This window comes from Klebsiella sp. 10-1, assembly GCF_009758445.1.
GTDB classification, from domain to species: Bacteria; Pseudomonadota; Gammaproteobacteria; order Enterobacterales; family Enterobacteriaceae; genus Klebsiella; species Klebsiella scottii.
The window spans coordinates 58,226-114,524 of sequence record NZ_WQRE01000005.1 but is presented as its reverse complement, the minus strand read 5'-3'; the positions used below and the strand labels follow the sequence as shown (position 1 = coordinate 114,524).

The window sequence follows — 56,299 nt, the reverse complement described above, 5'->3', positions numbered from 1 at the left end:
TCAGTCATGATCTTCTCCTGTGCGGGTTAACTGCTGCAGGCGCTGATTCTCCTGCTCAAGGTCGTGAATACGCTGCTGCAGCGTCTGGCTATATTCCGCCACCTGCTGAGCGCTATAGCGCGGCGTAATATGCTGCGGGCAGTTCCAGTCGAACGCCTGCAGATGAAAGCGAAAAATACGCTCAACGCTGCCGCGGTAATTTTCCGGCTTAACCCGGGCCAGCAGCGCGGGGTCGTCATCCGCCGCCAGCACCTCAACGGTGGCGTAGATTTTCAGCCTGGCACGGCGCGGGTAATCCATCAAACAGGCACGCCCTGGCGCTTCCCCGCAGGTTGCCGGTGCTGATGTACTGCCGGTTGCCGCTAAAATCAGCCATTGCCAGGGTCGTCTCATCCAGCAGATGCAGAAAGCCTGGCGGCCCGCCGCGATGCTGGATATAGGGCCAGCCGGTTTGCGAAACCGTCGCCAGATAAAAGCTGTCCCGGGTGGTAATCATCGCTTCCTCGCTGGCGGTAAAGCGGTTCGCCTGACGGTGGCCGTGGGGCGATTGCCACAGCCCGTCGCTGCCCATTTCATGCTGGACATCCATCACATCCGGGGTGATGGCAATACCAAGAAAGTCACCGGCCATAGATCCTCCGCATCTCGTATCACTGCCCACAGCATGGACTCTACTGTGACAAATGATAATACTGGAGATCTGGCAATCATCTTTCCGTAGAGCGGGATAATAATGGACCGATTAAGCGCGATGGCGCTGCTGGTGAAGGTTACCGAACTGGGCAGTATGTCGGCGGCGGCACGCGCGCTGAACACGCCGCTGACCACCGTCAGCCGCAACATTGCCGAGCTGGAAAGCGCGCTCGGCGCGCGCCTGCTGACCCGCACCACCCGCCGGCTTACGCTAACCGATGCCGGCGTGGAGTATGTCGCTGCCGCGCGGCGGATCCTGGAAGAGGTGGAGAACGCCGAGCGGCAGGCGGCGGGCGAGTATCTGCAGCCCAAGGGCGAGCTGGTGATCGCCGCGCCGACGATGTTCGGTCGGGTGCACGTTTTGCCGGTGGTGAGCGATTTTCTCGCCCGCTACCCGCAAATTAACGTTCGTTTGCTGCTCAGCGACCGTAACGTTGACCTGATAGACGACCACGTCGATCTGGCGGTGCGCATCGGCACTCTGCCGGATAGCGGTATGGTGGCTACCCGCCTCGGGGAGATGCGCATTGTTACCTGCGCCCAGCCGCTGCTGCTGGCAAAGCACGGCGTGCCGCAGCGCCCCCGCGAGCTGGCCGGGCTGCCGATTATTAGTATTGAATCGCCGATGCCCTATAGCGGCTGGCGGTTTCGCGCCGCCGAAGCGGCTGATCGGCTGGTAACCCTGCGCGCCGTGCTGTCGGTCACCACCCCGGAAAGCGCCGCTGACGCCGCCCGGCTCGGGGTCGGCGTGGCGCGGCTGCTGCACTATCAGGCCATCGACGGCCTGACCCGCGGCGAGCTGCAGCTCATTCTGGAATCGGTCGAACCCGAGCCGACGCCGGTGCACCTGCTGTATACCAGCCGGGATCTGGCCCCGCTCAAGCTGCGCAAGTTCCTCAGCTTCGCCGCGCCGGCGCTGCGCCGGGCGCTGCTGCGCATCGCCGGAACCGCCTAGCTTGCCGCCTTTTTCAGCGGCACCTCTTTCAGCAGCCATGAAAGCACGAAGGCTACGGCCATAATGCCGGCGGCCATCAGGAAGGCGGCGTGAATGGCCGCGCCGAAGGCGTCGAGATAATCAAGGCGGATCGCCGTCGGCAGATTCTGTACCGCCTCCGGGTTGAGCGCCCTGGGCAGCTCGGCGCCTTCCGGCAGCAGGCGCTGCAGGTTATTTTGCAGCACGTGGGTAAAGACGGCGCCGAACAGCGCCACGCCGATCGATCCGCCAATCGAGCGAAACAGCGTCACGCCCGAGGTAGCCACGCCGTACATCTGGGCCGGCATCGCGTTCTGCACCGCCAGCACCAGCACCTGCATCACCAGCCCCAGGCCCGCCCCCAGCACGCCGGTAAACAGATACAGCTGCCACATCGGCGAATGGATCGTAATGCGGGTCAGCAGCACCATCCCCGCCACGCCCAGCAGGGTGCCGAGGATCGGGAACAGGCGGTATTTACCGGTGCGGCTGATAATGCGCCCGCTGACGATCGACGTCAGCAGCAGGCCGCCCATCAGCGGGATCAGCTGCAGCCCGGCTTCGGTCGGGGTCGCCGCCTTCACCACCTGCAGATAGAGCGGCAGGAAAGTCACCGAGCCAAATAGCGCCATCCCGATAACAAAACCAATCATGCTGCACAGCAGAAAGCTGCGGTTACGGAACAGCGAGAGCGGAATAATCGGCTCAACGGCCACCCGTTCCTCATAAATAAAGCCAATCATCCCCACCACGCCAAAGGCCAAAATGCACCACAGCTGCGGGTCATTCCACGCCCGTACGCTGCCGCCTTCGGTGGTAAAGAGGATAATGCACACCAGCGCCATGCTCAGGTAAAACGCCCCCAGCCAGTCGATCTGGTGCGCGCTGCGCTTATTGCTGCTGTGGAACACCGCGCCAATAACCAGCAGGGCAAACAGCCCCAGAGGCAGGTTGATATAAAAAATCCAGCGCCAGGAGGCGTGCTGTACCAGAAAACCGCCGATAAGCGGCCCGATGACCGTCGCCAGGCCAAACACTCCGCCGAATAGCCCCTGGTAGCGACCGCGGTTTGCCGGAGGGATCACATCGGCGACCGCCGCCATGCTGATCACCATCAGTCCGCCGCCGCCCAGCCCCTGCAGCGCGCGCATCAGCACCAGCTGCGTCATATTCTGCGCCAGGCCACACAGCGCGGAGCCGACGAGGAACAGAACAATCGCCACCTGGAGCACGATTTTTCGCCCGAACAGATCGCCGAATTTACCGTACAGCGGCACCACGATGGTTGAGCTCAGGATATAGGCCGTGACCACCCACGAGAGCTTATCCAGCCCGCCGAGTTCGCCGACGATGGTCGGCAGCGCGGTCGATACGATGGTCTGGTCCAGCGCCGACAGCAGCATAACCAGCAGGAGCGCGCTGAACAGCAGGCGGATCGACGGCGCCGGCTGAGCGGCGATTTCAGATGTCATAGCAACACTCTCTTGAAATTAATTAAATGCATAATTAATATTTAGGGAAATGATGAATCTGGTCAAGAGACAGTGAAGAAATGACGGCACAAAAAGACAATGATACGCCTCGCCGTCCGGGCCGTCCGCGCGGCAAAAAACCGGGCACCGCTAACCGTGAACAGCTGATGGATATCGCGCTGGCGCTGTTTGCCCGCCAGGGCATCGCCCGGACGTCGCTGAACGCCATCGCTAAAGAGGCCGGGGTCACGCCGGCGATGCTGCATTACTATTTCGACTCGCGGGAGATATTAGTCGACCAGCTGCTGGAAGAGCGCTTTATGCCGCTGCGCAGCGATATCAGCAAGATTTTTATCGACCATCCGCAAGATCCGCTGACCGCGTTTACCCTGCTGATTGAAACTCTCGCCGTGCTGGCGGAACAAAACGACTGGTTTGCGCCGCTGTGGATGCAGGAGATGATTGGCGAAATGCCGGTGCTGCGCCAGCATATGCACGCCCGCTTTGGCGACGATAAGTATCACCGGATGCTGGAGACCATAAGCCGCTGGCAGCAGGAGGGAAAACTCAACCCGGCCCTGTCGCCGGAGCTGCTGTTCACCAGCCTGATTAGCCTGGTGCTGGTGCCCTATTCGCGCATTCGCACCGACGCGCGGCTAAAAGCGATATCCCGGGAAACCATCGTCAGCCACGCGCTGGCGATGATCCAGCAGGGGATTGGCGGCTAATATCCGCGTCGGTGGCGGCCTTATAGCGCCTTCGAGAGATAATGACGTTCCATGCCAGGGTGCGGGAAATCAGGCAGCGACATCTGCAGCCGGTAGCCCTGTTTTTGATAAAACGGCAGGGCCTGGAAGCTGAAGGTGTCCACCAGCACGTGGTTACACCCCTCTTCGCGCGCCTGCTTTTCCGCCGCACGCATCAGCTCGCCGCCCAGCCCGCTACCGCGCGAGGCTTCGCTGACCCACAGGTACTCAATACACAGCCAGTTCGCCTTTCTTTTGGCGATCAGACCGCCCTGCATCTCCCCCGCCCGATCGCGGAGATAGATCCCCAGTTCACCAAACTGCGTCGGGTCCAGGTAGCGCAGATTGTATTCCCGTAGACCCGCCAGCAGCTCATCACGATCCGCGGGATTAATGCTGGTTGTCATTATTAAAGTCATTAATGCCTCCAGATTAAATTATGTAAGAGTATTATTGGTTCTTACTTTCACAAAAAATTCTTATTTCCTCCATTATTTTTTGCCTTAATTTTCACGATTCAAATTTAGACAAAAAAACCTTTTCATTACCCGGTTGAGACGTATAATGAGCAAAAATGAGAATGATCATTCTCACCAGAAAGGCCAGGAGGGAAGCCATCTCTGCCGCAGAGAAGCCAAAGAATGACCGCTCCGCCGGCCATCGTCGAATAACAACATACAGGAACGCCTGAGTTCCTTTTTTGTCATTTTCGTTTACCCGAAGATGCCTCAGCGCCCAACCCATCACCTCACTATTTAATTAGCGGGGCGGACGTCGTTTATCCTGAGAAAATATAATGAAATACACCATCATACCCATCGCAATAGCATTATTTCTGGTGGCCGGATGCGATAATTCGCAAACATCTGCCCCGCCGCAAATGACGCCGGAAGTCGGCGTTGTCACCCTGAAAGGTCAGTCCGTTTCCGTTATCAGCGAACTGACCGGCCGCACCACCGCGTCGCTCAGCGCCGAAGTGCGCCCGCAGGTGGGCGGGATCGTTCAAAAGCGCCTGTTTACCGAAGGCGACATGGTGAAAGCGGGACAGGCGCTGTATCAAATTGACCCGGCCAGCTATCGCGCCGCCTATAACGAAGCCGCAGCCGCCCTGAAACAGGCGCAATCGCTGACGGTTGCCGACTGCCAGAAAGCCCGGCGCTATACGCAGCTGGTAAAAGACAACGGCGTTTCGCTGCAGGATGCCGATGACGCGCAGTCTACCTGTAACCAGGACAAGGCCAGCGTCGAGTCGAAAAAAGCCGCGCTGGAGAGCGCCCGCATCAACCTGAACTGGACCACCGTCAGCGCACCGATTGCCGGACGGATTGGCATCTCCTCCGTAACCCCAGGAGCGCTGGTCTCTGCCGATCAGGATACGGCCCTGGCGACGATCCGCGGGCTGGAGACGATTTACGTCGATCTCACGCGATCGAGCGTTGATCTGCTGCGCTTACGCCAGCAAACGCTGGCAACCAACGCCGATACCCTTAGCGTCACCCTGAGCCTCGAAGACGGCAGCACCTATAGCGAGAAGGGCCGCCTGGCGCTGACCGAAGTGGCGGTGGACGAATCAACCGGCTCGGTCACGCTGCGGGCGGTGTTCCCCAACCCGCAGCACGTCCTGCTGCCGGGAATGTTCGTACGCGCCCGCGTCGATGAAGGCGTGATGGACGATGCGATCCTCGCCCCGCAGCAGGGCATCACCCGCGACGCCAAAGGTAACGCCACCGCGCTGGTGGTCGACGCCAACGGCAAAGTCGCCCAGCGTGACGTCGAAACCGGCGAAGCCTACGGCGATAAATGGCTGGTAGAGAGCGGCCTGAAGAGCGGAGACAGGCTGATCGTTGAAGGAACCAGCAAGGTTGCCGCCGGTCAGCAGGTCAAAGCCGTTGAAATGAAAAACAGCGGAGGCAACGCCTGATGTTCTCCCGCTTCTTCGTCCGGCGCCCGGTGTTCGCTTGGGTCATCGCCATCCTGATTATGCTCGCCGGGATCCTCGCCATCCGCACGCTGCCGGTCGCCCAGTACCCGGACGTCGCCCCGCCGTCGGTGAAAATTTCCGCCACCTACACCGGCGCCTCTGCCGAAACCCTGGAAAACAGCGTGACCCAGGTTATCGAACAACAGCTTACCGGGCTGGATAACCTGCTCTACTTCAGCTCCACCAGCAGCTCCGACGGCTCGGTCAGCATTAACGTGACCTTTGAGCAAGGGACCGATCCGGACACCGCGCAGGTGCAGGTGCAAAACAAGGTCCAGCAGGCCGAATCGCGGCTGCCCAGCGAAGTGCAGCAGTCCGGCGTGACGGTGGTGAAATCGCAGAGCAGCTTCCTGCTGATCCTCGCGGTGTACGATAAAACCGACAAGGCCACCAGCTCCGATATCGCCGACTGGCTGGTGAGTAACATGCAGGACCCGCTGGCGCGCGTCGAAGGCGTCGGCAGCCTGCAGGTATTTGGCGCTGAATATGCGATGCGCATCTGGATGGACCCGACAAAGCTGGCCTCCTATGCGCTGATGCCTTCCGATGTCGAAACGGCAATCGAAGCGCAGAACGTGCAGATCTCGGCGGGTAAAATCGGCGCGCTGCCGTCCTCTAACGCCCAGCAGCTTACCGCCACCGTGCGCGCTCAGTCGCGCCTGCAAACCGTCGATCAGTTCAAAAACATCATTGTGAAGAGCAAGAGCGACGGCTCGGTCGTCCGCCTGAGCGACGTCGCCCGGGTTGAAATGGGCAGCGAAGATTACACCGCTTCGGCGAACCTCAACGGCCACCCTGCCGCCGGCATCGCCGTCATGATGGCGCCGGGCGCCAACGCGCTGGATACCGCGACGCGCGTGAAGGATAAGATTGCCGAGTATCAGCGCCAGATGCCGCAGGGCTACGATATCGCCTATCCGAAGGACAGCACCGAGTTTATTAAAATATCGGTTGAGGATGTGATTCAAACGCTGTTTGAAGCCATCGCGCTGGTGGTCTGCGTGATGTATCTGTTCCTGCAGAACTTCCGCGCTACGCTGATCCCGGCGGTGGCGGTTCCGGTAGTGCTGCTTGGCACCTTCGGCGTGCTGGCGCTGTTTGGCTACTCCATCAATACCCTGACGCTGTTTGCGATGGTGCTGGCGATCGGCCTGCTGGTGGATGACGCCATCGTGGTGGTGGAAAACGTCGAGCGAATTATGCGCGATGAGGGGCTGTCCGCCCGTGAAGCCACCGAGAAGTCGATGGGCGAAATTTCCGGGGCGCTGATCGCCATTGCCCTGGTGCTGTCGGCGGTGTTCCTGCCGATGGCCTTCTTCGGCGGCTCAACCGGCGTTATCTATCGCCAGTTCTCGGTCACCATCATCTCGGCGATGATGCTCTCCGTGGTGGTGGCGCTGACCTTAACCCCGGCGCTGTGCGGCGCGCTGCTTAGCCACTCGAAGCCCCATACCACCGGCTTCTTCGGGGCGTTCAACCGCCTGTGGGGGCGCACGGAACAGGGCTATCAACACCGCGTGCTGGGCGGCCTGCGCCGTTCGGCGACGATGATGGGCGCCTTCGCCTTGATTTGCGCCGTCATGGCGCTGGCGATGTGGAAGCTGCCGGGCAGCTTCCTGCCGGCGGAGGACCAGGGCGAAATCATGGTTCAGTACACCCTGCCGGCAGGCGCGACCGCCGTGCGCACCGCCGAGGTTCGCCGCCAGGTAACCGACTGGTTCCTGACCAAAGAGAAGGCCAATACCAGCGCTATCTTTACCGTCGACGGTTTCAGCTTCAGCGGCAGCGGACAGAACGCCGGGATGGCTTTTGTGTCGTTGAAAAACTGGTCCCAGCGCAAGGGCGAAGCCAATACCGCGCAGGCCATTGCCCTGCGCGCCACCAAAGAGCTCGGCAGCATCCGCGACGCCTCGCTGTTTGCGATGACGCCCCCTTCGGTGGACGGCCTCGGGCAGAGCAACGGCTTTACCTTTGAGCTGCTGGCCAGCGGCGGCACCGATCGCGACAGCCTGATGAAAATGCGCAGCCAGCTGCTGGCGGCGGCCAATCAGAGCCCGCAGCTGCAGTCGGTGCGCGCCAACGACCTGCCGCAGATGCCGCAGCTGCAGGTGGATATCGACAACAACAAAGCGGTGGCGCTGGGGCTATCGTTGAGCGACGTCACCGACACCCTCTCCAGCGCCTGGGGCGGCACCTACGTCAACGACTTTATCGATCGCGGGCGGGTGAAAAAGGTCTATATCCAGGGCGATAGCGATTCTCGCGCCGTCCCCGCCGATCTCGGGAAATGGTTCGTGCGCGGCAGCGATGACGGCATGACGCCGTTCTCCGCCTTCGCCACCACGCGCTGGCAGTACGGTCCGGAAAGCCTGGTGCGCTACAACGGTTCCGCCGCATTTGAAATCCAGGGCGAAAACGCCGCCGGCTTCAGCTCCGGCGCGGCGATGGACAAGATGGAAGCCCTGGCCAACAGCCTGCCGGCGGGCACCACCTGGGCATGGAGCGGCATGTCGCTGCAGGAAAAACTGGCCAGCGGCCAGGCCATGAGCCTGTACGCCATCTCAATTCTGGTGGTGTTCCTGTGCCTCGCGGCGCTGTATGAGAGCTGGTCGGTGCCGTTCTCGGTGATCATGGTTATCCCGCTCGGCCTGCTCGGCGCGGCGCTGGCGGCCTGGCTACGCGATCTGAATAACGACGTCTACTTCCAGGTTGCGCTGTTGACCACCATCGGCCTGTCGTCGAAGAACGCCATTCTGATCGTTGAGTTTGCCGAATCGGCGGTGGATGAAGGCTATTCGCTTTCGCGGGCGGCCATACGCGCCGCGCAAACCCGTTTGCGCCCTATCGTGATGACTTCACTGGCGTTTATCGCCGGGGTGCTGCCGCTGGCGGTGGCGACCGGCGCGGGGGCCAACAGCCGCGTGGCGATCGGCAGCGGGATCATCGGCGGCACGCTGACCGCCACGCTGCTGGCTGTCTTCTTCGTTCCCCTGTTCTTTGTGCTGGTGAAACGGTTCTTCACCCGCCAGCGTCCTTCTCAGGAGTAGGTTATGTTTCGTTTTACTTTCGTTTTTATCGCGCTCCTGAGCGCAGGCTGCGTCTCGCTTGACCCACACTATGAGCGCCCGGCGGCGCCGGTCCCCTCCACGCTGCCCGGCGCCCACGGCGAAGCGACGACGGTCGTCAGCCAGTGGCAGCAGGTGGTGAACGACGCGCGGCTCAAAAAAGTGGTGACCATCGCGCTGAACAGCAACCGCGATGTGCAAAAAGCGCTGGCCGATATCGAGGCCGCGCGCGCCCAGTTTGGCGAAACCCGCGCGGCGTTGTTCCCCACCGTTGACGCCGAGCTGAGCCATACCCGCAGCAAAACGGTGGCCAGCGGCCTCACCTCATCATCGGAGGCCGACGGTACGGTCTCCAGCTTCGAGCTGGACCTGTTCGGCAAGAACCAGAGCCTGACGCGCGCGGCGCGGGAAACCTGGCTCGCCAGCGAATTCACCGCCCAGAATACGCGTCTGACGATGATCGCCGACCTGACCACCGCCTGGATCACCCTCGCGGCGGATAACAGCAGCCTGGCGCTGGCCGAAGAAACGATGGCCAGCGCCGAAAACTCGCGCAAAATCGTCGCCCGCCAGATGGCGGTCGGTACCGCTTCGGCCAGCGATCTGAGCGATGCAGAAGGCGTCTACCAGCAGGCGCGCGCCAGCGTCGCCAGCTATCGTACCCAGGTCGCGCAGGATAAAAACGCGCTCAACCTGCTGGCCGGTGAAACCGTCCCTGAGAGCCTGCTGCCCGGCACGCTGCAAAGCCTCAGCGACAACAGCATCGCCCTGATCCCCGCCGGCGTCTCTTCGTCGGTCCTGCTGCGCCGCCCGGATATTCAGGAGGCGGAGCATAACCTCAAGAGCGCCAACGCCGATATCGGCGCCGCGCGCGCCAACTTCTTCCCGAGCATTTCGCTAACCGCCAGCGCCGGGGTCGGCAGCGATTCGCTCTCTTCGCTGTTCAGTCACGGGATGCAGGTGTGGTCGTTCGCGCCATCAATCAGCCTGCCGCTGTTTACCGGCGGCAGCAACCTGGCGCAGCTTCGCTATGCCGAAGCGGAGAAAAAGGGGCTGATCGCCACCTACGAGAAAAGTATTCAGAGCGCTTTCAAAGATGTCGCCGACGCGCTGGCGCGCCGGGAAACGCTGGGCGAGCAGCTGGATGCCCAGCAGCAGTACGTCGCCGCCGAGCAGAAATCGCTGGATATCGCCACCCGCAGCTATCAGGCAGGGATCGGCAACTATCTGTCGGTGCTTACCGCTCAGCGTACGCTGTGGTCGGTGCAGGCCACGCTGATTTCCCTGCAGCAAACCGATCTGCAAAACCGCATTACGCTCTGGCAATCGCTGGGAGGCGGTGCCAGCTGATCTGCTCAAGCCGGGCCGCCGCGCCCGGCATCCTCATAAGGACCTGATATGCCGCGTATTTCTCTTTCATGGGTCATTATTCTCGGGCTGCTCTCGGGCATCGGCCCGCTCTGTACCGACTTCTATCTGCCGGCGCTGCCGGATATCACCCGTCAGCTGAATGCGACCAGCACGCAAACCCAGCTCTCGCTGACCGCCGCGCTGCTCGGGTTGGGTCTCGGCCAGCTGTTTTTTGGCCCGCTAAGCGACCGCATCGGCCGCCGCAAGCCGCTGATTCTCTCGCTGCTGCTGTTTATCATCTCCTCGGTCATGTGCGCCCTGACGCAGGATATCCATCTGCTGATTGTATGGCGCTTTTTGCAGGGCTTCGCCGGCGCGGGCGGCTCGGTGCTGTCGCGCTCGATTGCCCGCGATCGCTATCAGGGCGCGCTGCTGACCCAGTTCTTTGCCCTGCTGATGACCGTCAACGGCATTGCTCCGGTTCTGTCGCCGGTGCTTGGCGGCTACATTATCACCGCCTTCGACTGGCGCGTGCTGTTCTGGGCGATGGCGGCGATCGGCGGCGTACTGCTGCTGTTAAGCCTGGCGATCCTGCACGAAACCCTGCCGCCGAAAAGCGCCGCTACCTCGCGTAAAGCGGGCGGCACGTCGGTGCTGAAAAATCGCCGCTTTATGCGCTACTGCCTGATTCAGGCCTTTATGATGGCCGGCCTGTTCTCCTATATCGGCTCGTCGTCCTTCGTGATGCAGAGCGAATTTGCCATGAGCGCCATGCAGTTCAGCCTGCTGTTCGGCCTGAACGGGATCGGGCTGATTATTGCCGCGCTTATCTTCTCCCGCCTGACGCGCCGCTTTTCGGCAGAGTCCCTGCTGCGCACCGGGCTGATGCTGGCGGTGCTGTGCGCCGCCGGCATGCTGCTGTTCGCCTGGCTGCGGCTGCCGCTGCCGGCGCTGATCGGCCTGTTTTTCACCGTGTCGTTTATGAGCGGCATCAGCACCGTGGCCGGGGCCGAAGCGATGAATGCCGTTGATGCCGGACAGTCGGGCACCGCGTCCGCGCTGTTAGGTACGCTGATGTTCGTCTTTGGCGGCATCGCCGCTCCGCTCGCCGGACTCGGCGGTGAAACCATGCTGAAAATGAGCCTGGCAATGGCGATAAGCTATTCTCTGGCCCTGCTGTTGAGCCTGAAAAAACCCGCAGCGGTACGCTAGCCCACCCTGCGGTAATAAAATATTCCAGTTTTATTACCGCACAATCCCCCGCCATACCTACAAATATCTTATTATCTGCCGTACGCTAATCGTGATAACCTTCACATGAATGGAATAATTAATTCCTTAGAATACCTGCCATTGTGAATAATGAGGTTTTGTTATGAGTATCGACCTGAGCAAACTGCTGACCGAGCGGCGCAACGCGAATAGCGCCAATATTGACACCCTGTCTACCGTTGAGATGCTGACGGTGATTAACCAGGAAGATCGGCTGGTGGCCGAGGCAATTACCCCCTATTTGCCGCAGATCGCTCAGGTTGTCGACAAGGTCGCCGCGGCGCTGCAGGCGGGCGGGCGCCTGATTTACATCGGTGCAGGCACCTCCGGTCGTCTGGGGATCCTCGACGCCAGCGAATGTCCGCCAACCTTCGGCACGCGTCCGGAGCAGGTCGTAGGGATTATCGCCGGCGGGCATAAGGCCATTCTTAGCGCGGTGGAAAACGTCGAAGACAATAAAGCGCAGGGCGCAATGGACCTGCAGAACCTCAATTTCAGCAACCGCGACGTGCTGGTTGGCCTCGCCGCCAGCGGGCGGACGCCGTACGTCATCAGCGCGATGGAGTATGCCCATAGCCAGAACGCGTTTGTCGCCATCGTCAGCTGCAATCCGCACGGCGAGATGGCCCGGCTGGCGGACGTCGCCATCACTCCGGTCGTCGGCCCGGAAGTAGTGACCGGTTCGACCCGCCTGAAAGCCGGCACCGCGCAAAAGCTGGTGCTGAATATGATTTCGACCGGGGCAATGATCCGCGTCGGGAAGGTTTACAGCAACCTGATGGTTGACGTTGAGGCCACCAACGCGAAGCTTATCGAGCGTCAGGTCTCCATCGTTATGGAAGCGACCGATTGCGATCGCCCCGCCGCCCAGCGCGCGCTGGACGCCTGCGGTCGTCACTGCAAAACGGCCATTGTGATGGTGCTTGCCGATCTTAGCGCCGAAGAAGCGCAGTCGCTGCTGGCCAAAAATAGCGGCTATATCCGCAAAGCGCTGGGCAACGCCTGGGCGCCAACAGACAGGTAACCTGCAATGGCAAAAATAAATAAAGAGATGATAGCGCGGATCCTTGCCCACGTCGGCGGAGCCGGAAACGTGGCGCAGGCGGGTAACTGTATGACCCGCCTGCGCCTGACGCTGCGTGACGAAGCGCTGGCCGATAGCGCCGCGATTCGTCAGGTTGAAGGCGTCATGGGGGTTATCGTCAGCGATGAGCAGTTCCAGGTCGTACTTGGCCCGGGAAAAGCGCAAACCGCGGCGGAAATGATGAACGCCATGCTGGAGGATGCGCCGCAGGGCGCCCCGTCGCTGGCCGATGCCGCCGCCGAGAAGAAACAGGCGCTGAAGAGCAAGCAAACCAGCGGGGTGCAGAAGTTTCTCGCCAAATTCGCCACTATTTTTACGCCGCTGATCCCCGGCTTTATCGCCGTCGGCCTGCTGCTCGGCTTCGCTACCCTGGCAGAGCAAATCTTCGTCCTGGAGAGTGCCCACCCTAACGCCAGCCTGGTGGCGCTGATCGGCTATATGAAGATCTTCAGCAAAGGGATGTTTACCTTCCTGAGTATCTTAATCGGCTATAACGCCCAGAAGGCGTTTGGCGGCTCCGGGGTCAACGGGGCGATTATCGCCTCGCTGTTCGTCCTCGGCTACAACCCGGAAGCGACCAGCGGATTTTACGCCGGGATCACCACCTTCTTCGGCCACGGCATCGACCCGCGCGGCAATATTATCGGCGTCCTGATCGCCTCGATTATCGGCGCATGGGTGGAAAAACAGGTGCGGCGTATCATGCCGGCCAACCTTGATATGATCCTTACCTCGGCGGTCACGCTGCTGATTATGGGCGCGGTCACCTTTACGGTGATCATGCCGATTGGCGGCTGGCTGTTTACCGGAATGTCGTGGCTGTTCCTGCACCTCAACGGTAACCCATTCGGTTCGGCGGTGCTGGCGGGGCTATTCCTGCTGGCGGTGATGTTTGGCGTCCATCAGGGCTTTGTCCCGGTCTATTTCGCGCTGGTGGATGCGCAGGGCTTTAACTCGCTGTTCCCGATTCTGGCGATGGCCGGCGCCGGACAGGTGGGCGCGGCGCTGGCCCTGTACTGGCGGGCGAAGCACGGCTCGCTGCTGCGCACCCAGATCAAAGGGGCGATTATCCCCGGCTTTCTCGGCATCGGCGAACCGCTGATTTATGGCGTCACCCTGCCGCGAATGAAGCCGTTTATCACCGCCTGCATGGGCGGCGCCTGCGGCGGCTTCTTCCTCGGCCTGATCGCGTGGCTGGGCCTGCCGATAGGGCTGAATACGGTCTTCGGTCCGTCCGGCGTGGTGGCGCTGCCGCTGATGACCTCCGGCAGCGGAATTTACGCCGGGATGGCGGTCTACGCGGCGGGACTGGTCGTGTCCTGGCTGTGCGGCTTTGCGCTAACCTGGCTGTTCGGCAGTAAAAACGTCGATTTGAGTTAAGGCGCAGCGCTGGTCAGGGGGCGCCTGGCCGGCCGTTCCCCGATCTGCGCCGCGCTTATGCGGACGGCGACTACCATTTCCTTCCCCGCCGTCCGAACGCGCCCATGCTATGATTCCCTTTTCGCGATATACCACCTGAGGGAAAGATGGGCTCCAGTAAAAAAGGGATGCTAAATGTACTCATAGCCGCCGTGCTATGGGGTAGTTCCGGCGTCTGCGCGCAGTACATTATGCAACAAAGCCAGATGTCATCGCCGTTTCTGACCATGACGCGCCTGCTGTTCGCCGGCCTGATTCTGCTGATGCTCTCTTTCGTCCACGGCGATAAAATTTTCCGCGTCCTGCAGAACCGCAAGGATGCCATCAGCCTGCTGATTTTCTCGCTGTTTGGGGCGCTGACCGTACAGTACACCTTCCTGATGACCATCGAAAAATCAAACGCCGCTACCGCGACGGTGCTGCAGTTCCTGTCGCCGACGATTATCGTCGCCTGGTTCGCGCTGGCCCGCAAAACGCGCCCTCGCCCGCTGGTGCTGGCGGCAATCGGCACTTCGCTGGTCGGCACATTTCTGCTGGTGACCCACGGCAATCCGACAACGCTGTCCATTTCACCCGCGGCGCTATTCTGGGGGGTGGCTTCGGCCTTTGCCGCCGCCTTCTACACCACCTATCCGTCAACGCTTATCGCCCGCTACGGCACCCTGCCGATCGTCGGCTGGAGCATGCTGCTCGGCGGGGCGATGCTGCTGCCGTTCTACGGCGGTCAGGGCAGCAACTTTGTGGTCAACGGCCGCCTGCTGCTGGCCTTCTTCTATCTGGTGGTGATCGGCACTTCGCTGACCTTCAGCCTTTATCTGAACGGCGCGCAGATGATTGGCGGCGCGAAAGCGGGCATTCTCAGCTGCGCCGAGCCGCTGAGCAGCGCCCTGCTCTCGCTGCTGCTGCTGGGCATCACCTTTACGCTGCCGGACTGGCTCGGCACGCTGCTGATCCTGTCATCGGTCGTGCTGATAGCCGTGGATTCACGGCGGCGGGTTCGGGCGGCATAGAAAAGCAATCTACTGATTTTAAACAATTTAAAGTCTGGATGATTTGCGTGTTTTCCACGCTATGCATATAGTTTGGTATCACCCTTTAAGGAGAAGCGCCATGAAAGCGTGTTGGATGTTGTGCCTGGTCAGCGCCCTCAGCGCCACGGCCGCGCGGGCCGAATCGCCGCTACAAAGCCTGCAGTTCGAGCAGCAAAAGCAGCGGGTATTAAAAGCGGTGAAGGAAAAATGCAGCCCGGCGGCAACCCTTAGCGATAACGACTTTGCCAATCAGGTGCTCGCCTCAAAAGAGAATCAAACCTACGTCCGCGAGGCGACCCTGGCAAAAGAGCGTAATAACCAGAAAAACTACCGGGCGGCTATCGACAAGATTACCTGTCCGGCACAGTGATCGCGCTCGCGACGCGGCCAGCAGGCCGCCCGCCGCGCAAATAAAAATACCTGTCAGTTACGCCACTGGCAGGTATTTTTGGTGTTAATCGCCGCTTTATGCGCCCGCGCGCAGGCCACCTCAGATTTTCGGAATAATAAGATCCCCACGCAGCATGCTGCCACCGAGCATTTGCGTCTTTTCCGTCAGCCAGTTGACGATCCGCATCGCCATCACATCCATCGAATACTCAATCGCCGGTATGGTCGGAATACCGGGCAGCTGTAACGATCCCGCCAGGCTAAAAACCATCACCTTTTCCGGCACCGCGCGACTGAACGCCTGCAGCTGCGGGACAACCCGCTGCGCCTGCTGCTCATCCGCAACCAGCAGCGCATTGAAATTCAACGTCGTCGCGTTGCTCACCAGCTCCTGCACCGCCACCGAAGGCGAAGTGCTGTCGAGGAACACCAGGTTACGATTAAACGGCAGGAAGTTTTTCTCCAGCGCATGCTTGTAGCCCAGCAGCACCTGATCGGCAAAGCCGCTCCCCTCGGGATGGATAAGCGCAATCTGGCGTCGACCTTGGCTAATCAAATAGTTACAGGCGGTTTCCGCGGCAAAGGCGTGGTCAAACTGAATGCTGTTTGCCCCTTCGCTCTCGAGGCAGTCAATCAGCGCCACGTCCGGCCTGTCGATATTCAATGGAAAGCGGGCGCCGATAATCAGGATATCGTCGCACAGGCCGCAGCTGAGCTCTTCGAGCGAGTTCATCACCCCGTCGCGGGTGTTCGCAAAGCGCAGCAGGAGATGCTTTTGATGCTGGCTGAGCTGTTTTTCCAGGGCATACAGATAGCTGGTGGTTTGGTTGATATTATCCTGCGCGCAAATCACCCCGATGCAGCCCGTGCTCTGGCTGAACAATGATTGGGCAATCATATTTGGCCGGTAATTGAGTTCTTCAGCCGCCTGCAGTACCGCCTGACGACTGGCCTCTTTGACTCCGCGAGAACCGCTCAATACGCGTGAAACCGTGGCCTTAGAGACGCCAGCCAGCCGTGATACATCGTTGATTGTAGACATCATTCTCCCCTGACAGGGTCGGGCCGATCCCTGTAAATCTTAAAACCTGAATCGCTTCAATAGTAACCAACGGCAGTATATCCGTTTCCTTTTTTATTTGGAAACCGATTTTCCGTTTCATGGAAAATCATCGCAGAAACCACGGAATTATGTGAGCAAAATCTAATTAATCAGCCCTTACCCCGTTAGTTCTTGACGGTTATCACAGTTCTGTTTTTTATAAATGGAAACCGGTTTCCGTCTGATATCAAATCATCCACGCAATAACTTTTTACATTTTGAGGATGAGTGCCGATGTACAAGATTATGCTGTGCTGCTCTGCGGGGATGTCCACCAGTCTGCTGGTCAGGAAGATGGTCGATGAGGCGAAGGAACGTAACCTGCCGGTGCAGATAGACGCCTACGGCGTTTCCGAATTTGACATGCAGTTTCCGCAATACCAGGTGGTGCTGCTCGGGCCCCAGGTAAAATACATGCTGAAAACATTATCTGAGAAAGCCGCTTCCCTGAATATTCCGGTCCAGCCGATAAACGCTATGGACTACGGAATGCAGCGGGGAGATAACGTCCTGGATTATGCTCTGTCGCTGATAGCAGCGGCGCATTAAGAGGTGTGCAAATGAGTTCTCTGTATCAGTCCATGATTGCCGTGATCGAGCAATCTATTACTCCGCTGGCAGGACGCCTTGGGCAGCAGAAATACGTTATCGCCATCCGCGATGGCTTCACTGCCGCATTGCCGTTTATGATCATCGGCTCTTTCATGCTGGTATTTATCTTTCCTCCTTTTTCACCCGACACCACCAACGGTTTTGCCCGCGGCTGGCTGGATTTCTCACAGCAGTATCGTGAACAGCTGATGCTGCCGTTTAACCTGAGCATGGGGGTCATGACCTTCTTTATTTCCGTCGGGATTGGCGCCAGCCTCGGCCGCCAGTTTCAGCTCGACCCGGTGATGTCCGGCCTGCTGGCCTTTATGGCCTTCCTGCTGGTCGCGGCGCCCTACGCTGACGGCAAAATTTCCACCCAGTATCTGTCCGGCCAGGGGATCTTCACCGCTTTAATTACCGCCATCTACTCCACCCGTATTTACGCATGGCTGAAGCGGAATAATATTACTATTCGCCTGCCCAAAGAGGTGCCCACCGGCGTCGCGCGCTCGTTCGAAATCCTGATCCCGGTGCTGGTGGTGATCGGTACGCTGCACCCGCTGAACCTGTTTATCGAAGCGCAGACCGGTATGATCCTGCCGCAGGCGATTATGCATCTGCTGGAACCGCTGGTGTCGGCCTCCGATTCCCTGCCGGCGATTCTGCTCTCCGTGCTGATGTGCCAGATTTTCTGGTTCGCCGGGATCCACGGCTCGCTGATTGTGACCGGGATTATGAACCCGTTCTGGATGGCGAACCTGTCGGCAAACCAGGCGGCGCTGGCCGCTGGCGCCGCGCTGCCGCACGTTTATCTGCAGGGCTTCTGGGACCACTATCTGCTGATTGGCGGCGTGGGCTCGACGCTACCGCTGGCTTTCCTGCTGTTGCGCAGCCGCGTGGCGCACCTGCGGACTATCGGCAAAATGGGCATCGTGCCAAGCTTCTTCAACATTAATGAGCCGATCCTGTTCGGGGCGCCGATTATCATGAACCCGATGATGTTTATCCCGTTCGTGTTCGTGCCGATGATCAACGCGGTGCTGGCCTACGGCGCAACGCGTCTCGGCTGGCTGACTCAGGTGGTCTCGCTGACGCCGTGGACCACGCCGGCCCCCATCGGGGCCTCCTGGGCCGCCAACTGGACCCTGAGCCCGGTAGTGATGTGCGTCATTTGCATGGTGATGTCTGCCGTCATTTACCTGCCATTCCTCCGTGCCTATGAACGCTCATTAATGAAAACCGAAGTCGAAAAAGCCAAAGGCGCCGTTCCGGTCGCTGAAACCGTAAGCCAGTAATAGTCGGGAAATACGCTCTCAGCGCTATTTCCCGGAGCGTCCGATAAAAATAACACCGTCATCAGGAATTATGCGGAAAAGGGACTTTCGCCGTACGCTTTAAATAATAAAGTTAATACCCTCAGGAAATATTATGATCGAATTAGAAGACGCGGTAATGGAAATTATCGTGAATGCTGGACAGTCACGCTCATTATGTTTCGAAGCGCTTCACGCCGCCCGCCACGGTAATATTGATGAAGCCAAACTGCTCCTTAATGAAGCCGATGGCTACGCCCGCCGGGCGCACCAGATGCAGACCCGGCTGATCGAGCAGGATGCAGGCGAGGCGCGCCAGCCGATGACGCTGATTATGGTTCACGCTCAGGACCATCTGATGAGCTCGCTGCTGGCTCGCGAATTTTCACAGGAAATTATTCACTTATACCAACGTTAATATATATCCGTCATCCTGCCGCTTTCCCTGTCTATTAACCGGGGCGGGATGGTTATTATCTTAATATATAAATTATTACACGCGAGATAATTATGAATAATGTAAAAATGCTGCCATTAGCAATGGCGGTCGTTGCCGCGCTGTGCCCAGTTTCTGTATTAGCGCAAGATTTTACTCAGCAACAAATAGACGCCATTGTGGCGAAAGCCGTTGATAAAGCGCTGGCCGACCGTCAGGCCAAAATCGATGCCGCCGCTGATAAAAAGGTGGACGTCATTACCAACCCTCAGACCACCGCGGCCTCGCCGGATATGGCTATCCCGTTCGGCCTCAAGTTTAGCGGCTACGCCCGCTACGGCGCCCAGTTCCAGACCGGCGATCAGAAGTTCGTCGGCGTCGACGGCTCCTATAACGGCGCGTCGGCTATCGGCCGTCTGGGCAACGAAGGCAACGGCGGCGAATTCCAGATAACCAAGGCCTTTAAGAGCAGCCAGGGCGCTATCTGGGATATTAACGTCATGTTCGACCACTGGAGCGATGAAGTTAACCTGAAAAAAGCCTACGTCGGCGTCACTAACGTCCTCGAATCAAACCCTAACGCCTATATTTGGGCCGGTCGCGACTTCCACCAGCGGCCGCAGCAGGGGATCAACGATTACTTCTGGATGAACCACGACGGCCAGGGCGCCGGGGTGAAAAACTTTGATATCGGCGGCGTGCAGTTCGACGTGGCGGGGGTCTCACAGGTTGAGTCCTGCAGCCCGGAGGTGATGGCCGATGAATCCAACCCGTCGCGCATCACCTGTACCGGCGGCTCCGGCACCGGCGATAACGGCCACTATGCGCTGACGTCAAAAATCCACAATATGAAGGCTGGGCCAATCGACGTTGAGGTGTACGCCAACTACGGCTTTGATTCAAAAGCGGTGGATAACGACGCGCAGCTCGATGCCTGGCAGGGCGGCCTGGTGCTGAGCCATACCAACGACGGCGGGGTCAACAAAGTAATCCTGCGCTATTCAGATAACTCGGATAACAGCGTCTATAACAAAACCGACGATCTGACGGCGATTTACGCCAGCTTTGAGGGCAGCCACAAGTTTACCCAACAGGCGCAGGTGGAGTATCTGCTGGCCTTCCATGATTACGATAACGGCAAGGACAATACCGATAACCGTAAAAACTACGGCGCGATTATCCGTCCGATGTATTTCTGGAACGATGTGCATTCAACCTGGCTGGAGGCCGGCTATCAGCGCGTTGACTACGATCGGGGCGGCGACAACAAGGGCTGGAAGCTGACGCTGTCGCAGAACATCTCTATCGGGATGGGGCCGGAATTCCGGCCGATGCTGCGCTTCTACGTCACCGGCGGCCAGGTGGATAATCAGCATACCGCCAGGGTCAAGGGCACCAGCAGTGAGCAGCTTGACTCGTTGAACGTCGGCGGCATGTTCGAGGCCTGGTTCTAAGCGCAGAAACGGTCCCGGGTCGCGGCGTGAATGCCCGGCCCGGGTTCGCTCGGCGTAGCGCCTCGGGGCGACAGCGATTATATCCGCACCTTCGTGGTGACCAGCAGTCCGGTCAGCAGCATCAGGGCGCCCGAGATCACCAGCGGCGATAGCAGGCCCAGGTGGTCCAACGCCACGCCGCCAACGGCGGCCCCGCAGGTGTTCGCCAGCTGAATCACCGCGACCTGGATCGAACCGGCTTTTTCCGCCTGGTCTGACAGCGAACGGGTGATCCACGTTGACCAGCCCACCGGGATCAGGGCGAAGGCGAAGCCCCAGATAATCGCCACCGCGGAGGCCACGGCCTGGCTTTCCCCCCACAGCACCAGCACCGCCGCGCAGACCGCCAGTGCCAGAGGCGCAACCGCTAAGGCGGTTTTCACCGAGCGTTTCAGGAGCATCGACGACAGCGAGGTCCCGACAAAGCTGGCAATACCAAAGCTCAGCAGCACCAGCGTCAGGCCATCAACGTCAAAGCCCGCGAGGGTCATATAGACCGGGCGAATGTAGGTAAAGAAGGCAAACTGTCCGGCAAAGGCCATGAAAATCGCGCACATACCGGCCATCACGCCGGGACGCCTCAGCAGGCCCAGCATGTTTTGCTGTTGCTGCGACGCTTCGCCAGGCAGCGAAGGCAGCGCCTTCAGCACCCAAATCGTACACAGCACGCCCATCACCGCCGCCGCGTTAAAAACGTTGCGCCAGCCGATAATGCCCCCAAGGAAACTCCCCAGCGGCGCGGCAATCACCAGCGCAATCGACACCGCCCCGAAGATCACCGACAGCGCCTTTGGCACCACCCGCGTCGGAACCAGGCGCATCGTCAGCGACGCGGACATCGCCCAAAATCCCCCTAGCGCCATCCCCAGGCAGGCACGCCCCACCAGCAGCAGCCAAAAGCTGTTGGCAAAGGAGACCAGCAGGCAGGAGAGCGTCAGCAGCACGGAAAACAGTATCACCACGTAGCGGCGATCGGTGGTGCGGATAATGGACGTAATAAACAGGCTGGCAAACATTGCCACAAATGCGGTCGTGGTGACCGACTGTCCGGCCATCCCTTCGGAGATACCTAAATCCTGCGCCATCGGCGTCAGCAGGCTCACCGGCAGGAACTCAACGGTTATCAGGCAGGCCACGCAAAAGGCCACCGCAAAGACCGCCGACCAGTTTGGCCGCGCTGGCTGGCTGGCATGTGACGTGGATGCATTCGAAGGAGTCATTAGTTACCTGCATGGTTGAACACGGGGAAGCCGCGCAGTGTACCATTTTAAATGTGACGAATTTAACGTTTTGACGACTTTTCAGGCTTTACAAGACCTGCGCAGCGGATCGTATCACCGGAAAATCGTGCTAACGGGAAAGCGGGGCAACACGCCCGGTGGGCTGGCGCGGAAGTGACTCAACCTCGTGCAAAACACGGGTAAGAGGGGCTGGTGTCAAGGAGCATCGCCCGCTGCGCCGGCGGCGGGCGGCTATCGGTCATCGCGCCTTACGTGCCGCCGTTACCAGGCCGCAAATCCACTCCTGATGCCCGTTAATCATCGGATTCGGCACGCTCGCCGCCAGCGTCTGCGCCGGAACGCCCTTCTGCGACTCCTGGGTCAGGATACGCACGCGGCCGCCGGGTAAATCCTCGAACAGCCAGGCATGAATGACGTCAAGACGCGTGGTTTCGTCGCCCTCCGCCCAGCCGTGCCAGGCAACGCGCGCGGCCTGTCCGACGGCCGGCGGAACGTATTCAACGATCTGCGCCTCAATCGGAAAGCCGAAGGTTGAGAAACGAAAGCGCGCATTCGCGCTCAGCAGCGGGCCGCTGTCGGCATCAACGTGGATATCCGCAACGTTGCTGTAGTAGGTCGGCCAGCGCGTCGTATCGTCGAGCTGGGCCCAGATTTCCGCCGCCGTCAAACCGCTGACGATGATTTCGTTGGAGGCAAAATTGTCGGTAGTTCCCGGCAGATACGCTTCCGGCCAGACGATGGCGCTTTGTTGGGTGGGCTGGTGCATCATTAACCTCGTGAGTGAACAGACTTTACGAGGTCAATGATGCGTCGGGGGATGATATAAATCGAATCACCATTTCGGATAAACATCATCACCGATAGTGATATCAGTGCAGCCAGTGAACGCCATCTTCCGGTAAAAACAGGGCGTTATAGCGCTGCTGCAGGGCGATAATTTCGCTCAACTCCGGCTCCAGCTCGCGGAGAAACCCCTGCGCCAGGCGGATCTGCGCATCGGTAATCGGCGCCGCCAGGCGAGACTTTTGCATCAAACGATACCAGTAGTGCAGGTTCTGCTCGCTGCTATCGACGACGCCGACCTGCCAGATAAGCAGAACCTGAGCCGCGTTTTGCAGATGCGCTTCGTTGGGCCGCTCAAGGTAGCGCAGGTACTCGCTTCCGGCGGTTTTTCCCAGCTGATCGATCATCGATTCCAGCGGGACGGGAGTAATACCCAGCCGTTCGCTCAGACGACGAATCGCACGACGAGAATCAGAGGTAAGTACCCGAAATCCTACAACAAATACTACCACCAGCGTGGCCAGTCCTAACCAGATCATGCTTCCTCTCACTCTATCGCAGCCCCACTATCATAATGGGAATTTGCGCGCTGTCGACTCCCGGGCGTACCATAATGTGACTTATCGCGGCTGCGGAAAGCTATCATGAAATCTGATATCAGAAACCTCGATCTTAATCTGCTGAAAACGCTGGATGCGCTGCTCAATGAACGCAGCGTCACCCGCGCAGCCCAGCGGCTGGCGCTGACGCAGCCGGCGGTGAGCGGCATGCTTACGCGGCTGCGCGATGCGTTTAACGATCCGCTGTTTATCCGCGCTCCGCATGGCATGATCCCGACCCTGCGCGCGCAGGCGCTGGCTTCGCCGGTAAAGCAGCTGCTGACCGATGCCGAAGCCCTGCTGCAGCCCGCCGTTTTCGAACCGCTTAACGCCGATTTCACCTGGACTATCGCCGCTACCGACTATGCGCTGAAAGCGGTGATCGTGCCGTTTATTGCCGCCCTGAAGCCGCTGGCGCCGGGGATCCGCGTGCGCATTATTCCGGAGTCTCCGTCCACGCTGCTGGCTCAGGCCGAACGCGGAGAGGTTGATATTGCGCTCCTCACGCCCCCTTCAACGCCGCCCGAACTCCACGGTCGGGCGCTGTACCACGAAGAGTACGTCTGTCTGCTGCGCGCCGACCATCCCCAGGCCGGCGCGCCGCTAACGCTCGACCAATTCTGCGCGCTGGAACATATGCTGGTGTCCTGGGAGGGTGACAGCTTTCGCGGGGTGACCGACGAGGCGCTGGCGGCAATCGGCCGTAGCCGGCGGGTCGGATTATCGGTGAGCAGCTTTTTGGTGCTCCCGGAAATACTGGCGGTAAGCGACATGATAGCGGTGGTGCCGCGCCGGCTGGCGACGGTCGCGTCAGGAATGCTCATTGTGCCGCCGCCGCTGACGATCCCGGGGTTTACCAAAAGCATGGCCTGGCACGAGCGCAACCATCGCGATCCGGCTCAGCAGTGGCTGCGGGAGCTGCTCTGGCAGGTGAGCCAGCCTGAAACAATCCCTGGCCCTGCGGCATAAAAAAGCCCGGCGGGAAGGCCGGGCAACGTTACCAATACCTGATGCCTCAGGCGGTCTGCAAACGTTGTTTCTTCTTCTCGCGGCGAATTTTACGTTCTTCAAATACCGCCACGATGGCCATCAGGCAGATACAGCCGATTGCCGCCGCGTCCAGCGCGGCAAAGGTGCCCGCCCAGCCGGTGAGGCCGAAGATCGGCGTGCCGTCGGCAATCATCCCCAGGCCCAGCTTGGCGAAGCTGTCGCCAATCAGATAGGCGAAGGTGCCTTTGATGCCGTCAGCCGCGCCGATGGCTTTTTTCGGCACAAAACCAACGGCCGCGACGCCAATCAGCAGCTGCGGGCCAAAGACTAAAAAGCCGAGGGCAAACAGCGACATCAGATAGACATACTGATTACTGGCATGCTGATAAACGCCGAGAGTCGCAATGATCAGCGCCAGCGCGACGCAGGCTACCAGCGCCCGGCGACCGTTGGCCAGATCCGACAGCCAGCCCCACATCAGGGTGCCGACCAGCGCGCCGACTTCAAACAGGGTAAAGCCCTGAATCGCCACCTCTTTTGACAGCTTAAGCTCCTGGAAAGCGTAGACGGTCGACCACTGGTCGATACCGATGCGCACCACGTAGAGGAAAATATTGGAGAAGCACAGCAGCCAGATGACTTTGTTTTTCAGCACGTACTCCACGAAGATCTGCCATTTGGTCATCGCGCTATCTTCGGTTTCTTTATCTTCTTCGCTGATCTCTTCCCCGAACAGCTCTTCCGCATTGCCGAGGCCGTAGGATTCAGGGGAGTCGCTGCCAAAACGCAGGCCGATAAAACCTACGATCAGCGCGATAATCGACGGGAAGATAAACATCCCGATGACGTGGCCGTCGAACAGATAGTTGGCGCCAAACAGCGCTACCCCTGCCGCGCCCGCGCCGCCGAGATTGTGGGAGATATTCCACATCCCGAGGTACGATCCGCGCTTGCGTCGCGGCGTCCATTTGGTAATCGTCGAGTAGCTGCACGAGCCGCCGGTGCTCTGGAAGAAGCCGCTCAGCGCATAGAAGGCGATCATCAGGAACAGGCTGGTCGACCCGGCGCCCATGCTGGCGCTGAAGCCGAGCATGCAGATGGCGGAGAGGATCAGCATAAACGGCAGGAACTGCTTGGTGTTCTTACCATCCGCGTAGTAGGAAACCAGCGTTTTACCCACGCCGTAGGTGATCGAGAAGCCCAGGCCAATCATCCCCAGCTGGGTCATGCTCAACCCGTAGGTTGAAATCATGTCGTTCTGGGCAATGTTAAAGTTCTTGCGGATCAGGTACATAGTCAGGTAGCCGATAAAGACCACCAGATAGGACTGCATGAACGGTTTAAACCACATCTTGCGCCGCACGTCGAGCGGCAGATCCAGGGTCGGCTTGCGCACCTGGTTTAGAAAGGCCAGCATAGGACACACTCCCGGTTTTCCTTTCATACTTCAAGCCCCAGGCGCGTTGGCGGCTCTCGTTTGCCGCCTTCCTGCAACTTAAACTATTTTGGGAAAATGATATTGAATGGCCGCTATTGTAAAAACTGGTCATGCGGCTGGCCTGAGACAGCGTCCAGGTGATACCGGGAAAATTTCTTAGTTTTTCCCGTATTGATGAAAAAAGGTGAGGTGCATCACGCTTCGCTGGCCGCTCTCGGCGCCTGGGCGTTTAAAAATGGCAGCAGCAGCAGCACCGAAATGCCGGCGGCGATGGTAATCACCACAAAAAAGCCGCTCCAGTGCCAGACGTCCATCACCTGCGCCAGCGGCCAGCCGGAGAGCGACGCCCCCAGATAGGCAAACAGCCCGACAAACCCGGTTGCCGCGCCCGCAGCGTCCCGATGCGAGCACTCCGCCGCCGCCATGCCGATGAGCATCTGCGGGCCGAAGACAAAGAAGCCGGTGGTAAAGAAGCAGGCCGCCTGCATCACGTAGCTGGCAAACGGCATCAGCCACAGGCCGCCCACCGACAGCACGATCCCGGCGGCAAAAATCAGGTTCATCGGCCCCCGGTTGCCGTTAAACAGCTTATCCGAGCCCCAGCCGGCCACCAGCGCGCCGATAAACCCGCCCAGCTCAAACATGGTCACCGCCGAGTTGGCGGTCACCAGATTGACCCCCAGGGTCTCCGACATGTAGAGATTGCCCCAGTCGTTAATCGCCGCCCGCACCACGTAAACCAGCACGTAGCAGAGCGACAGCAGCCAGATATAGGGGTTCGTTAATACGTACTTGTAGAGGATCTCCCTGCGCGTCAGGCCCTGCCCCTCCTGCTGCTGGGCGATCTCCAGCTCATCGTGACGCCAGTCGCCTACCGCGGGCAGCCCCACCGCCTGCGGCCGGTCGCGCAGCCGCCAGCAGAGAAACAGCCCGGCGAGGATTGCCAGCATCCCGGCAATCATCATCCCGGCGCGCCAGCCGTAGTGCAGCGCCGCGGCGCCGATGACCATCGGGATCAGCGCGCCGCCCACGTTATGGGCGGTGTTCCACAGCGCCCACCAGCCACCGCGCTCGGTACGGGAATACCAGGCCGTCAGCAGACGGGCGCATACCGGCGAGCCCCAGCCCTGGAAAAAGGCGTTCAGCGCCCACAGCAGCGCAAAGGCCCAGAGTGAAGTAGAAAAACCGAACAGGATATTGACCACGCCGGTCGCAATCAGGCCGAGGCCCATAAAGTAGCGGGCGTTGGAGCGGTCGCTGACGATGCCGGATAAAAATTTAGACAGCCCGTAGGTGATGTAAAACAGCGTCGCCAGCAGGCCGATATCGCTGCGGGTCAGCACGTTGCTGGCGAGAATCTCCGGCACCGCGGCGTTGAAGCTTTTGCGCGTGAAGTAGAACAGCGCGTAGCCCAGCCAGATGGTCAGCAGAATATGGCGCCGCCAGTAGCGATAGCGTTCGTCGAGGGCCTGCTTATCGGCTATCGGCGCGGCGTCAGGGGGGGATTTCATAAAGGTAAACATCTTCGTTCCTCAGGCGTAGCGCAGCGGCAGGCTGACGCAGACGCGCGTGCCGTGGGTGCAGGAAATGGTTAAGGTCCCGCCCAGCGCCGTCACGCGCTCGCGCATGCCGATCAGGCCAAAGCCCTGCCGTCCGGTGCCCGGCGGCAGCCCGCTGCCGTCATCCTCAAGCACCAGCATCAGCCGCTCATCCTGCTGCCAGCCCTGCAGCGTGACCGCGCTGGCGCTGGCGTGCTTGACGATATTATTCAGCCCTTCCTGGCAGACGCGAAACAGGGTGACGCGCTGGTTTTCACTCAGCATAGATTCATCGATGCGCCAGTCGAGGTGGCTGACCATCCCGCGATCTTCGAGCTCCATTTCACGCATCAGAGAACGTACCGCCTGTTCAAGGGTCAGATCGTCCAGCTGCCGCGGGCGCAGGCGCCCCAGCAGGCGGCGCACCGAGTCATAAACGCCCAGAGAGAGCTGCTCAATCAGCTGGCTGCTCTGCCTGACGCCGCCGTTCTCCGGCGCCAGGCGCTGGACAATCCCGGCCTGGGTGCGGATGGCGGTGATGGTCTGACCGATATCGTCATGCAGTTCGCGCGCCACGTCGCGGCGCACGCTCTCTTCGGTTTCCAGCAGGCGTTCCGCCAGCCGCCGGTTGCGCGCCAGCTCGCTTTGCAGCGACTGGTTCAGCTCACGCAGGCGCTGAATTCCGGCCCCCAGCAGCAGCCCGGTCAGGCTTTGCGCCAGCAGGGAGAGCAGCAAATCAACCGGATGGTCGTGCCAGGTCTGGCTGGCGATGAGGGCAATCGCGTTCATCAGGGCGGCAATCAGCGCCCCCTGCCAGCCGTAGTGCCAGGCCAGGGCGATAATCGGCAGCGCCAGGCAAAACGGCGTAAAGCGGGAGAGCTCGGCGGGCAGCCCCAGCTGCAGCCACAGGCTGACCATAAACAGCAGCAGATACCAGATCAGGTGCCGCCCGCGCCAGTTCACCGGCTGCGAAACCAGCGCCGGCCCCAGCGGTCGCCAGACGGTGCTGGTGAGGTAGTGCCAGATGACCAGGCAGGTCGGCGCGAGGGTCAGGCCACCGGTCAGGGTCAGCAGCAGGGCGTTGAGACCTTCGCTTCCCTCGCCGAGCCACGGCAGCGATTGCAGCAGCGCGGCGGCAATCAGCGCGCCGCCCTGGCGCAGCAGGGTCAGCCAGTCGCGCTGCTGGCGATAGCGCGAAATCAGCGCCACCGGCAGCAGGGTCAGCAGACTGCCGATCATCAATATTATCGGATGGGCCAGCGCCACTTCCTGCGCCAGCCAGAAGATCAGCAGCCATTCCGCTCCCAGCAGCACCGGCCAGTAGCCGCGCGGGCATTGCAGCATCAGGCCAAGGCGTAGACCGAAGGGAAACAGCAGTACCGCGAGATCCGGGCGCGCAACCACATGCAGGCTGATGCTCCACAGGCAGAACCACGCGGCGGAGAAGATAAAGAAGCAGCCGACGACCGAGAGCAGCCGCGAGAACAGCGCTTTCACTGCCAGCTATCGAACATGCGCCGCGCCAGCTCAACGTCGTTGCTGACGCCCAGCTTTTCCAGCAGGTTAGCGCGATGAACGTGGACGGTCTTTGGCGATAGTCCAAGCTCGGCGGCGATCTCTTTCACCGCCATTCCCTGGGCCAGCTTTTCCGCCACCTGCCGTTCGCGTTTGGTGAGCGGGTCCTGGCGACCGGCCGCCAGCTTCATGGCGATATCCGGCGTCAGGTAACAGCCGCCGGTCGCCACCGTACGGACGGCGGCAATCAGCTCATCCGGACTGCAGCGTTTGGAAAGAAAGCCGCGGGCGCCGGCGTTCAGCGCCTGCTCCACCAGCGCCGGGCTGTCGTGGACCGAGAGCATAATGGTCGCGATGCCTTTGGGCAGCTGGCTCAGCAGCTCGAGGCCCGAGATATCCGGCATCGAAATATCGCAAATGCAGACCTGCACGCCGCGGCCCGGCAGACCCGCCAGCGCCTCGCGGCCGGAACCGAACTCCGCCACCACCCGGAAATCGCTTTCCAGCGCCAGCAGCTGCGCAAAACCGGAGCGGACGATAAGATGATCGTCAATAAGGGCAATGGAGGTCATGGCGTTTCCCGGCGGATAAAAAAACGCGCTTACCTTAACGATAAGCGCGCTGCTGTTCAAGCCTTGAGCACTATTATACCCATCAGCCGCCGATGCCGGTGGTTACGCTGAAGGTGCGGATCTCCTGCGGAGCCAGCGAGATCAGGCTGCCGTTACGCTGCGCCGCCAGAAATCCTTCGGGACGACAGGTGGCCGGTAGCGCAAAAGCCGCCACCTGCTGATCGCCGTTATAGAGGATCCAGCGGGTCACATAGTTCAGCTCCGCGCTGGAGAAGCGGGTGATGAACGTGGTGCCATCCGGAGCCGTCATGCGAAATTCAGGCCTGTCGGTGTAGCGATCCAGCCTGTCGGCAAAAAAGACGATTTCCGGATCGTAATAGTGCGGCTCGTTCAGTACGTCCAGCGAAGCCTCCCCTTGCAGAATGCGCCGGTTGAACGCCAGCCACTGCTCGGTCGGATGCACGTGGCCCGGTATCGACTCACGCAGCGCGAGCGCATCGTCGGGGATATTCTGGCTGAAGCTGGCCCCGGCCACATAGGCATAGTTCATATGGCACATATACTGGAGCGGCATCGCGACGGAGGCGAGGTTGGTGACCGCCATGTGAATATCAAAGAGCGCGCTCTCTTTATGCAGTACCACCGCGGGCTGCGCCTGATAGCGATGGCCGAAGCCCATCACGTATTCATAGCGTCCCGTCACCCGCAGGCTCTCCCCCTCCAACTCCAGCCAGGCTTCATCCATCGCGGCGCAGGCCATTTCGCCGTGCAGCGGATGCACGTCCTCCGGCGAAGGGCAGCCGTTCGCCAGCAGCCCGGAGTGGAAGGCGAAGCAGCCGTAGGTGGCCACCACTTCCGTCGCCAGCTTCGGCTCGCGGAACATATTGCGCATCGTCAGATCGTGACCATCGAACTCCGCGTCCCAGATCATTTGCCCCAGCCAGGGCAGAATGACCAGCTGGCCGCGCGAGTTCTCTACCCGCAGGCCCTCTACGCCGCTGGCGTAGCGGAACGCGGTGACCGTAAAGGCATCGTTTGCCAGCAGTACCCGAGGATGCTCGGTAAACAGCTGACGCCATAGGGTTAAACGTGTCGTCATGATGATTCTCCTCAGGAGGCCGTCGCTTCGGTCAGCGCACGGCGCGCTTTGCACTCACGCCAGAAGTAGACGCCCACGTAGATGAAGCACAGCATCGGCACCAGGAACGACACCTGCAGGGAGTGGAACATATCCGCAACGTAGCCCTGAATCGCCGGCACCACCGCCGCACCGATAATCGCCATCACAATCACCGCCCCGGCCATTTCGGTATGCTCGTTATCAACCGTATCGAGGGTCCCGGCATAGATGGTCGCCCAGCAGGGTCCAAACAGGACGCTCACCAGCACCGCCACGTATACCGCGCTGAAGCTCGGCGCCAGCGCCACGTAGGCAAGGAACAACGCGCCGATCGCCGAGTAGATAATCAGCACTTTTTCCGGCGTGAAGCGCGTCATCAGGATGTTGGCAATAAATTTACCGATGAAGAAGCAGGCGAAGCTGTAGACCATAAAGGTTGAGGCATCGCGCTCGTTGATATCCCCCAGCTCCAGCGCCAGGCGGATCGTGAATGACCAGACGGTGACCTGCATCCCGACGTAGAGGAACTGGGCGATAATCCCGCGACGGAAGCGGGCGTTGCTCGCCAGGTAGCGCAGAGTGTCGAGCGCCGACGGACGCTTATGGTTCGCCGTCTGCGCAACTTTGCAGGTCGGGAAGCGGGTCAGCAGGAACAGCACCATTACCACCACCAGTACCATAATCATGTACTTGTAGGGCTCAAGGGTGTTTTCCAGCATCAGGATTTTAAAGTTATGGATCTGCTCGGCGTTCATGCCCGCCATCTGTTTTTCCAGACTTTCACCATCGGAAAAGACCAGATATTTGCCCAGCAGGATGCCGGCCGCGGCGCCAATCGGATAGAACGTCTGGCTGATATTGAGGCGTAGCGTCGCCTGCGCTTTTGGACCAATCATTGAGCTGTAGGTGTTCGCCGCCGTCTCAAGGAAGCTCAGGCCGATAGCGATGGCGAAAATCGCGGCCAGGAACATGGTGTAGGTTGCCATGTGCGAGGCCGGGAAAAAGAGCGTACAGCCGACGATATAAAGCGTCAGGCCGGTTAAAATCGCCACTTTATAGCTGGTTTTTTTAATCACTAACGAGGCTGGAATGGCAATTAAAAAATAACCGCCATAAAAAGCGCTTTGTACCAGCGCCGAGGCAAAGTTACTCAGCGCAAATACGCTTTTAAACTGAGTAATTAAAATATCATTTAATGCCGCAGCGCATCCCCATAACGGGAATAAACAGGATAACAAAATAAACTGGAACAGAGGGGTTTTATTCAGATAGCCATCGGCCATCTGAACGATATTTTTATCGTTCATAGTGCTACCTTTTACAGTGCAGAGGGTTATTCGTTTAACGCCAGATACTCATTGAATTGCTCAATGCTGGGATAAGACGATTGGGTACCTTTGCCGGTGACGCTGAAGGCGGCAAAGAGCGAGGCTTTTTTCATCGCGGCTTCAACATCTCCGCTCTGGACGTAGTAATGCGCAAAACAGCCGATAAAGGCGTCGCCGGCGCCGCTGGTATCAACCGCGCTGACTTTAAACGCCGGGACGTGAACGTCCCGATCGCGCGTCATCCATAGCGCACCTTTCTCACCCATAGTGACAATAATATTGTTGAGCCCTTTTTCTACGAGGCTACGGGCGGCAGCACGAATATTATCGTAAGTATCAACGGGCAATCCGGTTAATATTTCCAGCTCAGTTTCATTAGGGACGAAAAAGTCACATTTGCAGGCGTAGGACATATCTAATTCACGCAGCGCCGGCGCCGGATTTAATAACACTTCAATTCCGTGTTTTTTACCAAATTCAATGGCGTGATAAACCGTTTCCAGCTGAACTTCAAGCTGTAAAACAATCAGCTGACACTTTTTTAAATCTTCGGCAGCGCGATCGATATCCTCCGGGGAGAGAAACTTATTGGCGCCTTTAATAATCAGAATACTGTTGCTGGAGTTGGCGTTAACAAAAATCGGCGCCACGCCGCTGCTGGTGCAGGGGACTTTTTCAACATAGGTCGTATTAATGCCCCAGGATTCCAGATTGCGAATCGTGTTATCCGCAAAGATGTCGTCCCCGACCTTGGTCAGCATCAGAACTTTGGAGTTAAGCTTGGCTGCCGCGACGGCCTGGTTGGCGCCTTTACCGCCGCAGCCAATTTTAAAAGAGGGCGCCTCGAGAGTTTCCCCCTCTTTTGGCATCTGATTGGTATAGGTGATCAGATCCACCATATTTGAGCCGATAACCGCGATATCCATTTTACTACCTCTTAGAAACAATCACATAACAATGATATTATAGTAACATTATCATGTTACTTCCGTACCATTTGTGACCATGATCGCGATTGCAGAATCACAGGCTGTTTATTTAACAGCCACCTCTGTTCAGCCTCTCGGCATGCCCGTAAAACAACAAGTACGAGCAACAAACATAAGACACTGAAAATAAAATACTTATAATTTAAGAGGCGCGATCTTACCCGCTTTTAATTCTTGATAGCCCACAGTATAGTAGTGTGAATGCAGAATGTTTCGACGAACGAAAAATGTTACCAAAGGAACATTTTCGCCCAAACTTGCGGAGAAGGTGAATGGAAACAAAGCAAAAAGAACGTATCCGGCGTCTGATGGAGCTGCTCAAGAAAACCGACCGCATCCATCTCAAAGAAGCCGCACGGATGCTGGAAGTTTCGGTGATGACCATTCGTCGGGATCTCAGCCTCGAGAATGACGAACCGCTGCCGCTGACTCTTCTGGGCGGGTACGTGGTGATGGTGAACAAACCCTCATCGCCCTCGGTCAGCGCTCCGCCGGCGGGCAAAAGCCCCCACCACCGGGACGATTTGTCCGTCGCCATCCTCGCCGCCGGGCTGGTAAGCGAAAACGACCTCGTCTTTTTCGATAACGGCAGCGAGATGCCGCTGGTGATCGGCATGATCCCGGATGACATTACCTTTACCGGAATTTGCTACTCACACCGGGTGTTTGTGGCGCTGAATGAAAAGCCTAACGCCACCGCCATCCTCTGCGGCGGCACCTACCGGGCCAAGAGCGATGCGTTTTATGATGCCAGCAACCCCTCGGCTCTTGATTCGCTGAATCCGCGGAAGGTGTTTATCTCCGCCAGCGGCGTGCACGAACATTTTGGCGTTAGCTGGTTTAACCCCGACGATCTCACCACTAAACGCAAGGCGCTGGATCGCGGGTTACGCAAAATCCTGCTCGCCCGCTCCGGGCTGTTCGATGACGTCGCGCCCGCCAGCATCGCCCCGCTATCGGCCTTTGATGTCCTGATCAGCGATCGTCCCCTGCCGGCAGACTACGCCCTGCACTGCCGGAACGGGTCGGTAAAAGTCATCACGCCGGATTCGACGAGCGACTAGCTCACTCGAAAAAGACGGCGATTTTATTGAACATTGAAGGATCGGACTGATTGCGCGTCACCTTCTCGACGTCTTCCAGCTTATCGATTTGGCTGATCATCTGCTCGAGACGCTGATCGTTATTGACCAGCAGCCAGATGCGGCTCTGATTGCTGTTTTGAATCGGCAGGCAGAGGATGCCTTCCACGTTGAAGGCGCGACGGGCGAACAGGCCGCAAACGTGGGTCATGACCCCAGGGTGGTTGCGTACGGTGAGTTCCAGAATAACGTTGTCATGAGTCTGCTGTTGCATGGTTTATTCCCCCACCATTTCTGTATTTGCCGCACCCGGCGGTACCATCGGATAGACTTTTTCTTCGGCATCGATTCGCACATGAATCAGCGCCGGGCCAGGACGGTCAATAATCGCCTGCAGCGCCGCCTGCGGATCGGCTTCATGATTTAAGTCGCAGGTTTGCAGGCCAAAGCCGGCGGCAATCTGCATAAAATTAATCATCCCCGGGTAGGTGGCGGCAAACACCCCTTGCGGATAGAACAGGCTCTGCTGTTGATACACCAGACCCAGCGCTTCGTTGTTCATCAGAATAATTTTTACATCCAGCTGATTTTCAGCGGCGGTGGCCATTTCCTGAATGTTCATCATCAGGCTGCCGTCGCCGGAGAAGCAGATAACCTTCCGCTGCGGGTTCGCCAGGGCTGCGCCAACGGCCGCCGGCAGGCCAAAGCCCATAGTGCCCAGGCCGCCGGAGGTCAGCCACTGGCGAGGGCGATTCAGCGGATAGGCCTGCGCGGTCCACATCTGATGCTGGCCCACGTCGGTGGTAATAATCGCTTCATCATCCACGCAGGCGGCTACGGCATTGATCAAACCATAATGAGAAAGCGGGTCCTGCTGCTGAGGGATGGTGCACGGGAATTCGCGCTGCAGGTCGGCGACCAGCTGGCGCCACTCATCCCGCGGCTGCGCTGCAACCTGCGGGATCAGCTGCGTCAGAACCTCGGCGACATCGCCCTGGATAGCCACGTGCGGCTGCTTGATTTTACCCAGCTCGGAGCGGTCGATATCGACGTGAATGATCTGCGCATTCGGGCAGAACTGTTCGGTTTTACCAATCGCCCGGTCATCAAAACGCGCGCCTAAAACAATCAGTAAATCAGCTTCTTGCAGCGTAAAGTTGGTGCTACGCGCGCCGTGCATGCCCAGCATTCCCAGCGACAGCGGGTGCGCCTTCGGCAGCATGCCCAGCGCCATCAGGGTCATGGTGGTCGGCAGGTTGGCTTTTTCCGCCAGCTGGCGAACCTGCTCCGGAGCATTAATCACGCCGCCGCCCAGATAGAGCACCGGGCGCTTAGCGGCATTAATCATGGCCGCCGCTTCGCGTACGCTGGCGCCGTCAAACTCAGGCGCCGCCGCGCGAACGCCGGGCTCTGGTAACGCCTCCAGTTCGATGGTCGCGCTCTGCACGTCCTTAGGAATATCTATCCACACCGGCCCCGGACGCCCGGACTGCGCAATGCGAAAAGCGTCGCTCATCACCTGCGGCAGCTCGGCAATGTCGCGAACCAGATAGTTGTGTTTAGTGATGGGGATAGAGATGCCGTAGGTATCGACTTCCTGGAACGCATCGGTGCCAATCATTGAGGCCGGCACCTGGCCGGTAATACAGACCAGCGGGATCGAGTCCAGACGCGCGTCGGCGATGGCGGTGATCAGGTTTGTCGCCCCCGGGCCGCTGCAGGCCATACAAACCGCCGGCTTGCCCTCGGTTCGCGCCATGCCCTGGGCGATAAACCCGGCCCCCTGCTCGTGACGCGCCAGAATATGGCGAATCTGCTTACTTTGGCTTAATGCGTCGTAGACCGGCAGAATTGAGCCGCCCGGGATACCCGTTACCGTGGTGATCCCCTGACGTTCCAGTAAATGAACAACTAACTGCGCGCCGGTGAAGCGCATTTTTTGTGATGATGTGCCCGAACTTGCCATGCTCCAGTCCTTTTATTCTGAGCCGACCTACCGGGCGAGGGTCGAAAAAAAACCCCGCTCGGTTTGCGCCGGCGGGGTTTGGAATCGTGTTGTTCCGGACCCTACGGCGCATTGCCGACGACGACGACCACACGCACGACGACCACCGCGGCAGGCGCGGTTTTTAGTAGGGTCGAAGTCAGCATGGAAGCGTTCATTAGGGGCCTTTATGTCGAAAAATTAACTGAATTTATACAAACACAGCTGCGGCCATTAAACAATGGATTTATTTTCAACCACGGAAATTTGCGCAGAGGATCACAATTTTTTAACCCGGCGACAAAAAGCAAAAAACCCCGCCGCAGCGAGGTTTTTTCAGCATTTTTACGGCTGGTAACCGCAAGCACACTGTATTACGTCAACGCCAAAAGTATACGCGTTCGCGGAAGTTCACGCAATTTTAGCCACGGATTTTCATAAAATAGAGTATGGATCGGCGGCAAATTTTTGTCGATAAAAATACTGTTTATTTATACAGTGAATGCTTATACTGAAAGCGTTCACTCTGTGCCATTCGGGGGCCGCATGTTTACCGGCGCAATCAAGTCCTGGCTGAAACGGGTGGTGCCGTCAGCGCCTTAACCCTGAAAGAGCACACTGTGTTACGTCAACAAATACGCTATCTTCCGGGCACGGCAACGTGCTCAGGCAGGCGGCGTATACCCTGGCTGGCAACAGGCGGCGGAAAGGTACGCCAGCCGGCTGTGCTCCTTTACCGAGGAGACGCGTATGGGCACGATGGATATTATCGTTCTTATCCTGAAACTCATGGTTGCCGCGTTGCAACTGCTTGATGCTGTCCTGAAACAGTTCCGCTGATTCAGGTTCAGGTCGCACCTGGGAGGGGCGGGAAACCGCCCCTCTACAGGCGGTCTCCCTTCACCTGCGCCGACTGATGGAGAAATTTATGCCACCGCTGCTGATTGCTGCGACCACGCCGGATGACGCCGGGTTTCTCGCCCTGCGTAGCGAAAGCCTCGCGCAGCACTTTAATATGCTGCGCCGCCTGGCAGAGAACTGGCAAAGCGGGGAAAACCGCTTTAACGCGCCGGGAGAAAAGCTGCTTGGGGCCTTCTGCGGAGGAGCGCTGGTGGGCGTTTGCGGGCTGAACGTTGACGCCTACAGCCAGCAGCCGCGGGCCGGGCGCATTCGCCATCTGTACATCGGCGACCGCTACCGTCGCCAGGGCATCGGGCAGCAGCTGCTGGTGGCGGTGATCGCCCATTCCGGCACCTGGTTCGATTTCCTCAATACCCATGCGCCGTCGTCGGCCTGGCCGTTTTATGAAAGTCTGGGATTTCGTCCGGTTTATGATGAGCCGCGGGTGACGCATCGCCTGTTCTGCTCGCTGTAACCGCCTCTGGCTGGGTGAAAAAGCGCATGTTACAGTTTCACTACCTTGTCCCCACTGTGCCCCACCCTGATGACGATAAACGTTTTCTGCATTCTGCTGTTCGCCGCCCTGCTGCACGCTAGCTGGAATGCGATCGTCAAAGCGAGCGGCGATAAGATGTACGCGGCAATTAGCGTGAGCGGTTCGGCGGCGGTCATCGCCCTGCTGCTGCTGCCTTTCGCGCCGCAGCCGTCCCTCGCCAGCGCGCCGTATCTGCTGCTTTCCAGCGCCCTGCAGGTGGTTTACACGGTACTGGTAGCAAAAACCTACCAGGTGTCGGACATGAGCCAGACCTATCCGCTGATGCGCGGTACGGCGCCGCTGCTGGTGGCGATAATTAGCGTCGTGTTTCTCGGCGATCGCCTCTCCCCTCTGGCATGGTCTGGCATTGGGGTGATCTGTCTGGCGATCCTGGCGATGGCCTACAACGGGCGGGCCAGCTCGCGGCGCGGCGTCGTACTGGCGCTGATTAACGCCTGCTTTATTGCCGGCTATACGCTGGTTGATGGTACCGGCGTAAGGCTGTCCGGCTCCGCGCTGGGCTACACGCTGTGGTCCTTTTTGATGAACGGTTGCTGCCTGCTGGTCTGGTCGATGGTCACCCGTCGCCGGGAGGTCAGCCGCTATCTGCGCCAGCACTGGCACAAGGGGCTGCTCGGGGGCATCAGTACGATGGGCTCCTACGGCCTCGCGCTGTGGGCCATGACCCAGGCGCCGCTGGCGGTCGTTGCCGCGCTGCGTGAAACCTCAATTCTGTTCGGCGCGCTCATCGCCTTCGTCCTGCTTAAAGAGCGGGTCATGGCCCTGCGAATTGTTGCCGCCTGCGGCATCGCGGCCGGCGCGATCCTGCTGCGCCTCTCTTAGCGCATCATGGCAACATTAGTTGCCGATTATTGTTTACAAAACCTGCCTTTAATTCCCTGACAATCGCCGCCGGGTGGTTGTTCTGTCATTTTTATGTGGTAGATTCCTCCATCGTTTACGGGATGTGCCAGTCACATGTTCTTCATTTACCTCTACTCACAAAGTATTCATCGACATGAAACGGCATAAGAACTTCAATTTGTTGTTGATGCTGGTCGTGCTGGTGGCCGTTGGCCAGATGGCGCAGACCATATATATTCCGGCCATTGCCGACATGGCTATCTCGCTCAACGCCCGCGAGGGCGCCGTGCAGAGCGTGATGGCGGCCTATTTACTGACCTACGGCGTATCGCAGCTCTTTTACGGGCCGCTGTCCGATCGCGTGGGGAGACGCCCGGTGATTCTGGTCGGGATGTCTATCTTTATGCTGGCGACGCTGGTTGCCATCACCACCCATAGCCTGACGGTGCTGATTATCGCCAGCGCGATTCAGGGAATGGGCACCGGCGTCGGCGGCGTCATGGCGCGTACTCTGCCGCGCGATCTGTATGAAGGCGCGCAGCTAAGACATGCCAACAGCCTGTTGAATATGGGTATTCTGGTCAGCCCGCTGCTGGCGCCGCTGCTTGGCGGGGTCCTCAATACGCTGTGGAGCTGGCGCGCCTGCTACGCTTTCCTGCTGGTGCTTTGCGCCGTGGTGACCTTTAGCATGGCGCGCTGGATGCCGGAAACCCGCCCGGCCGCCGCGCCGCGAACCCGCCTCACCACCAGCTACAGAACGCTTTTCGGCAACGGCGCGTTCAACTGCTATCTGCTGATGCTGGTTGGCGGCCTCGCCGGAATTGCCGTTTTTGAGGCCTGCTCCGGCGTGCTGATGGGCGCCGTGCTGGGCTTGAGCAGCATGGCGGTCAGTATCCTGTTTATTTTACCGATCCCGGCGGCCTTCTTCGGCGCCTGGTTCGCCGGGCGTCCGAACAAGCGTTTCCCGACGCTGATGTGGCAATCGGTGATTTGCTGCCTGCTGGCGGGAATTATGATGTGGCTTCCAGGGCTGATGGGCGTCATGACCGTCTGGACCCTGCTGGTGCCCGCCGCGCTGTTCTTCTTCGGCGCCGGAATGCTGTTTCCGCTGGCAACCAGCGGCGCAATGGAGCCGTTCCCGTTCCTCGCCGGTACCGCCGGCGCGCTGGTTGGCGGCCTGCAGAATATCGGTTCCGGCGTCCTGGCCTGGCTATCGGCCATAATGCCGCAGACCGGTCAAGGCAGCCTCGGGCTGCTGATGATGCTAATGGGGCTGCTGATTATGCTGTGCTGGCTGCCGCTGGCCTCGCGCTTTAGCCGCCATCAGCAGCCGGTTTAGGGCTTCCGCAGTTCTCCCCGGGCCGCGACGCGAAGCGTCCTGCCCGGGCGCACGATTCAGCTCGTGGCCATTATGATTGCACCCGGCTCTGCAGCCAGTTGATAAAGGCGTCGATTTTTGGCCACTGGCGCCCCGGCAGCGTGGTCACATAGTAGTGCTGATGGCATTTCAACGTCATCTCGCCAAACGGAGCGATCAGCTCCCCGCTCTCCAGCCGCTTTTGCACCAGCCTTTTTCGCCCCATCGCCACGCCGACGTGATTCATCGCCGCTATCACCGCTAAATCGGAACGATCGAAGCCAATCCCCGACGATTGCGGCATATTAATCCCAAACTGCTGCGCCCAGCTAAACCACTCGTCGGTGCCGGAGTCGTTGCTCCAGGCCTGGCGATCGTGCAGCAGCGTGCAGTGCTGGAGGTTATCGGGATTCTGCCGCAGCTGGTGCCGGCGGGCATAATCCGGGCTGCATACCGGCACAATCTCCTCGTCCATCAGGAAGTGGTGGCTGAGCTGCGAGGAGGGCAAATCGTCAAAGTAGATAGCCAGGTCGATGCCGGCGCGCTGCATATTGACGTTATCGTTGCCGGTCAGCACGGTCAGCGAGATCGACGGGTAGCGGCGGGTAAAGTCGCCCAGCGCCGGAACCAGCCAGCACTGGGCGATCGACGGCCGCGAGTAGACCGTCAGGGTCCCGGACAGCTCCTGGTTTTTGATATCCAGAATCTCCTGATTCAGGCTATCGAGGGATGACTTCAGCGCCCAGTACACCCGCCTGCCTTCATGGGTGAGTTCCACCTTGCGGTGCGAGCGGACAAACAGCTGAATACCCAGCTCCTCTTCGAGCTGGTTCATGCGGTGGCTCACCGCGCTGGGCGTCAACGACAGCTCTTCCGCCGCCAGGGCAAAAGACTCGTGCCGCGCGGCCACCTCAAAGGTATAGAGCTTTGACAACTGCCAGCCGTTGAGGAGCCGGTTACCGACCTCTTTTAGCGCATCCATCTTTTGCCTCCCCCGTTTCATGTCCGCTGATTGTAAAGAAAAGAGCCGCTGCCCGACGCCTTAAAGATGAATAAAAGTGACCCATGACGCAAAATACCGCCAGCTTTAGACGTTAATCACTACTTTGATTCAATCTGATTCACCTGAAGAGCCAATTATATCGTTTGTCAGCCGGTGGCGTTTTTCTGTTCAATAGGCGCAGATTATTCACAGGCGAGGTGGGGTATGGAATCGCAGATTTGGGTTGTGAGCACGCTGCTGATAAGCATCGTGCTGATCGTGTTAACTATCGTCAAACTGAAGTTTCACCCCTTCCTGGCGCTGCTGTTAGCCAGCTTTTTTGTCGGCGCAATGATGGGGATGAGCCCGCTGGATATGGTTAACGCCATTGAAAGCGGGATTGGCGGAACGCTGGGCTTCCTCGCGGCTGTTATCGGCCTCGGTACCATTCTGGGTAAAATGATGGAGGTCTCCGGCGCCGCAGAGCGTATCGGCCTGACGCTCCAGCGCTGCCGCTGGCTATCGGTTGACGTCATTATGGTGCTGGTCGGCCTGATTTGCGGGATTACGCTGTTTGTGGAAGTTGGCGTCGTGCTGCTGATCCCGCTGGCATTCTCCATCGCCAAAAAGACCCACACCTCGCTTCTGAAGCTGGCGATTCCGCTGTGCACCGCATTGATGGCCGTCCACTGCGTGGTTCCGCCTCATCCGGCCGCGCTGTTCGTTGCCAATAAGCTCGGCGCCGATATCGGGACGGTCATCGTCTACGGCCTGCTGGTCGGGCTGATAGCCTCGCTGGTTGGCGGCCCGTTGTTCCTCAAACTTCTCGGCGACCGCCTGCCGTTTAAACCGGTTCCCGCCGAGTTTTCCAACCTGGAAGTCCGTAAGGAAGAGACGCTGCCGTCGCTCGGCGCTACGCTCTTTACTATCCTGCTGCCTATCGCGCTGATGCTGGTAAAAACCGTTGCCGAGCTGAATATGGCCAAGGGCGGCACGCTGTACATGCTGCTGGAGTTCATCGGTAACCCGATCACCGCCATGTTTATTGCCGTCTTCGTGGCTTACTACATTCTCGGCATCCGCCAGAACCTTGGGATGAGCGTGCTGCTGACTCATACTGAGAATGGCTTTGGCTCGATTGCCAATATCCTGCTGATTATCGGCGCCGGCGGGGCATTCAACGCCATTCTGAAAAGCAGCGGGCTGGCCGATTCTCTGGCAGTGATTCTGTCGAACATGCATATGCACCCCATCCTGCTGGCCTGGCTGGTGGCGCTGATTCTGCACGCTGCGGTCGGCTCCGCTACCGTCGCGATGATGGGCGCAACCGCCATCGTTGCCCCGATGCTGCCGCTTTATCCCGACGTGAGTCCGGAGATCATCGCCATTGCTATCGGTTCAGGCGCAATTGGCTGCACGATCGTTACCGACTCCCTGTTCTGGCTGGTAAAACAATACTGCGGAGCGAGTCTGAGCGAGACGTTTAAATACTATACAACGGCCACATTTATCGCATCCTTACTTGCGCTGGCCTGCACGTTCCTGCTTTCTTTCATCATCTGAGCGCCAAGAGACGTAATATGAAAAACGCTGACATGACCACTTTAATCGCACAGTTCCCGCTGCTGAAGGAGCTGATTGCCCTGAAAGAAACCGCCTGGTTTAACCCGGCGACCACCTCTCTGGCCGAGGGTTTGCCCTACGTCGGCTTGACCAGCGAAGACGTCCAGGACGCCCGCGCCCGCCTCGATCGCTTTGCCCCGTATCTGGCGCAGGCCTTCCCGGAAACCGCGGCCACCGGCGGGATTATCGAATCCGAGCTGGTGGCGATTCCGGCCATGAAAGCGCGGCTGGAACAGGAATTTGCGCAGCCGGTTGCGGGTGAGCTGCTGTTGAAAAAGGACAGCCATCTGCCGATCTCCGGCTCAATTAAAGCGCGAGGCGGCATTTATGAGGTGCTGACCCACGCGGAAAAACTGGCGCTGGAAGCCGGACTGCTCACCACCGCGGATGACTACAGCAGGCTGCTGACGCCTGAATTTAAACAGTTCTTCAGCCAGTACAGCATCGCCGTGGGCTCCACCGGAAACCTCGGAATGTCGATTGGCATCATGAGCGCGCGCATCGGCTTTAAGGTCACCGTGCATATGTCCGCCGACGCCCGGGCGTGGAAAAAAGCGAAGCTGCGCAGCCACGGCGTGACGGTGGTGGAGTACGAACAGGATTACGGCGTAGCGGTTGAGCAGGGGCGTAAAGCCGCCGAATCAGACCCTAACTGCTTCTTTATCGACGACGAAAACTCACGCACGCTGTTCCTCGGCTACGCCGTTGCCGGCGAGCGTCTGAAGGCCCAGTTTGCTCAGCAGGGCCGCGCGGTCGATGCCGACCATCCGCTGTTCGTCTATCTGCCGTGCGGCGTTGGCGGGGGCCCTGGCGGAGTGGCATTTGGCCTCAAGCTGGCCTTCGGCGACCACGTGCGCTGCTTCTTCGCGGAACCAACCCACTCGCCCTGTATGCTGCTGGGGATTTATACCGGACTGCACGACGCGATTGCGGTCCAGGATTTAGGTATTGATAACCTGACCGCCGCCGACGGGCTCGCCGTTGGCCGGGCGTCGGGATTTGTCGGCCGGGCGATGGAGCGTCTACTGGATGGCCTGTATACCCTCGACGACCAGACGATGTACGACATGCTGGGCTGGCTGGCGCAGGCTGAAAATATCCGCCTTGAGCCTTCGGCACTGGCGGGCATGGCCGGGCCGCAGCATATTTGCGCAAGCGAGACCTACCGGCAAATGCACGGCTTTAGCCCGGAGCAGATGCAGAATGCCACGCACCTGGTGTGGGCCACCGGCGGCGGCATGGTGCCGGAAGAAGAAATGGCGCAGTATCTGGCGAAGGGCCGCTAGCCCGCCGTTAGCGCAGCAGCGGCATCAGCTCGGCGGGCGACCGCTGCTGGTTTTGTAGATCACGCATGACGCGCATATAGGGCGCGCTCATGCTGTAAAACTGGCGATAACCCGCGCACAGCGGGTTTTGCCCCTTTTGCGCATCCGCCGGCGGGCAATCACCGCCGCATAACCTCAGCCACGGGCAGTCGCGACAATCTGGCGTAACCGGCGCGTCGGCGGGACGTACCGCTTCACCACACCAGCCGCGCAGAGCGCTCTCAAAGGGCAACACCAGGATCCGGCCGATATCCTCGCGTACCCAGATAGCAAAAACCGCGCACAGGAACTCCCCCCAGGCCTCGGCATCTTCCGGCTGAAGCTGCGGAACAAAGCGGATCGCTGAAACGCCCTGCTGGCGTAGCTGGTGATAATATTGCCGCGGGCTCTGGCAGTGATGGCGATAAATATTGACGTCCAGTACCTTCAGCTCTCTCTCTGCGGCACTCCTGCTGTGGCAACGTCCTGTCATGTCACATCCTTAATGAATAAAACAATCTGCCGTAGATGAGTTACAGCAAACATTAACGCCAGCGAAAGCACTGCGAGGGAGATCAAAAATTTGTCACGTATCGCCCGGGATTGTGCGAAATCGCTCTCGTTGATATCCATCAGGTTGCGGCTGCGGGTATAGCGCCAGAGAATAATGGCAACGGCAGCCAGCACGCCAATCGACAGCCAGAACAGCGCGCCCGCGCTGTGCCAGTTGTGTTTGACTGCCAGCGCCATCAGCGCCCCGTAGCCCAACAGCGTTCGGAACCAGGCCAGCGACGTGCGCTCCGGCTGCAGGCCCGGATCGCTCTCCCGCCGCATCCGACGCCTATCCACCGTAGAGCACCAGTCCCGTCACCACCACGACCACAATCATCAGCAGAATACTGATCGCCAGCAGCGTCCGGGTATAGGGCAAGTCTTGTTTTAGGCGCATCGCCTTTTCATTACTCAGCCAGCGCAGATAGCCGTAAATGGCCAGGCCGCCGGCAAACAGGCACAGCAGCAGCGCCAGCGCTTCGCGAATCAGCGGCGTGGCAAAGTCGGGCGCCAGCTGATCGAGGCCGACGCCGGCGGCGAGAAAGCCCAGCGCCGTGCGGATCCAGGCGAGAAAAGTACGTTCATTGGCGAGTGAAAAGCGGTAATCCGGCGCTTCGCCGACGCGGGAGATTTTCATCAGGGTTCCTTGTTCGTGCCACGGGCAGGCTCCAGCATAGCGTAATTCATCACGAACGGGGGAAGAGGGAAGAACCGGCACCCGTTGGGTGCCGGTGAGAGGGAGAGATTAGTGCAGTTCTGGCCAGTACTCTTTATTGGCCGCGATCAGGTCATCAAGGATCGCCCTGGCGACAGAGGCGCTCGGCACGGTTTTCGACAGCGTAATCGCCTGCCACAGCTTGTGGTAGGAGCGATGTTCCCAGGCATCGACCACCAGTTTTTCGACCGCCACCTGCTGGCCCATCATCCCTTTCTGGAAGTTCGGGATATCGCCAACCGTTAGCGGCTCCGGCCCGTTATGGCCAACCAGGCACGGAATTTCGACCATCGCATCGGCGTCAAAGTTATGGATAGCGCCATTATTCGGCACAATCAGCAGCATGCGTTCCTGGGTGTTGAAGGCAATCGCCGCCGCGAGGTCAACGATGTACGAGGCGTGCTCGTCGATCTCCAAATCACCTGCAGATGATTTGCCGGCGGCAATAATGGCCCGGCAGGCGCTGAAGACGTTTTTCTCGCGATGATCCATGACCTCGTTTGCGCGGGTGCGCTCAGGGTTGGAGTGCGCAACCACATAATCCGGGAACAGATAGTACTTCAGGTAGGTGTTCGGCATGGTATCCGGATCCAGCGCCTGCACATCTTTTGCCTTCGCAAAGGTATCGTTCCAGCTCGCTTCGGTATGCGGGTCGTTAGATGGCGGAACATAGCCATATTTAGCGACATACTCACGCAATTTTGGCATCAGGTCGTTACCCTGCAGATCCTCAATCGACGTCCACCAGCCGAAGTGGTTAAGGCCGTAGTAGCGCACGCGCATCTGCTTGCGGTCTTTCAGGCCGACGATTTGCGCCATCCGCCCTTCGATACCGATCGGCATATCGCAAATGTTGAGGATTTTCGCGTTCGGACGCAGGCGGCGGGTCGCTTCTGCCACAATGGCCGCCGGGTTGGAGTAGTTAAGCATCCACGCGTTCGGCGAATATTTTTGCATATAGTCCACCAGCTCCAGCACGCCGCCGATCGAGCGCATACCGTAGGCAATACCGCCAGGTCCGCAGGTTTCCTGGCCCAGCACGCCGTGGCGCAGGGGGATTTTTTCATCTTTTTCACGCATCGGATATTTACCGACGCGAATATGTGCCATCACGAAATCAACGTCGGTAAACGCCGCCTGCGGGTCGGTGGTGTAGCTGAACTCAATATCCGGCGCCTGCTCTTTGAGAATGACTTTACACGCTTCGGCGATAGTCTCCTGCCGCGCACCGTCGTTGTCATAAAATTTCAGTGCCCGCAGCGGGAAACGGTCCTGGTTAGCTAACAGCATTAATACGATGCCCGGGGTAAAGGTACTGCCGCCGCCTGCGATAACAACTGAGAATTTTTTCATGATACTGCCTCCGTCATGGTGTTTTGTTCGGTCTGTAGAGAATCTTTGATTAAGGTTTCAAGCTGGTCGCGAACCTGAGGAACGTGCAGGCCGACGATGACCTGAATCCCGTTGCCGCGTCGCACAACCCCGTGGGCGCCCAGCGCTTTAAAGACGTCGTCACTTTGCGTTTTCGCCATATCCACCAGCGTGATACGCAGGCGGGTGGCGCAGTTATTGATGTTCTCGATATTGCTTGCCCCGCCGAGCGCCTGCAGGAAACCTGCGGCCTGGCCGAGCCTGGTGTCCGTCGCCCCTGCGGCGCTGGTTTTGCCGCGCGCAGCCTGGTAGTCGGCCTTGCTGTAGAGCTTGATTTCACTCTCTTCGCGTCCCGGCGTTTTCAGGTTGAGACGCAGGATCAGGGTGCGGAAGATAACGAAGTAGATGCCGGTGAAGCACGCCCCGATGCCGATCTGGATAAACATCATCGACGCGTGGTTATGGAACATCGGGATCCAGTTTTGCGGCAGGAACTGATCCAGCAAACCGCCGCCAAAATTGCCCACCACGCCGCACATATACATCACCGTCGCCATCGTCGCCGCCAGCACGGCGTGCACGGCGAACAGCAGCGGAGAGATAAACAAGAAGGTGAACTCCAGCGGTTCGGTGATGCCGACCAGCATGGCGGTCAGGGTGGCCGGTATCAGCAGCCCGGCGACCTTGACGCGGTTTTCCGGGGCGGCGGTGAAGTAGAGCGCCAGCGCAATACCCACGGAGCCAAAGACTTTCGAGTTTCCGTGCAGGGCGAAGCCGCCTTCCGGGAACAGGGCCTTCAGCGGCTCGGTGCTCTGACTAAACTCCTGCAGATGCTGCGCCCAGTACACCTGAATGCCGCCTTCCACCACTGCCGGGCCAAAGATAAACGGGCCGTAGACAAAATGGTGTAAACCGGTTGGGATCAGGATCCGCTCAAGGAAAATATAAACCCAGACCCCGAGCGCCCCGGCTGAGCGTAAAAACGCCTGCAGAGATTCAATACCCATCTGTACTTTCGGCCAGCCGAGTAGCGTGAGCCAGGCGCAGGGGATCATTGCCAGGAATGCAACGATAACGACAAATGAGGACCCCTGGAAAATACCGAGGAAAACCGGCAGCGGTTTGTCAAAATAGCGGTTATGCAGCGCGGTCACGAGACCGGAAATAACAATCGCGCCGATGATGCTGGTATCCAGCGTTTTAATCCCGGCGATCATCGCCAGGCCGCTGCCGGCCGTAGGTTCAGCGGAAAAGTCGACGCCGAAGAAGTGGCCCCAGGTCATCCCCATCGCGTTGATGAAGTAGTTCCAGGTCAGAAAGCTTACCAGCACCGCCAGGCAGGCCCGGCCCTGCGCCTGTTTAGCGAGGCCAATCGGCAGGCCGACGGCGAAAATCAGCGGCATATTACGAAATACCGTCCAGCCGCCTTCTTCAATAATGTGAACGATTTGTGCAAATAAATTATCGGGGGCCGTAAGCGCTTCGCCGACAAACATCGGGTTGCGTAACATAATGGCAATTCCGACCACGATCCCGGCAAAGGGAAACAGCAAAACCGGGGTAAACATGGCACCGCCGAAACGTTGTATTTGACTGAGCATTTTAAAATCCTCATTTAACAACCAGTAGGGTTAGTGGCCTTATTTGTCTTGAGTATCGGCCTAAAGCGAGAATAGGAATTTACCCGTCATCCAACATGCAATGTCGTTGCGATTCGTGATCGCTTTCATGGTTTTAATTACAGCAATGTTGTCTAATTTTTGAATAAAACATAGACAACAACAAAATCCCCAGACCTTAGCCTGCAAAAACATCGGCGTATACGTATGTAATTTAATGATTTTTAATACGAAACAGGGGTTTGATAATCACCTCTGTCACTGGAATAGAGGTCTACTGGTGATCTACAAATCTATTGCTGAAAGATTGCGCCTGCGGCTCAATTCATCGGATTTCAACATCGGCAGCCCGCTGCCGGGAGAGAAAAAGCTGGCGCAGGAGTTTGGCGTCGCGCGGATGACCATTCGCAAAGCCATCGACCTGCTGGTGAACTGGGGGCTGGTGGTTCGTCGGCACGGTAGCGGCACCTACGTCGCACGCAAAGACGTGCACCACGAAACCACCAATCTTACCGGCCTGGCCGAAGTGCTGCGCCAGCAGGGGAAAGAGGTGGTCAGCCAGGTGCTGATTTTCGAGGTGATGCCCGCGCCGCCCGCGATTGCCAGCCAGCTGCGGATTCAGATTAACGAGCGGATCTATTTCTCACGACGCGTGCGCTACGTGGACGGAAAGTCCCTGATGCTGGAAGACAGCTATATGCCGGTAAAACTGTTTCGTAATCTGTCGCTGGTGCATCTGGAGGGGTCAAAATTTGACTACATCGAGAAAGAGTGTGGGCTAACGATTAGCGGTAACTACGAGAGCCTCTCCCCGGTGCTGGCGGACAAGCAGCTGGCAAAGTCGATGAACGTGCCGGAGCAGACGCCGCTGCTGCGTATCACCTCGCTCTCCTACAGCGACAGCGGCGAATTTCTCAATTATTCCGTTATGTTTCGCAACGCCAGCGAGTATCAGGTGGACTACCATTTACGCCGCGTCCACCTCGATAGCCCGTTAGCTCATCCCCCAGAACAACACGGCGAGGAGCTGGGGCGTGATGATGCGTAAAAACATCACCAGCGGGTAGACCGTAGCATACGACAGCGCCGCCGCCCCGCTGGTGGCGTGCAGGTTGTTGGCGAAGGCCAGCGCCGGGGGATCGGTCATTGAACCGGCCAGCATGCCGCACAGGGTCAGATAGTTCATCTTCAGCAGCATTCGCGCCAGAATACCGACCGTCAGCAGCGGAATGCCGGTAATGAAAATACCGTAGACTATCCAGTTCAGGCCGTCGCCGTGGGTCAGCGTGAGGATAAAATCACCGCCCGACTTCAGGCCGACAACCGCCAAAAACAGGACGATCCCGAGCTCACGCAGCGCAAGGTTGGCGCTGGGCGGCATAAACCAGTACAGCTTGCCGATGCTGCCGATTCGCCCGAGGATCAGCGCCATAATCAGCGGCCCGCCGGCCAGCCCCAGCTTAAGCGCGACGGGAAAACCGGGAATAAACAGCGGAATAGAGCCCAGCAGCACCCCTAAACCAATGCCGATAAATACCGGCAGCATCTGGACCTGCTGCAATTTTTGCTGCGCGTTACCCAGCTCAGCGGCAACCGCGTCAATCGCCTCCGGGCGCCCGACCAGGTTAAGAATGTCACCAAACTGCAGGCTGGCATGGCTGCTGGCCACCAGCTCCACGCCGGCGCGATTAAGCCGCGAGATCACGACGTCATAGCGCTGCTTAAAATTGAGATCGCGGATTTTCTTGCCGAGGATCTTCTCGCTGGTCACCACCACCCGCTCAACTTTCAGATCGGTACCGCGGGTGGAAAGCGAGGTGGAAACCTCCTTGCCGATCACCAACTGCGCATTGTGTAAATCCTCCGGACGCCCCACCAGATGCAGAAGGTCGCCGGTCTGGATCAGCGTGCCCGGAGCCGGGACCATCAGCAGCTCATCCCGCTTAAGGCGCGAACAGATCAGCCTGTCGCTGTTGAGCATCGGTACATCCTGAATCGCCATATTATTCAGGTTAGGGTTTTCAACGCGGACGTTAATCGTCTGCAGCAGCGCATGGCCATTACCGCTGCTCTCATCAAACTGCTGGGCCTCTTTTTCGACGTTGACGCGAAAGAACAGGCGCACCAGCCACATGGTGAGCAAAATGCCGCAAATACCAAACGGATAGGCCATGGCATAGCTCATCCCCATCTGGTCTACGACATCGAGCGGCACGCCAAGGTCGCGAAGGATCTGCTGCCCGGCCCCCAGCGCCGGGGTATTGGTCACCGCCCCGGAGAAAATACCGAGGACTATCGGCAGCGGGATATTAAAAAGCTTATGCAGCACCGCGGTCACCAGACCGCCGAGGATCACGATGAGGATGGCAAAGAGGTTAAGCCGCAGCCCTGAAACGCGCAGAGAGGCGAAGAACCCCGGCCCGACCTGGATACCGATGGTATAAACGAAGAGAATCAGGCCAAATTCCTGAATAAAGTGCAGCATGGGTCCGCTGAGGGTAATGCCCGCCTGATCGACAAAGTGGCCGACGATAATACCGCCAAACAGCACGCCGCCAATGCCAAAACCCACACCGCGAATTTTGACATTGCCGATCCACAATCCGACAACCGCAACCAGCGCCAAAACGCTGACGGTCAATGCTATATCACTCATCGTGTTTTCCCTGTGAATAACATTAGTAATAACCGGGATTATGGCCCAACCCTCGGGGCCTGTATGCAGCCTGGCGCACAATAATCAGCGGGTCATCGGAACCGCGTACAGGGTACTTCCGCCGGTCATTTCAGCGCCCGAGGCCAAAAAAAAGCCCCGAAAGGTCGGGGCTTTGATGATCTTGTCAGATTAGCTGTCGAGCGCCGGACGCTCGCTAATCGCGATCCGCTGCGGGATAACCGCTTCCGGTTCATTGCGGGTGAGATCGATATGCAACAAACCGTTGTTGAAGGTGGCTCCGGAGACTTCCATATTTTCGGCAAGAGTGAAGCTGAGGCTAAAGGCCTGGCTTACCAGCCCCTGATGCAGCCACTTCGTCTCTTTTTCCGCCTGCTGCGGCGTACCTTTCACGCTCAGGCGCGTCCCCTCCAGCTGAATGTCCAGATCTTCCTGACGGAAACCGGCCAGCGCAAGGGTAATGCGATAGTGGTTATCGTCGCTTTTTTCGATGTTATAAGGTGGGAAGCTCTGGCTTTCACCGGCGGTTTGCAGAGCATTGGCCAGTTTGTCAAAACCGATCCATTGACGCAGCAGTGGGGATAAATCGTAGTTACGCATAATGTGTTTCTCCTTCTAAGAAGCGAGTGAATACCGCAGGTTTGATAACCCGCATCTGCCCCCTGACGGCGAGCAAGTTTCAATATCGGGCCGCGCGAGCGACCCAACGGGATTAGTTGATTTCGATACGGCGCGGTTTATCCGCTTCCGGGATCACGCGTTCCAGTTCGATATACAGCAGACCGTTCACCAGGTTAGCCCCGCGGATGTGGATGTTCTCCGCAATCTGGAATTTGCGCTCAAAGTTGCGCTCGGCAATGCCCTGATAGAGGTAAGTACGCTCTTTCGGCTCACCGGCATGGGCACCTTTGACGATCAGCAGATTATCCTGGGCGGTGATCTCCAGTTCGCTTTCGGCAAAGCCGGCAACGGCGATCGCAATGCGATAATGGTTTTCGTCTACCAGCTCGACGTTGTACGGAGGGTAGCCGCCATTACTTTGGCTCTGATTGTTTTCTAACAGATTAAAAAGGCGGTCAAAACCAATAGCAGAACGATACAGCGGAGAGAGATCGAAATTACGCATAATAAATAGCTCCTGAAATCAGCGAGAATTTTATGACCTTCCATCATGGACAGGTCGTTATTACCCGGAATACCCCGCAGGCGTATTCTCATTGGGCCACGTTTCTAAAATGGGTTTCCCACCGCGTTTTTCAAGACGAATGCAGCAATTTTTTTTGCAGTTTGCCGACGATTGCTTAGACTGGGGGTAGCACAAAAGGCAAAATGCGATGCCTGCCACAGTGCAGCGTAATAACGCTATGCATTCAGAGGATGGCTCGATATAACCGATAAATGGTTATCTCAATGCCCGAAACAATAATGGAAGAATGATGAAAAGCGGTCTGTTAAAGCTGGTCCTGTTCGGCGGAATGGTAGCCTTGAGCGGTTGCTCCAGCGTGATGTCTCATACCGGTGGCAAGGAAGGAACCTACCCGGGAACGCGTGCCAGCGCGCAGATGCTGGGCGATAGCGATGCCAACTGGGGAACAAAATCCCTGGTGGCGATAGATATGCCTCTCACCGCGGTGATGGATACGCTGCTGCTGCCGTGGGATATGTTCCGTACCGATAGCTCGATAAAATCGCGCGTTGAAAAAAGCGAAAAAGAGTCGCTGGCGACCAATTCGGTTATCCCGCCAGCGTCAATGCCAACCCCTTGATTTAACGCGTAACCTCGGTGGTCCACAGCTGACGATAGCCGCCCACCTCCGCCATCCATGCCAGATATTTGCCATCCGGCGAAAAGACGATCGCGTCCGCTGAAGGCGAGCTTTCCCCCTCGGCAGTCAAAAACGTCACCGCACCAGATCGAGCGTGGCAAAGCGCAATCCGATTCTCCAGCACAAATCCCAGCCATTCGCCCGACGGGTGCCAGTTAAACGCCGACTGAATATCCGAGCGATTAGCGGTTAGCTGCCGCAGGCCGCTACCCTGCGGCGAAATCAGCCACAGCTGAACCACGCCGGCATCATCGCGCATCAGAAACGCAATCTCCGTCGCCTGCGGGTTAGCCCGTACCCAGTGGCGCGGCGCGGTGGTTAATCCGGGATAGCGGCGGTCGTGAGTAAAGGTCAGGCGCCGCTGCATCACCCCGGCCGGCGGCGCGGGGAGCGTAGTATCGGTCCCCGCCAGCGGCGCATCGCCCTGCTGCTTCCAGCCTTGTTCGCTATCCGGCAAGGCGACGATAAACAGCTCGGGAACCTTTTCACCTTCTGCCGATAGCGTGTCGCCAATAAAAGCCAGAGCATGGTTACCGACCCAGCCCTCTTCATAAGCGCGGTTGATTTCATCGCTGCCCGGCGTCGGCTCAGGCGTCGTCCGGCTGACCAGCACGCACCAGTGGCTACCGCCATATTCACGCGGATGCTGCCCGTGCGGTACTACCGGGCCATAGGGCGCGGCCACCCCAACGTTGCGCAGATCCAGCGCGGGCGAGCGCTCATGCAGCACGTGATCGTTATAGGTAAAGCTGACCAGTTGACCATCAGGACTATAAACATGGACGTGGCTACCGCCGCGCAGCGCGCCGGCGGTATAAGGAGCGGTGATATCCATCGCATCAAGGTTACGGCACTCGCCCTGAAACGACACCACGCCGCGACGGTGGTGGAAATCATAATGCCAGCTTTCATCCGGGCGCTCGGGGCCGTGAATAAAAACGTAGGCATCTTTCGTTGGATGAACGGTCACCACGCCAACGTGAGCGCCCTGCTGCGCGCGATAGATAGTCTCTACCGCCCCGGTGTGGACGTTGACCCGCTCAATCGTCTCCCCGGTGAAGGAGGCCCCGGACGGGCGGACGTCAAAAACCAGCCACTGGCTATCCGCAGTCCAGACGCGAGTATTGGTCAACTGATGATGACGAGGGGCAAAAGTGATTTGTTTCATAGGACTACCCTGATGCACGGCGTTCGCATCAGGGTATAGTATCGGCAAGAATTAGCCTACACGTTTAATATCGCCCACCAGCACAATGTAGGAAAGCGCGCCAATCAGAGCCACGACGGCAATATAAACCAGAGCAGGAGCAAAACCATATCCCTGCGCCAGGTAGCCAATGACCAGCGGAACGGTGATCCCGCCCAGACCGCCGACAAAGTTAAACACGCCGCCGGTCAGCCCAATCAGGCGCATCGGCGCAAGCGATGACACCAGTGACCAGGTGATAGAAGCAAAGCCGTTGCCGAAGAAGGCGATGGCCATCAGGGTCATAATCCATACCGGATCGTTGGTGTAATTCGCGCCGATAATACAGGTCGATATCAGCAGCCCGCAGATAATGGGCGTTTTACGCGCGGCGCCCAGCGAAACGCCTTTTCGCACCAGCCTGTCCGCCAGCCAGCCCGAGAGCAGCACGCCAACAAACGCGGCAAGGAAGGGAACCGTGGTCATAAAGCCCGCTTTTAGCGCGGTAATCCCCTTTTCCTGAGTCAGGTAGTTGGGGAACCAGGTCAGGAAAAACCACAGCGTGGAGGTGACGGCAAACTGCCCGAGGTAGACGCCGACCAGCTTACGATGGAATACCAGCTTCCAGTCGGCTTTGGTCATCGGCTGCCGCGCCTCTTTTTTGACCGGCGCATCGCCATCCACCAGACCGCCGCCGTCGCGAATATAGTCCAGCTCGGCTTTGCTGATGCTTTTAGTCAGGCGCGGAGGCTGGTAGACCTTGAACCAAACTAACGACCAGACAATACCGATAGCGCCGGTGACGATGAATACCCAATGCCAGCTCAGCAGCTCCTGAATCCAGATCAGCAGCGGCGTAAGGAATGCCAGCCCCACAAACTGACCGGAGGTGTAGAAGCCGACCGCCGATGCGCGTTCATGCTCCGGGAACCAGCTGGTCACCATGCGATTATTGGTCGGGAAAGCCGGGGCTTCAAAAATGCCCGTAATCGCTCGCAGACCAATGAGCGACATCAGCCCCGTGGCAAAGCCCTGAAACAGCGTCGCCACCGACCAGCCAAAAATGGCAATAAAGTAGGTCATTCGCGAACCTACGCGGTCGAGGAACCAACCGCCGGGGATTTGACACAGCGTATAAAGCCAGGCAAAAGCAGAAAAAATATAGCCCATTTCCGTTTTGCTAATACCAAACTCTTCCTGAATATGCGCTGACGCGACGGCAAGATTAGCCCGGTCAACGTAGCAAATAACAACGGTAATAAAGATCATAACCAGCGTCAGATAACGACGACGCCCGGGTTTTGCAGCTGTCACTGAAATATCCATAGCAATCTGTCTCCAGATTTTGGGCATAGCGAAGCCGCTCACCATGCCCGGTAAATTACAGAGGGTTTATTTGAATTTTTTATTAATAACTTAACCGTAATGCGCTAAATAATTTGTGCCGGGGAAAGGTGGCATATTTTCGCATTCCCAGGAGCATACATTAGTATGTGACTGGGGTAAGAAAATGCAGCCAACGCATCACCAGTGCAAAGTATGACGCACATTACCATTCGGCGACGGAACCATCCTCATGACGCCACAATGGATTACGCCAGTCCGGCGCATTTTTACTGAGTTCAATCACTCTGGCTTCATCAATTTCCACTCCCAGCCCAGGCTTCATTAACGGTTTAAAGAAGCCGCCTTCCATACTGAAGTCTTCTTTATTTTTCACAAAGTCGAGCAGCTCCGCGCCCTTGTTGTAGTGAATGCCCATGCTTTGTTCCTGGAGGACCGCATTGCGCGCGACGAAATCGACGTGCAGGCAGGCGGCCAGGGCGATCGGGCCCAGCGGGCAGTGCGGCGCCAGCGCCACGTCATAAGCCTCAGCCATTCCGGCGATTTTATAGCATTCGGTGATCCCTCCGGCGTGCGACAGATCCGGCTGCAAAATGGCCAGGCCGCCCGCTTCCAATACTCGCTTGAATTCGAAGCGCGAGAACATACGTTCACCCGCCGCGAGCGGAATATGGGTCTGCGCTGCCAGTTTTGGATAATATTCCGCCTGCTCCGCCAGCACCGGCTCCTCAATAAATAGCGGGCGATACGGTTCCAGCTCTTTAATCAGCACTTTAGCCATCGGCGCGCTGACGCGGCCGTGGAAATCAAGACCAAACTCAATTTCATTGCCGAAAGCTTCGCGGATTTGCGCCACGGTATTGACCGCTGCGTCTACCGCACGGGAATTATCAATAACCCCCATCTCTTCGCAGCCGTTTAATTTGAAGGTATCAAAGCCAATCCCGCGCAGCTTTTTAATACCATCGATAACTTCCGCCGGGCGATCGCCGCCAACCCAGCTGTAGGCTTTAATTTTGTCCCGCACCAGGCCGCCCATCAGCTGCCATACCGGCGCATTCAGCACTTTGCCTTTGATATCCCACAGCGCCTGATCGATACCGGCAATGGCGCTCATCAAAATAGGGCCGCCGCGATAAAAACCGGCGCGGTACATCACCTGCCACAGGTCGTTAATACGCGCCGGGTCCTGGCCAATCAGATATTCCCCCAGCTCATGCACCGCCGCTTCGACGGTGCGCGCGCGCCCTTCAATCACCGGCTCGCCCCAGCCAACAACGCCTTCATCGGTTTCAATTTTCAAAAACATCCACCGCGGAGGTAAACGGTAAGTAGTCAGTTTGGTTATTTTCATTGCACAGCCTCTCGATATGCTTTAACAAATGCGGCAGCCTGCCGGGCGGTGCGTTCAACGGACTGTCCGGCACGATAAAGATCGCTCCCCAGCCCGGCACCGATACAGCCGGCATCAATCCATTGCGCCAGGTTCTCCGGCGTTACGCCACCGACGGCGAAGACGGGGACCTCTGGCGGTAAAACGGCTTTCAGCGCCTTGATATAATCCGGGCCAAAAGCGGAGGACGGGAACACTTTCAGCGCGCCGGCACCCGCATCGAGCGCGGTGAAAGCCTCAGTAGCCGTAGCGCATCCGGGACAGACGGTCATCCCGTAGCCCACCGCACGGCGAATCACTTCACTTTGAACGTTTGGCGTAACGATAAGCCGACAGCCCATCTTCGCCAGCTCGTCAACCTGCTCCGGCTGCAGCACGGTACCTGCGCCAATCAGCGCCCGATCGCCAAACGCCTCGACGATGGCCGGAATGCTTTGCTGCCAGCGGGGCGAGTTCAGCGGGAT

At 58.6% G+C, this 56,299-nt stretch carries 54 protein-coding genes, 1 pseudogene and 1 other annotated feature (2 of these 56 cut by a window edge); of the genes and pseudogenes, 24 read left to right on the top strand and 31 right to left on the bottom strand.

Annotation, left to right across the window (positions count from 1 at the left end):
• Nucleotides 1-8, bottom strand: the beginning of a protein-coding gene (locus GO007_RS18670; RefSeq protein WP_095102539.1) for a nuclear transport factor 2 family protein. Its footprint begins 463 nt before the window's first position; the window shows 8 of its 471 coding nt (coding positions 1-8); its start codon is at nucleotides 6-8; the stop codon falls past the left edge of the window.
• Nucleotides 1-631, bottom strand: a pseudogene (locus GO007_RS18665) (pyridoxamine 5'-phosphate oxidase family protein). Before GO007_RS18665 ends, GO007_RS18670 begins: the two are co-directional and overlap by 8 nt.
• Before the next feature lie 102 nt (nucleotides 632-733).
• Between GO007_RS18665 and GO007_RS18660 the strand changes: the two are divergent.
• A complete protein-coding gene (locus tag GO007_RS18660; protein WP_095102536.1) occupies nucleotides 734-1,648 on the top strand; it encodes a LysR substrate-binding domain-containing protein in 915 nt (304 codons plus the stop codon).
• On the opposite strand, the gene GO007_RS18655 is transcribed toward GO007_RS18660, so the two are convergent.
• On the bottom strand, nucleotides 1,645-3,138 hold the full coding sequence (locus GO007_RS18655) for an MDR family MFS transporter (RefSeq protein ID WP_095102534.1): 1,494 nt from the start codon (nucleotides 3,136-3,138) through the stop codon (nucleotides 1,645-1,647). The genes GO007_RS18660 and GO007_RS18655 overlap by 4 nt on opposite strands.
• 80 nt (nucleotides 3,139-3,218) lie before the next feature.
• On the opposite strand from GO007_RS18655, the gene GO007_RS18650 reads away from it, so the two are divergent.
• A complete protein-coding gene (locus tag GO007_RS18650; RefSeq protein ID WP_095102531.1) occupies nucleotides 3,219-3,866 on the top strand; it encodes a TetR/AcrR family transcriptional regulator in 648 nt (215 codons plus the stop codon).
• 20 nt (nucleotides 3,867-3,886) lie between these two features.
• On the opposite strand, the gene GO007_RS18645 is transcribed toward GO007_RS18650, so the two are convergent.
• Entirely contained in the window at nucleotides 3,887-4,303 is a 417-nt protein-coding gene (locus GO007_RS18645) for a GNAT family N-acetyltransferase (RefSeq protein ID WP_095102529.1), read from the bottom strand.
• Nucleotides 4,304-4,680: 377 nt separating this feature from the next.
• On the opposite strand from GO007_RS18645, the gene GO007_RS18640 reads away from it, so the two are divergent.
• The 8 genes from GO007_RS18640 to GO007_RS18605 all read left to right on the top strand — a co-directional run bounded on the left by GO007_RS18640 (nucleotide 4,681) and on the right by GO007_RS18605 (nucleotide 15,456).
• Nucleotides 4,681-5,805: an efflux RND transporter periplasmic adaptor subunit gene (locus GO007_RS18640; protein ID WP_095102527.1), complete on the top strand. Its 1,125-nt coding sequence runs from the start codon at nucleotides 4,681-4,683 to the stop codon at nucleotides 5,803-5,805.
• Nucleotides 5,805-8,912, top strand: coding sequence for an efflux RND transporter permease subunit (locus GO007_RS18635; protein WP_095102522.1), 3,108 nt, complete (start codon nucleotides 5,805-5,807; stop codon nucleotides 8,910-8,912). The genes GO007_RS18640 and GO007_RS18635 overlap by 1 nt, the downstream gene beginning before the upstream one ends.
• A 3-nt stretch (nucleotides 8,913-8,915) precedes the next feature.
• Nucleotides 8,916-10,280, top strand: a complete 1,365-nt coding sequence (locus GO007_RS18630) for an efflux transporter outer membrane subunit (protein ID WP_095102519.1) — start codon at nucleotides 8,916-8,918, stop codon at nucleotides 10,278-10,280.
• Between the two features lie 48 nt (nucleotides 10,281-10,328).
• Nucleotides 10,329-11,492 (top strand): multidrug effflux MFS transporter, encoded by a 1,164-nt coding sequence (locus GO007_RS18625; RefSeq protein ID WP_095102515.1) that lies wholly within the window; start codon nucleotides 10,329-10,331, stop codon nucleotides 11,490-11,492.
• Nucleotides 11,493-11,655: 163 nt separating this feature from the next.
• Nucleotides 11,656-12,576 (top strand): N-acetylmuramic acid 6-phosphate etherase, encoded by a 921-nt coding sequence (murQ, locus tag GO007_RS18620; RefSeq protein ID WP_095102512.1) that lies wholly within the window; start codon nucleotides 11,656-11,658, stop codon nucleotides 12,574-12,576.
• 6 nt (nucleotides 12,577-12,582) lie between these two features.
• Complete coding sequence (gene murP, locus GO007_RS18615) at nucleotides 12,583-14,016, top strand: PTS N-acetylmuramic acid transporter subunit IIBC (RefSeq protein WP_095102509.1); 1,434 nt, start codon at nucleotides 12,583-12,585, stop codon at nucleotides 14,014-14,016.
• Between the two features lie 146 nt (nucleotides 14,017-14,162).
• On the top strand, nucleotides 14,163-15,065 hold the full coding sequence (locus GO007_RS18610) for a carboxylate/amino acid/amine transporter (RefSeq protein WP_189339893.1): 903 nt from the start codon (nucleotides 14,163-14,165) through the stop codon (nucleotides 15,063-15,065).
• Nucleotides 15,066-15,165: 100 nt separating this feature from the next.
• Nucleotides 15,166-15,456 (top strand): YicS family protein, encoded by a 291-nt coding sequence (locus GO007_RS18605; RefSeq protein WP_095102506.1) that lies wholly within the window; start codon nucleotides 15,166-15,168, stop codon nucleotides 15,454-15,456.
• Between the two features lie 120 nt (nucleotides 15,457-15,576).
• On the opposite strand, the gene GO007_RS18600 is transcribed toward GO007_RS18605, so the two are convergent.
• Nucleotides 15,577-16,518: a LacI family DNA-binding transcriptional regulator gene (locus GO007_RS18600; RefSeq protein ID WP_095102504.1), complete on the bottom strand. Its 942-nt coding sequence runs from the start codon at nucleotides 16,516-16,518 to the stop codon at nucleotides 15,577-15,579.
• A gap of 294 nt (nucleotides 16,519-16,812) precedes the next feature.
• Here GO007_RS18600 and GO007_RS18595 point away from each other — a divergent pair, with 294 nt between their 5' ends.
• From GO007_RS18595 to GO007_RS18580, 4 genes are all read left to right on the top strand, one after another.
• On the top strand, nucleotides 16,813-17,127 hold the full coding sequence (locus tag GO007_RS18595; protein ID WP_041143294.1) for a PTS sugar transporter subunit IIB: 315 nt from the start codon (nucleotides 16,813-16,815) through the stop codon (nucleotides 17,125-17,127).
• Between the two features lie 11 nt (nucleotides 17,128-17,138).
• Complete coding sequence (locus GO007_RS18590; RefSeq protein ID WP_095102502.1) at nucleotides 17,139-18,464, top strand: PTS sugar transporter subunit IIC; 1,326 nt, start codon at nucleotides 17,139-17,141, stop codon at nucleotides 18,462-18,464.
• A 133-nt stretch (nucleotides 18,465-18,597) separates the two neighbouring features.
• Entirely contained in the window at nucleotides 18,598-18,900 is a 303-nt protein-coding gene (locus GO007_RS18585) for a PTS lactose/cellobiose transporter subunit IIA (protein ID WP_095102499.1), read from the top strand.
• 92 nt (nucleotides 18,901-18,992) lie between these two features.
• A complete protein-coding gene (locus tag GO007_RS18580) occupies nucleotides 18,993-20,372 on the top strand; it encodes a carbohydrate porin (protein ID WP_095102496.1) in 1,380 nt (459 codons plus the stop codon).
• 77 nt (nucleotides 20,373-20,449) lie between these two features.
• Here the strand turns inward: GO007_RS18580 and nepI are convergent, their stop codons facing one another.
• From nepI to GO007_RS18565, 3 genes are all read right to left on the bottom strand, one after another.
• Entirely contained in the window at nucleotides 20,450-21,631 is a 1,182-nt protein-coding gene (nepI, locus tag GO007_RS18575) for a purine ribonucleoside efflux pump NepI (protein WP_095102493.1), read from the bottom strand.
• A gap of 259 nt (nucleotides 21,632-21,890) precedes the next feature.
• Complete coding sequence (locus GO007_RS18570) at nucleotides 21,891-22,418, bottom strand: SRPBCC family protein (protein WP_095102490.1); 528 nt, start codon at nucleotides 22,416-22,418, stop codon at nucleotides 21,891-21,893.
• A 103-nt stretch (nucleotides 22,419-22,521) separates the two neighbouring features.
• Nucleotides 22,522-22,974 (bottom strand): DUF1198 family protein, encoded by a 453-nt coding sequence (locus GO007_RS18565; RefSeq protein ID WP_095102487.1) that lies wholly within the window; start codon nucleotides 22,972-22,974, stop codon nucleotides 22,522-22,524.
• Between the two features lie 105 nt (nucleotides 22,975-23,079).
• On the opposite strand from GO007_RS18565, the gene GO007_RS18560 reads away from it, so the two are divergent.
• The gene (locus GO007_RS18560; RefSeq protein WP_095102484.1) at nucleotides 23,080-24,003 is read left to right on the top strand and encodes a LysR family transcriptional regulator; all 924 of its coding nucleotides are present in this window, start codon (nucleotides 23,080-23,082) and stop codon (nucleotides 24,001-24,003) included.
• A 46-nt stretch (nucleotides 24,004-24,049) separates the two neighbouring features.
• On the opposite strand, the gene uhpT is transcribed toward GO007_RS18560, so the two are convergent.
• The 7 genes from uhpT to rbsK form a co-directional block, all read right to left on the bottom strand.
• Nucleotides 24,050-25,441, bottom strand: a complete 1,392-nt coding sequence (gene uhpT / locus GO007_RS18555; protein ID WP_095102481.1) for a hexose-6-phosphate:phosphate antiporter — start codon at nucleotides 25,439-25,441, stop codon at nucleotides 24,050-24,052.
• A gap of 215 nt (nucleotides 25,442-25,656) precedes the next feature.
• Nucleotides 25,657-26,985: an MFS transporter gene (gene uhpC / locus GO007_RS18550; protein WP_095102478.1), complete on the bottom strand. Its 1,329-nt coding sequence runs from the start codon at nucleotides 26,983-26,985 to the stop codon at nucleotides 25,657-25,659.
• A gap of 9 nt (nucleotides 26,986-26,994) precedes the next feature.
• A complete protein-coding gene (uhpB, locus tag GO007_RS18545) occupies nucleotides 26,995-28,476 on the bottom strand; it encodes a signal transduction histidine-protein kinase/phosphatase UhpB (protein WP_189339901.1) in 1,482 nt (493 codons plus the stop codon).
• A gap of 17 nt (nucleotides 28,477-28,493) precedes the next feature.
• Nucleotides 28,494-29,087: a transcriptional regulator UhpA gene (gene uhpA / locus GO007_RS18540; RefSeq protein WP_095102980.1), complete on the bottom strand. Its 594-nt coding sequence runs from the start codon at nucleotides 29,085-29,087 to the stop codon at nucleotides 28,494-28,496.
• Between the two features lie 82 nt (nucleotides 29,088-29,169).
• A complete protein-coding gene (locus GO007_RS18535; protein ID WP_095102472.1) occupies nucleotides 29,170-30,186 on the bottom strand; it encodes an aldose 1-epimerase family protein in 1,017 nt (338 codons plus the stop codon).
• An 11-nt stretch (nucleotides 30,187-30,197) separates the two neighbouring features.
• Nucleotides 30,198-31,514: an L-fucose:H+ symporter permease gene (fucP, locus tag GO007_RS18530; protein ID WP_045853770.1), complete on the bottom strand. Its 1,317-nt coding sequence runs from the start codon at nucleotides 31,512-31,514 to the stop codon at nucleotides 30,198-30,200.
• Between the two features lie 26 nt (nucleotides 31,515-31,540).
• A complete protein-coding gene (rbsK, locus tag GO007_RS18525) occupies nucleotides 31,541-32,461 on the bottom strand; it encodes a ribokinase (protein ID WP_041143306.1) in 921 nt (306 codons plus the stop codon).
• A gap of 335 nt (nucleotides 32,462-32,796) precedes the next feature.
• On the opposite strand from rbsK, the gene GO007_RS18520 reads away from it, so the two are divergent.
• Nucleotides 32,797-33,588, top strand: coding sequence for a DeoR family transcriptional regulator (locus tag GO007_RS18520; protein WP_095102469.1), 792 nt, complete (start codon nucleotides 32,797-32,799; stop codon nucleotides 33,586-33,588).
• A 1-nt stretch (nucleotide 33,589) separates the two neighbouring features.
• On the opposite strand, the gene ilvN is transcribed toward GO007_RS18520, so the two are convergent.
• From ilvN to ivbL, 3 genes are all read right to left on the bottom strand, one after another.
• Nucleotides 33,590-33,880, bottom strand: coding sequence for an acetolactate synthase small subunit (gene ilvN, locus GO007_RS18515; RefSeq protein WP_095102467.1), 291 nt, complete (start codon nucleotides 33,878-33,880; stop codon nucleotides 33,590-33,592).
• A gap of 3 nt (nucleotides 33,881-33,883) precedes the next feature.
• On the bottom strand, nucleotides 33,884-35,572 hold the full coding sequence (gene ilvB / locus GO007_RS18510) for an acetolactate synthase large subunit (RefSeq protein ID WP_095102464.1): 1,689 nt from the start codon (nucleotides 35,570-35,572) through the stop codon (nucleotides 33,884-33,886).
• 101 nt (nucleotides 35,573-35,673) lie between these two features.
• Nucleotides 35,674-35,769 (bottom strand): ilvB operon leader peptide IvbL, encoded by a 96-nt coding sequence (gene ivbL, locus GO007_RS18505; RefSeq protein WP_071844866.1) that lies wholly within the window; start codon nucleotides 35,767-35,769, stop codon nucleotides 35,674-35,676.
• Nucleotides 35,770-36,340: 571 nt separating this feature from the next.
• Here ivbL and tisB point away from each other — a divergent pair.
• The 4 genes from tisB (at nucleotide 36,341) to emrD (ending at nucleotide 39,228) form a co-directional block, all read left to right on the top strand.
• The gene (gene tisB, locus GO007_RS18500; protein ID WP_095102458.1) at nucleotides 36,341-36,430 is read left to right on the top strand and encodes a type I toxin-antitoxin system toxin TisB; all 90 of its coding nucleotides are present in this window, start codon (nucleotides 36,341-36,343) and stop codon (nucleotides 36,428-36,430) included.
• An 88-nt stretch (nucleotides 36,431-36,518) separates the two neighbouring features.
• Nucleotides 36,519-36,965, top strand: a complete 447-nt coding sequence (locus tag GO007_RS18495) for a GNAT family N-acetyltransferase (RefSeq protein WP_095102978.1) — start codon at nucleotides 36,519-36,521, stop codon at nucleotides 36,963-36,965.
• 69 nt (nucleotides 36,966-37,034) lie between these two features.
• Nucleotides 37,035-37,868 carry a DMT family transporter gene (locus GO007_RS18490; protein ID WP_095102455.1) on the top strand — a complete coding sequence of 278 codons (834 nt, stop codon included), beginning with the start codon at nucleotides 37,035-37,037 and terminating at the stop codon, nucleotides 37,866-37,868.
• 175 nt (nucleotides 37,869-38,043) lie between these two features.
• Nucleotides 38,044-39,228: a multidrug efflux MFS transporter EmrD gene (emrD, locus tag GO007_RS18485; RefSeq protein ID WP_095102453.1), complete on the top strand. Its 1,185-nt coding sequence runs from the start codon at nucleotides 38,044-38,046 to the stop codon at nucleotides 39,226-39,228.
• Between the two features lie 70 nt (nucleotides 39,229-39,298).
• Here the strand turns inward: emrD and dsdC are convergent, their stop codons facing one another.
• Nucleotides 39,299-40,228 (bottom strand): DNA-binding transcriptional regulator DsdC, encoded by a 930-nt coding sequence (gene dsdC, locus GO007_RS18480; RefSeq protein WP_095102450.1) that lies wholly within the window; start codon nucleotides 40,226-40,228, stop codon nucleotides 39,299-39,301.
• A gap of 225 nt (nucleotides 40,229-40,453) precedes the next feature.
• Here dsdC and dsdX point away from each other — a divergent pair, with 225 nt between their 5' ends.
• Entirely contained in the window at nucleotides 40,454-41,791 is a 1,338-nt protein-coding gene (gene dsdX, locus GO007_RS18475; RefSeq protein ID WP_095102447.1) for a D-serine transporter DsdX, read from the top strand.
• Between the two features lie 17 nt (nucleotides 41,792-41,808).
• Entirely contained in the window at nucleotides 41,809-43,137 is a 1,329-nt protein-coding gene (dsdA, locus tag GO007_RS18470; RefSeq protein WP_095102444.1) for a D-serine ammonia-lyase, read from the top strand.
• Between the two features lie 7 nt (nucleotides 43,138-43,144).
• Here the strand turns inward: dsdA and GO007_RS18465 are convergent, their stop codons facing one another.
• The 5 genes from GO007_RS18465 to GO007_RS18445 all read right to left on the bottom strand — a co-directional run bounded on the left by GO007_RS18465 (nucleotide 43,145) and on the right by GO007_RS18445 (nucleotide 47,394).
• Nucleotides 43,145-43,585, bottom strand: a complete 441-nt coding sequence (locus tag GO007_RS18465) for a regulator (RefSeq protein ID WP_189339899.1) — start codon at nucleotides 43,583-43,585, stop codon at nucleotides 43,145-43,147.
• A gap of 59 nt (nucleotides 43,586-43,644) precedes the next feature.
• Nucleotides 43,645-43,989, bottom strand: a complete 345-nt coding sequence (locus tag GO007_RS18460) for a DUF202 domain-containing protein (protein WP_095102439.1) — start codon at nucleotides 43,987-43,989, stop codon at nucleotides 43,645-43,647.
• A gap of 7 nt (nucleotides 43,990-43,996) precedes the next feature.
• Nucleotides 43,997-44,344, bottom strand: coding sequence for a YidH family protein (locus GO007_RS18455; protein WP_095102437.1), 348 nt, complete (start codon nucleotides 44,342-44,344; stop codon nucleotides 43,997-43,999).
• Between the two features lie 108 nt (nucleotides 44,345-44,452).
• Nucleotides 44,453-45,775: a 6-phospho-alpha-glucosidase gene (locus GO007_RS18450; protein ID WP_095102434.1), complete on the bottom strand. Its 1,323-nt coding sequence runs from the start codon at nucleotides 45,773-45,775 to the stop codon at nucleotides 44,453-44,455.
• Complete coding sequence (locus GO007_RS18445) at nucleotides 45,772-47,394, bottom strand: alpha-glucoside-specific PTS transporter subunit IIBC (RefSeq protein ID WP_095102432.1); 1,623 nt, start codon at nucleotides 47,392-47,394, stop codon at nucleotides 45,772-45,774. Before GO007_RS18445 ends, GO007_RS18450 begins: the two co-directional genes overlap by 4 nt.
• A 298-nt stretch (nucleotides 47,395-47,692) precedes the next feature.
• On the opposite strand from GO007_RS18445, the gene GO007_RS18440 reads away from it, so the two are divergent.
• Entirely contained in the window at nucleotides 47,693-48,460 is a 768-nt protein-coding gene (locus GO007_RS18440; RefSeq protein ID WP_095102976.1) for a GntR family transcriptional regulator, read from the top strand.
• Here GO007_RS18440 and GO007_RS18435 read toward each other — a convergent pair.
• The 3 genes from GO007_RS18435 to ibpA all read right to left on the bottom strand — a co-directional run bounded on the left by GO007_RS18435 (nucleotide 48,407) and on the right by ibpA (nucleotide 51,212).
• Complete coding sequence (locus GO007_RS18435; protein ID WP_095102430.1) at nucleotides 48,407-50,068, bottom strand: putative transporter; 1,662 nt, start codon at nucleotides 50,066-50,068, stop codon at nucleotides 48,407-48,409. The genes GO007_RS18440 and GO007_RS18435 overlap by 54 nt on opposite strands.
• Nucleotides 50,069-50,257: 189 nt before the next feature.
• On the bottom strand, nucleotides 50,258-50,686 hold the full coding sequence (gene ibpB / locus GO007_RS18430; protein WP_095102428.1) for a small heat shock chaperone IbpB: 429 nt from the start codon (nucleotides 50,684-50,686) through the stop codon (nucleotides 50,258-50,260).
• A gap of 112 nt (nucleotides 50,687-50,798) precedes the next feature.
• Entirely contained in the window at nucleotides 50,799-51,212 is a 414-nt protein-coding gene (ibpA, locus tag GO007_RS18425) for a small heat shock chaperone IbpA (protein WP_095102425.1), read from the bottom strand.
• Nucleotides 51,206-51,280: a sequence feature (ROSE (Repression Of Heat Shock gene Expression) occurs in the 5'-region of heat shock genes and acts as an RNA thermometer to modulate expression.), on the bottom strand. It overlaps the preceding gene by 7 nt.
• Nucleotides 51,281-51,519: 239 nt before the next feature.
• On the opposite strand from ibpA, the gene GO007_RS18420 reads away from it, so the two are divergent.
• Complete coding sequence (locus GO007_RS18420; protein WP_095102423.1) at nucleotides 51,520-51,852, top strand: YceK/YidQ family lipoprotein; 333 nt, start codon at nucleotides 51,520-51,522, stop codon at nucleotides 51,850-51,852.
• 1 nt (nucleotide 51,853) lies between these two features.
• On the opposite strand, the gene GO007_RS18415 is transcribed toward GO007_RS18420, so the two are convergent.
• The 4 genes from GO007_RS18415 to GO007_RS18400 all read right to left on the bottom strand — a co-directional run.
• Nucleotides 51,854-53,080: a DUF3748 domain-containing protein gene (locus GO007_RS18415; RefSeq protein WP_095102420.1), complete on the bottom strand. Its 1,227-nt coding sequence runs from the start codon at nucleotides 53,078-53,080 to the stop codon at nucleotides 51,854-51,856.
• A 51-nt stretch (nucleotides 53,081-53,131) separates the two neighbouring features.
• Complete coding sequence (locus GO007_RS18410) at nucleotides 53,132-54,469, bottom strand: MFS transporter (RefSeq protein ID WP_166646197.1); 1,338 nt, start codon at nucleotides 54,467-54,469, stop codon at nucleotides 53,132-53,134.
• 178 nt (nucleotides 54,470-54,647) lie between these two features.
• A complete protein-coding gene (gene dgoD / locus GO007_RS18405) occupies nucleotides 54,648-55,796 on the bottom strand; it encodes a galactonate dehydratase (RefSeq protein ID WP_095102411.1) in 1,149 nt (382 codons plus the stop codon).
• Nucleotides 55,793-56,299 carry the 3' portion of a 2-dehydro-3-deoxy-6-phosphogalactonate aldolase gene (locus GO007_RS18400; RefSeq protein ID WP_095102407.1) on the bottom strand. It continues 111 nt past the right edge of the window, so the window shows 507 of its 618 coding nt (coding positions 112-618); the start codon falls outside the window, past its right edge; it ends in the stop codon at nucleotides 55,793-55,795. Before GO007_RS18400 ends, dgoD begins: the two co-directional genes overlap by 4 nt.

Coding starts and splice junctions, on each gene's coding strand:
- GO007_RS18660 (WP_095102536.1), top strand. CDS start 734: ATGGACCGATTAAGCGCGATGGCGCTGCTGGTGAAGGTTACCGAACTG.
- GO007_RS18655 (WP_095102534.1), bottom strand. CDS start 3,138: ATGACATCTGAAATCGCCGCTCAGCCGGCGCCGTCGATCCGCCTGCTG.
- GO007_RS18650 (WP_095102531.1), top strand. CDS start 3,219: ATGACGGCACAAAAAGACAATGATACGCCTCGCCGTCCGGGCCGTCCG.
- GO007_RS18645 (WP_095102529.1), bottom strand. CDS start 4,303: ATGACTTTAATAATGACAACCAGCATTAATCCCGCGGATCGTGATGAG.
- GO007_RS18640 (WP_095102527.1), top strand. CDS start 4,681: ATGAAATACACCATCATACCCATCGCAATAGCATTATTTCTGGTGGCC.
- GO007_RS18635 (WP_095102522.1), top strand. CDS start 5,805: ATGTTCTCCCGCTTCTTCGTCCGGCGCCCGGTGTTCGCTTGGGTCATC.
- GO007_RS18630 (WP_095102519.1), top strand. CDS start 8,916: ATGTTTCGTTTTACTTTCGTTTTTATCGCGCTCCTGAGCGCAGGCTGC.
- GO007_RS18625 (WP_095102515.1), top strand. CDS start 10,329: ATGCCGCGTATTTCTCTTTCATGGGTCATTATTCTCGGGCTGCTCTCG.
- murQ (WP_095102512.1), top strand. CDS start 11,656: ATGAGTATCGACCTGAGCAAACTGCTGACCGAGCGGCGCAACGCGAAT.
- murP (WP_095102509.1), top strand. CDS start 12,583: ATGGCAAAAATAAATAAAGAGATGATAGCGCGGATCCTTGCCCACGTC.
- GO007_RS18610 (WP_189339893.1), top strand. CDS start 14,163: ATGGGCTCCAGTAAAAAAGGGATGCTAAATGTACTCATAGCCGCCGTG.
- GO007_RS18605 (WP_095102506.1), top strand. CDS start 15,166: ATGAAAGCGTGTTGGATGTTGTGCCTGGTCAGCGCCCTCAGCGCCACG.
- GO007_RS18600 (WP_095102504.1), bottom strand. CDS start 16,518: ATGTCTACAATCAACGATGTATCACGGCTGGCTGGCGTCTCTAAGGCC.
- GO007_RS18595 (WP_041143294.1), top strand. CDS start 16,813: ATGTACAAGATTATGCTGTGCTGCTCTGCGGGGATGTCCACCAGTCTG.
- GO007_RS18590 (WP_095102502.1), top strand. CDS start 17,139: ATGAGTTCTCTGTATCAGTCCATGATTGCCGTGATCGAGCAATCTATT.
- GO007_RS18585 (WP_095102499.1), top strand. CDS start 18,598: ATGATCGAATTAGAAGACGCGGTAATGGAAATTATCGTGAATGCTGGA.
- GO007_RS18580 (WP_095102496.1), top strand. CDS start 18,993: ATGAATAATGTAAAAATGCTGCCATTAGCAATGGCGGTCGTTGCCGCG.
- nepI (WP_095102493.1), bottom strand. CDS start 21,631: ATGACTCCTTCGAATGCATCCACGTCACATGCCAGCCAGCCAGCGCGG.
- GO007_RS18570 (WP_095102490.1), bottom strand. CDS start 22,418: ATGCACCAGCCCACCCAACAAAGCGCCATCGTCTGGCCGGAAGCGTAT.
- GO007_RS18565 (WP_095102487.1), bottom strand. CDS start 22,974: ATGATCTGGTTAGGACTGGCCACGCTGGTGGTAGTATTTGTTGTAGGA.
- GO007_RS18560 (WP_095102484.1), top strand. CDS start 23,080: ATGAAATCTGATATCAGAAACCTCGATCTTAATCTGCTGAAAACGCTG.
- uhpT (WP_095102481.1), bottom strand. CDS start 25,441: ATGCTGGCCTTTCTAAACCAGGTGCGCAAGCCGACCCTGGATCTGCCG.
- uhpC (WP_095102478.1), bottom strand. CDS start 26,985: ATGTTTACCTTTATGAAATCCCCCCCTGACGCCGCGCCGATAGCCGAT.
- uhpA (WP_095102980.1), bottom strand. CDS start 29,087: ATGACCTCCATTGCCCTTATTGACGATCATCTTATCGTCCGCTCCGGT.
- GO007_RS18535 (WP_095102472.1), bottom strand. CDS start 30,186: ATGACGACACGTTTAACCCTATGGCGTCAGCTGTTTACCGAGCATCCT.
- fucP (WP_045853770.1), bottom strand. CDS start 31,514: ATGAACGATAAAAATATCGTTCAGATGGCCGATGGCTATCTGAATAAA.
- rbsK (WP_041143306.1), bottom strand. CDS start 32,461: ATGGATATCGCGGTTATCGGCTCAAATATGGTGGATCTGATCACCTAT.
- GO007_RS18520 (WP_095102469.1), top strand. CDS start 32,797: ATGGAAACAAAGCAAAAAGAACGTATCCGGCGTCTGATGGAGCTGCTC.
- ilvN (WP_095102467.1), bottom strand. CDS start 33,880: ATGCAACAGCAGACTCATGACAACGTTATTCTGGAACTCACCGTACGC.
- ilvB (WP_095102464.1), bottom strand. CDS start 35,572: ATGGCAAGTTCGGGCACATCATCACAAAAAATGCGCTTCACCGGCGCG.
- ivbL (WP_071844866.1), bottom strand. CDS start 35,769: ATGAACGCTTCCATGCTGACTTCGACCCTACTAAAAACCGCGCCTGCC.
- tisB (WP_095102458.1), top strand. CDS start 36,341: ATGGGCACGATGGATATTATCGTTCTTATCCTGAAACTCATGGTTGCC.
- GO007_RS18495 (WP_095102978.1), top strand. CDS start 36,519: ATGCCACCGCTGCTGATTGCTGCGACCACGCCGGATGACGCCGGGTTT.
- GO007_RS18490 (WP_095102455.1), top strand. CDS start 37,035: ATGACGATAAACGTTTTCTGCATTCTGCTGTTCGCCGCCCTGCTGCAC.
- emrD (WP_095102453.1), top strand. CDS start 38,044: ATGAAACGGCATAAGAACTTCAATTTGTTGTTGATGCTGGTCGTGCTG.
- dsdC (WP_095102450.1), bottom strand. CDS start 40,228: ATGGATGCGCTAAAAGAGGTCGGTAACCGGCTCCTCAACGGCTGGCAG.
- dsdX (WP_095102447.1), top strand. CDS start 40,454: ATGGAATCGCAGATTTGGGTTGTGAGCACGCTGCTGATAAGCATCGTG.
- dsdA (WP_095102444.1), top strand. CDS start 41,809: ATGAAAAACGCTGACATGACCACTTTAATCGCACAGTTCCCGCTGCTG.
- GO007_RS18460 (WP_095102439.1), bottom strand. CDS start 43,989: ATGCGGCGGGAGAGCGATCCGGGCCTGCAGCCGGAGCGCACGTCGCTG.
- GO007_RS18455 (WP_095102437.1), bottom strand. CDS start 44,344: ATGAAAATCTCCCGCGTCGGCGAAGCGCCGGATTACCGCTTTTCACTC.
- GO007_RS18450 (WP_095102434.1), bottom strand. CDS start 45,775: ATGAAAAAATTCTCAGTTGTTATCGCAGGCGGCGGCAGTACCTTTACC.
- GO007_RS18445 (WP_095102432.1), bottom strand. CDS start 47,394: ATGCTCAGTCAAATACAACGTTTCGGCGGTGCCATGTTTACCCCGGTT.
- GO007_RS18435 (WP_095102430.1), bottom strand. CDS start 50,068: ATGAGTGATATAGCATTGACCGTCAGCGTTTTGGCGCTGGTTGCGGTT.
- ibpB (WP_095102428.1), bottom strand. CDS start 50,686: ATGCGTAACTACGATTTATCCCCACTGCTGCGTCAATGGATCGGTTTT.
- ibpA (WP_095102425.1), bottom strand. CDS start 51,212: ATGCGTAATTTCGATCTCTCTCCGCTGTATCGTTCTGCTATTGGTTTT.
- GO007_RS18420 (WP_095102423.1), top strand. CDS start 51,520: ATGATGAAAAGCGGTCTGTTAAAGCTGGTCCTGTTCGGCGGAATGGTA.
- GO007_RS18415 (WP_095102420.1), bottom strand. CDS start 53,080: ATGAAACAAATCACTTTTGCCCCTCGTCATCATCAGTTGACCAATACT.
- GO007_RS18410 (WP_166646197.1), bottom strand. CDS start 54,469: ATGGTGAGCGGCTTCGCTATGCCCAAAATCTGGAGACAGATTGCTATG.
- dgoD (WP_095102411.1), bottom strand. CDS start 55,796: ATGAAAATAACCAAACTGACTACTTACCGTTTACCTCCGCGGTGGATG.